Origin of the sequence: Accumulibacter sp. (assembly GCF_032229525.1) — a bacterium.
Classification (GTDB): Bacteria; Pseudomonadota; Gammaproteobacteria; order Burkholderiales; family Rhodocyclaceae; genus Accumulibacter.
This window is the reverse complement of record NZ_JAVTWB010000175.1, coordinates 1-42,902: the sequence shown is the minus strand read 5'-3', so window position 1 is coordinate 42,902 and position 42,902 is coordinate 1. Positions and strand designations below refer to the sequence as shown.

Annotated in this window: 37 protein-coding genes and 3 pseudogenes; 13 read left to right on the top strand and 27 right to left on the bottom strand. The window is 59.5% G+C overall.

Going from position 1 to position 42,902, the window contains the following annotated elements; genetic code table 11:
* The 3 genes and pseudogenes from RUW20_RS13705 to RUW20_RS13695 form a co-directional block, all read left to right on the top strand.
* A pseudogene (locus tag RUW20_RS13705) lies at window positions 1-881 on the top strand (P-type conjugative transfer protein TrbL); the annotation flags it as partial.
* Window positions 878-1,441 (top strand): TrbM/KikA/MpfK family conjugal transfer protein, encoded by a 564-nt coding sequence (locus tag RUW20_RS13700; protein WP_313952793.1) that lies wholly within the window; start codon window positions 878-880, stop codon window positions 1,439-1,441. The pseudogene RUW20_RS13705 and the gene RUW20_RS13700, both read left to right, overlap by 4 nt.
* Before the next feature lie 31 nt (window positions 1,442-1,472).
* A complete protein-coding gene (locus RUW20_RS13695) occupies window positions 1,473-2,072 on the top strand; it encodes a transglycosylase SLT domain-containing protein (RefSeq protein WP_313952792.1) in 600 nt (199 codons plus the stop codon).
* A gap of 159 nt (window positions 2,073-2,231) precedes the next feature.
* Here the strand turns inward: RUW20_RS13695 and RUW20_RS13690 are convergent, their stop codons facing one another.
* The 12 genes and pseudogenes from RUW20_RS13690 to RUW20_RS13635 all read right to left on the bottom strand — a co-directional run bounded on the left by RUW20_RS13690 (window position 2,232) and on the right by RUW20_RS13635 (window position 13,812).
* Complete coding sequence (locus RUW20_RS13690) at window positions 2,232-5,294, bottom strand: type I restriction endonuclease subunit R (protein WP_313952791.1); 3,063 nt, start codon at window positions 5,292-5,294, stop codon at window positions 2,232-2,234.
* A complete protein-coding gene (locus RUW20_RS13685) occupies window positions 5,291-6,019 on the bottom strand; it encodes an abortive infection family protein (RefSeq protein ID WP_313952790.1) in 729 nt (242 codons plus the stop codon). The genes RUW20_RS13690 and RUW20_RS13685 overlap by 4 nt, the downstream gene beginning before the upstream one ends.
* Window positions 6,012-7,328 carry a restriction endonuclease subunit S gene (locus tag RUW20_RS13680; RefSeq protein WP_313952789.1) on the bottom strand — a complete coding sequence of 439 codons (1,317 nt, stop codon included), beginning with the start codon at window positions 7,326-7,328 and terminating at the stop codon, window positions 6,012-6,014. Before RUW20_RS13680 ends, RUW20_RS13685 begins: the two co-directional genes overlap by 8 nt.
* Window positions 7,321-9,018, bottom strand: a complete 1,698-nt coding sequence (locus RUW20_RS13675) for a class I SAM-dependent DNA methyltransferase (protein ID WP_313952788.1) — start codon at window positions 9,016-9,018, stop codon at window positions 7,321-7,323. The genes RUW20_RS13680 and RUW20_RS13675 overlap by 8 nt, the downstream gene beginning before the upstream one ends.
* A 61-nt stretch (window positions 9,019-9,079) precedes the next feature.
* Window positions 9,080-9,274, bottom strand: a pseudogene (locus tag RUW20_RS13670) (Tn3 family transposase); the annotation flags it as partial.
* 234 nt (window positions 9,275-9,508) lie between these two features.
* Complete coding sequence (locus RUW20_RS13665; protein WP_313952787.1) at window positions 9,509-10,525, bottom strand: reverse transcriptase family protein; 1,017 nt, start codon at window positions 10,523-10,525, stop codon at window positions 9,509-9,511.
* Complete coding sequence (locus tag RUW20_RS13660; protein WP_409559368.1) at window positions 10,494-10,817, bottom strand: helix-turn-helix domain-containing protein; 324 nt, start codon at window positions 10,815-10,817, stop codon at window positions 10,494-10,496. Before RUW20_RS13660 ends, RUW20_RS13665 begins: the two co-directional genes overlap by 32 nt.
* A 25-nt stretch (window positions 10,818-10,842) precedes the next feature.
* On the bottom strand, window positions 10,843-11,070 hold the full coding sequence (locus RUW20_RS13655; RefSeq protein WP_313952786.1) for a hypothetical protein: 228 nt from the start codon (window positions 11,068-11,070) through the stop codon (window positions 10,843-10,845).
* 685 nt (window positions 11,071-11,755) lie between these two features.
* Window positions 11,756-12,040: an integration host factor subunit beta gene (locus RUW20_RS13650; RefSeq protein WP_313952785.1), complete on the bottom strand. Its 285-nt coding sequence runs from the start codon at window positions 12,038-12,040 to the stop codon at window positions 11,756-11,758.
* A gap of 221 nt (window positions 12,041-12,261) precedes the next feature.
* A complete protein-coding gene (locus tag RUW20_RS13645) occupies window positions 12,262-13,272 on the bottom strand; it encodes a tyrosine-type recombinase/integrase (RefSeq protein WP_409559367.1) in 1,011 nt (336 codons plus the stop codon).
* The gene (locus RUW20_RS13640; RefSeq protein ID WP_313952783.1) at window positions 13,269-13,559 is read right to left on the bottom strand and encodes a type II toxin-antitoxin system RelE/ParE family toxin; all 291 of its coding nucleotides are present in this window, start codon (window positions 13,557-13,559) and stop codon (window positions 13,269-13,271) included. Before RUW20_RS13640 ends, RUW20_RS13645 begins: the two co-directional genes overlap by 4 nt.
* On the bottom strand, window positions 13,552-13,812 hold the full coding sequence (locus RUW20_RS13635) for a type II toxin-antitoxin system ParD family antitoxin (protein ID WP_313952782.1): 261 nt from the start codon (window positions 13,810-13,812) through the stop codon (window positions 13,552-13,554). The genes RUW20_RS13640 and RUW20_RS13635 overlap by 8 nt, the downstream gene beginning before the upstream one ends.
* 1,053 nt (window positions 13,813-14,865) lie before the next feature.
* Here RUW20_RS13635 and RUW20_RS13630 point away from each other — a divergent pair.
* Window positions 14,866-18,318: a hypothetical protein gene (locus RUW20_RS13630; protein WP_313952781.1), complete on the top strand. Its 3,453-nt coding sequence runs from the start codon at window positions 14,866-14,868 to the stop codon at window positions 18,316-18,318.
* A 354-nt stretch (window positions 18,319-18,672) separates the two neighbouring features.
* Here RUW20_RS13630 and RUW20_RS13625 read toward each other — a convergent pair.
* From RUW20_RS13625 to traJ, 7 genes and pseudogenes are all read right to left on the bottom strand, one after another.
* Window positions 18,673-19,014: pseudogene (locus RUW20_RS13625) on the bottom strand (transposase); the annotation flags it as partial.
* Window positions 19,015-19,141: 127 nt separating this feature from the next.
* On the bottom strand, window positions 19,142-21,775 hold the full coding sequence (locus RUW20_RS13620; RefSeq protein ID WP_313952780.1) for a zincin-like metallopeptidase domain-containing protein: 2,634 nt from the start codon (window positions 21,773-21,775) through the stop codon (window positions 19,142-19,144).
* A gap of 5 nt (window positions 21,776-21,780) precedes the next feature.
* Window positions 21,781-22,044, bottom strand: coding sequence for a protein TraD (locus RUW20_RS13615; RefSeq protein ID WP_313952779.1), 264 nt, complete (start codon window positions 22,042-22,044; stop codon window positions 21,781-21,783).
* An 87-nt stretch (window positions 22,045-22,131) separates the two neighbouring features.
* Window positions 22,132-22,668 carry a conjugative transfer signal peptidase TraF gene (gene traF / locus RUW20_RS13610; protein WP_313952778.1) on the bottom strand — a complete coding sequence of 179 codons (537 nt, stop codon included), beginning with the start codon at window positions 22,666-22,668 and terminating at the stop codon, window positions 22,132-22,134.
* Window positions 22,665-24,575 carry a type IV secretory system conjugative DNA transfer family protein gene (locus RUW20_RS13605; RefSeq protein WP_313952777.1) on the bottom strand — a complete coding sequence of 637 codons (1,911 nt, stop codon included), beginning with the start codon at window positions 24,573-24,575 and terminating at the stop codon, window positions 22,665-22,667. The genes traF and RUW20_RS13605 overlap by 4 nt, the downstream gene beginning before the upstream one ends.
* Window positions 24,572-26,500: a TraI/MobA(P) family conjugative relaxase gene (gene traI, locus RUW20_RS13600; protein ID WP_313952776.1), complete on the bottom strand. Its 1,929-nt coding sequence runs from the start codon at window positions 26,498-26,500 to the stop codon at window positions 24,572-24,574. Before traI ends, RUW20_RS13605 begins: the two co-directional genes overlap by 4 nt.
* 36 nt (window positions 26,501-26,536) lie before the next feature.
* Window positions 26,537-26,905, bottom strand: a complete 369-nt coding sequence (gene traJ, locus RUW20_RS13595) for a conjugal transfer transcriptional regulator TraJ (protein WP_313952775.1) — start codon at window positions 26,903-26,905, stop codon at window positions 26,537-26,539.
* Between the two features lie 328 nt (window positions 26,906-27,233).
* Here traJ and RUW20_RS13590 point away from each other — a divergent pair, with 328 nt between their 5' ends.
* The 3 genes from RUW20_RS13590 to RUW20_RS13580 are packed head-to-tail and all read left to right on the top strand — an operon-like array spanning window position 27,234 to window position 28,785.
* Window positions 27,234-27,623, top strand: a complete 390-nt coding sequence (locus RUW20_RS13590) for a TraK family protein (RefSeq protein ID WP_313952774.1) — start codon at window positions 27,234-27,236, stop codon at window positions 27,621-27,623.
* Window positions 27,623-28,348 carry a conjugal transfer protein TraL gene (locus RUW20_RS13585; protein ID WP_313952773.1) on the top strand — a complete coding sequence of 242 codons (726 nt, stop codon included), beginning with the start codon at window positions 27,623-27,625 and terminating at the stop codon, window positions 28,346-28,348. Before RUW20_RS13590 ends, RUW20_RS13585 begins: the two co-directional genes overlap by 1 nt.
* Window positions 28,348-28,785, top strand: coding sequence for a conjugal transfer protein TraM (locus tag RUW20_RS13580; protein WP_313952772.1), 438 nt, complete (start codon window positions 28,348-28,350; stop codon window positions 28,783-28,785). The genes RUW20_RS13585 and RUW20_RS13580 overlap by 1 nt, the downstream gene beginning before the upstream one ends.
* Window positions 28,786-28,880: 95 nt before the next feature.
* Here the strand turns inward: RUW20_RS13580 and RUW20_RS13575 are convergent, their stop codons facing one another.
* A complete protein-coding gene (locus RUW20_RS13575) occupies window positions 28,881-29,228 on the bottom strand; it encodes a KfrB domain-containing protein (protein ID WP_313952771.1) in 348 nt (115 codons plus the stop codon).
* 263 nt (window positions 29,229-29,491) lie between these two features.
* Complete coding sequence (locus RUW20_RS13570; RefSeq protein WP_313952770.1) at window positions 29,492-30,376, bottom strand: DNA-binding protein; 885 nt, start codon at window positions 30,374-30,376, stop codon at window positions 29,492-29,494.
* 461 nt (window positions 30,377-30,837) lie between these two features.
* On the opposite strand from RUW20_RS13570, the gene RUW20_RS13565 reads away from it, so the two are divergent.
* The 6 genes from RUW20_RS13565 to RUW20_RS13540 all read left to right on the top strand — a co-directional run bounded on the left by RUW20_RS13565 (window position 30,838) and on the right by RUW20_RS13540 (window position 38,036).
* Window positions 30,838-31,389: a hypothetical protein gene (locus RUW20_RS13565; protein WP_313952769.1), complete on the top strand. Its 552-nt coding sequence runs from the start codon at window positions 30,838-30,840 to the stop codon at window positions 31,387-31,389.
* A 212-nt stretch (window positions 31,390-31,601) separates the two neighbouring features.
* Window positions 31,602-32,309, top strand: coding sequence for a hypothetical protein (locus RUW20_RS13560; RefSeq protein ID WP_313952768.1), 708 nt, complete (start codon window positions 31,602-31,604; stop codon window positions 32,307-32,309).
* The gene (locus tag RUW20_RS13555; RefSeq protein ID WP_313952767.1) at window positions 32,306-33,418 is read left to right on the top strand and encodes a hypothetical protein; all 1,113 of its coding nucleotides are present in this window, start codon (window positions 32,306-32,308) and stop codon (window positions 33,416-33,418) included. The genes RUW20_RS13560 and RUW20_RS13555 overlap by 4 nt, the downstream gene beginning before the upstream one ends.
* A 5-nt stretch (window positions 33,419-33,423) precedes the next feature.
* Complete coding sequence (locus tag RUW20_RS13550) at window positions 33,424-34,857, top strand: hypothetical protein (RefSeq protein ID WP_313952766.1); 1,434 nt, start codon at window positions 33,424-33,426, stop codon at window positions 34,855-34,857.
* 486 nt (window positions 34,858-35,343) lie between these two features.
* Window positions 35,344-36,999: a hypothetical protein gene (locus RUW20_RS13545; protein ID WP_313952765.1), complete on the top strand. Its 1,656-nt coding sequence runs from the start codon at window positions 35,344-35,346 to the stop codon at window positions 36,997-36,999.
* On the top strand, window positions 36,996-38,036 hold the full coding sequence (locus tag RUW20_RS13540; RefSeq protein ID WP_313952764.1) for a cytochrome c peroxidase: 1,041 nt from the start codon (window positions 36,996-36,998) through the stop codon (window positions 38,034-38,036). Before RUW20_RS13545 ends, RUW20_RS13540 begins: the two co-directional genes overlap by 4 nt.
* Window positions 38,037-38,039: 3 nt before the next feature.
* Here RUW20_RS13540 and RUW20_RS13535 read toward each other — a convergent pair whose 3' ends face one another.
* From RUW20_RS13535 to kleE, 6 genes are all read right to left on the bottom strand, one after another.
* On the bottom strand, window positions 38,040-38,522 hold the full coding sequence (locus tag RUW20_RS13535) for a hypothetical protein (protein WP_313952763.1): 483 nt from the start codon (window positions 38,520-38,522) through the stop codon (window positions 38,040-38,042).
* 787 nt (window positions 38,523-39,309) lie between these two features.
* Entirely contained in the window at window positions 39,310-40,182 is an 873-nt protein-coding gene (gene trfA, locus RUW20_RS13530; RefSeq protein ID WP_313952762.1) for a plasmid replication initiator TrfA, read from the bottom strand.
* A gap of 83 nt (window positions 40,183-40,265) precedes the next feature.
* Window positions 40,266-41,351, bottom strand: coding sequence for a ParB/RepB/Spo0J family partition protein (locus RUW20_RS13525; protein ID WP_313952761.1), 1,086 nt, complete (start codon window positions 41,349-41,351; stop codon window positions 40,266-40,268).
* Window positions 41,348-42,118, bottom strand: a complete 771-nt coding sequence (locus RUW20_RS13520; RefSeq protein WP_313952760.1) for a ParA family protein — start codon at window positions 42,116-42,118, stop codon at window positions 41,348-41,350. Before RUW20_RS13520 ends, RUW20_RS13525 begins: the two co-directional genes overlap by 4 nt.
* Window positions 42,115-42,420 (bottom strand): transcriptional regulator KorA, encoded by a 306-nt coding sequence (locus tag RUW20_RS13515; RefSeq protein ID WP_313952759.1) that lies wholly within the window; start codon window positions 42,418-42,420, stop codon window positions 42,115-42,117. The genes RUW20_RS13520 and RUW20_RS13515 overlap by 4 nt, the downstream gene beginning before the upstream one ends.
* Window positions 42,421-42,537: 117 nt before the next feature.
* Entirely contained in the window at window positions 42,538-42,867 is a 330-nt protein-coding gene (gene kleE, locus RUW20_RS13510; RefSeq protein ID WP_169068720.1) for a KleE stable inheritance protein, read from the bottom strand.
* Between the last annotated feature and the right edge of the window lie 35 nt (window positions 42,868-42,902).

Genomic DNA, 42,902 nt, shown 5'->3' with positions numbered 1-42,902 from the left:
TCAACATGAGCGCCGGTATCAGCCTCAAGGAATTGAGCGTGATGCTGATTGTTGCCGTGGTCCTGCTGGCCCTGGTGAACAAGGTGCCGGCCTTGATCGGCGGTCTGGCGATGCATGGCGGCACACATGCCCTGGGTGGGGGTTTCGGAACCGGCGCGGCGATGGGCGCTGCAGCCATGGCGGGCGCAGCCGTCGCCACGGGGGGCGCAGCGATCGCCGCCGGCGCGGCGAACGCGGCGGGCGGAGTTCAAGCCTTGATGACCGCCGCCTCGAAAGCGTCGCAGAACGTCGCCGGAGGCACGGACATTGTTTCGCGCATGGCCGGTGGGATGGCTGACGCGGTCGGCGGTGGCGGGGCGAGCAGTGGCGCAGCCGGCCTCGGCAGTCCTCTGGCCGGTGCGATGGACGGCCCGGCGATGAGCGGTAGCCCGTCATCCGGGGCGACTTCGGGCGGCTCTCGTACGAGTTCCAGCAGCAGGGGCAGCGTGGCCGGCAATAACAAGGCAAAAGGTGCTGGCTCGACACCAGGTCAGCAGCCGCAAGGCGGCACAAAGTCCGCGCTGGGGACGGTCGGCAAGGTCGCCGCCGATACGGCCGCCAATCTGGCTAAAGGCAGTTGGGACGTCGCCAAGGAGAGAGCCAACGCCGGCGCCGAAGCTGCGCAGGAACGCCTCAGCCAGACCATCGGCGGAAAAGTGGCCGCAGCCATCAAGGCCCAGGGGACGACCGCGACATCGAGCGAGCAGCTCAAGCCGGAACCCACATTCGACGGCAACAGCCTGTCAGGGGCCAGCGACACGTCGGTGGACGCCGACTCGGAAGTCTCCGCATTCCGCGACCGTGACACTCACTCTCCATCACGCAAGGGGCGTTACACATGAAACCAAAACTTGTTCTCGCTTCGGTCGCGTTGGCCGCGGCTGCGTCAATCTCGGCATCGGCCAGCGCCGAAGAGGCACTGACCGGCGATACCCGTCTGGCGTGCGAAGCCATCCTGTGCCTATCGACAGGCACTCGCCCCGGCGAGTGCTCGCCGTCGCTGCATCGGTATTTCAGTATCTCGCACCGGAAACTGAGCGACACCATCCGCGCACGGGGCAACTTCCTGAAGCTGTGCCCGGTGGCCAACCAAACCCCTGAAATGAGCCTGCTGGTCAACGCGATGGCGAACGGCGCAGGCCGCTGCGATGCGGCGTCGCTGAACGTGACGCTTCTTTCATGGGATTGGAACAGTGAGACGGTGCTCATCGGCAACCAGATGCCAGGCTATTGCGCGGTCTATACCGGCCACGCTTACACCGACTTTTCCGGCACGCAGCCACGTTACGTGGGGACGCCAGAAAGGGGCGGGTACTGGGTCGAAGCCAACGACTACGACCGAACACAGGCGGAGTACAACGCCAGAATCGCAGCAGAAGAAGCGCAGCGGCGTCTGCTGTAGTCACGGCAGGAACCAGAAAGAGGGAAGGGCAATGCCTTTTGTCGATCTGCCACCGCAGCTTCAAGAGCGCGTCGTGTGCTCGATTTCGGCGGCCGTGAAATACGCGGTCCCCGCGAACATCGTCCTGGCAGTCGCCGAGAAAGAAGCGGGGAAGCCGGGTCAATGGGTGCGCAACAGCAACGGCACGCATGACGTAGGGCCGATGCAATTCAACACGTCTTACCTCAGCGACCTGGCTCGCTATGGAATCACGGCCGACGATGTCGCCGCGGCCGGCTGCTACGCGTTCGACCTGGCCGCCTGGCGGATCCGCGGACACCTCAAGAACGACAAGGGTGACCTCTGGACCAAGGCAGCCAACTACCACTCCAGGACGCCGCGATACAACGCGGTGTACCGGAGCGATCTGCGCGTGAAGGCCGCCAAGTGGGCGGACTGGCTGGAAGCGCGTTTTGTTACGGTGGATGTGACGAAGGCGGGAGCGGTGCGCTCGATGCCGGCGACGCCGGTATCAGTGCAGGCAACTCGATTTCCTGCGGTGGCTGCAGTGGACGCGAAGCCACGGACCAGGGCAGCGTGGGAGATTTCCGGGTATGTTCCGCGACAGTTGATCCGCAGCGCCATACCGTGATTCATGCGGGGCCGATTTTAGCGGCTAAACTTTTTTTGGCCGAAAATTGCTCGGATTGTTAGCTGCGCGCATCGTTATTGGCGTTTGGCCTTGTTGACTGTTATGACTTGCTTAGCGGACCGGGCATGTCGTCGCGCCACCACCGACCTTGTTGCGCCGCTAAGCTCCATTCTCCGTTGAAAGCTCCGCCTGCCGCAGCACAAGCTGAGTCGCGTCTTCCGAAAGATCGGGCGGATAACCGTACTTGGCGAGCAGGCGGCGAACGTGTCGCCGCAGGTCCGCCCGCACCGATTCGCGCTGTGTCCAATCCAGCTTGGGCATTTTCTTGACCATCTCCGCCAGCTCACGAGCCATCAGCCGAAGGGTGTCACTCTTCATAACCGACGTCGCCGAGCCATTCTCGGCCAGCGCGTCGTAGAACGCCGTCTCTTCGCCACTCAGTCCCAGCTCCGTGCCGTGCTGTTGTGCCGTGCGCAGTTCCTTCGCCAGATCGATTAAGCGCGAGACCATCTCCGCCGTGGTGATCGCCTTGTTGGTGTAGCGCAGCATGGCGCCTTCGAGCGCCTCGCGGAACTTCTTGCTCTGGACGATGTTCGTCCGCTCCGTAATGCGAATCTGATCGCTCAACAACTTCCGCAGGGTTTCGAGCGCCAGGTTCTTCTGTTCCAGTGCGGCAACACGTTTCAGAAACTCGTCGCTCAGAATGTCTAGGCGCGCCTCGTCGAGTCCGGCGACCGCAAACAGGTCGATCACCTGATCCGCGTCCACCGCTCCCCCGATCACCTGCCGCACAGCTGCATCTACGTCGCGCTGCCGCGCCTTCGCAGTGCCACCGCCTTCATCCGCAAGCCGCTTGCGAATCATCGCAGCCACCCGCTGGAAAAACGCCAGATGGTCCACCAAGGCTTCCGTCTCCGGCCGCGGCACCGCCAGCGCAAATGCCGCCGACAGCTCCTTCACGCGCTCGCGCAGCCAGCGCCAGCCGTCGGGCTGCGCGAACACATGATCAATCGCCCGCAAGTAGACCGCCAGTACGGCTTTCGGATCGGCATAGAGCGCGGCTTCGTAATCGCAGCCATGGAAGAAGTCGCGCAGTTTCTCGAACGCCGTCTGCATGGCTGGCACGGCCTCGTCCTGAACTTGCCTTACCGCCTCGCCGGTACCGCCTGCCTGGGTGTAGATAGCGAGCGCATCGGCCAACTGATCCGCGAGCCCGAGCAGGTCCACGATCAAGCCGCCCGGCTTGTCGCCATAGACCCGATTCACGCGCGCAATGGCCTGCATCAGGTTGTGACCGGACAAAGGCTTGTCCAGATATATCGTATGCATGGGCGGGCAATCGAAACCCGTCAGCCACATGTCGCAGACAATCACCAGACGGAAATCGTCATTGGGATTCTTGAACCGTTCCGCCAGTCGTTTGCGCTCAACCTTCCTGCGTACATGGCTGCGCAGTGGCTCCGGGTCATCACCACTGCCGGTCACGATTACCTTCATCGTCCCGCGTTCGTTGTCGGGATCGTGCCACTGTGGCCGCAGTGTCTTGATCACCTCATACAACCGCGCGGCGATGTCGCGACTCATGGTGACTATCATCGACTTGCCTTCCATCGCGGCGCGGCGCTTTTCCCAATGCTCAACAATGAACGCGGCCAGCCGCTCGATCCGTTCCTGCGCACCGACCAGCGCCTCCAGCGGTATGCGGATTTGGTCGGCGACCTCTTCGCCGAAACCATCAGCCTGCGCCGCTTGCTCTAGCTCGGCCTCAGCGGCGGCTGCGCCCGCATCGTCCACCGAAAGCTTGACGATGCGCGACTCATAATAGAGCGGCTTGGTCGCCCCATCCTCCACTGCTTGTCGGATGTCATACACGTCCGAGTATTCACCGAAGACGTGAATCGTATTCTTATCGTCGCGTTCGAGCGGCGTGCCGGTGAAGCCGACAAAGGTCGCATTCGGCAGCGCCTCGCGCATCCAGCGCGCGCCACCTTCCACAAATCCGTACTGGCTGCGGTGCGCCTCATCGGCCATCACCACCACGTTCGCCCGCGGCGAGATTTCGCCATGCGCCTCGGTGAATTTGTGAATCGTAGTGAACACCACCCCGCCGGCGGCGCGGTCGAGCAGTTCCTGCAAGTGATCGCGGCCGTCGGCCTGCACCGGCGCCTGCCGCAGCAGCGCGCGGCCGGCGGCAAAGGTGCCGAAGAGCTGGTCGTCGAGGTCGTTGCGGTCAGTGACCATGACGATGGTCGGATTCGCCATCACCGGCTCGCGCACGAGCGCACCGGCGAGCATCAGCATGGTGAGCGACTTGCCCGAGCCCTGGGTATGCCAAACCACGCCCCCGCGTCCGTCGCCATCACCGATGGGGGCCTTGAGATGCGCGAGCACCGAGGTCCGTGCCTTGCGCACGGCACGGAACTGATGGTAGCCAGCAATCTTCTTAACGATCTCGCCGCGCTCGTCTTCCTCGAAGGCCACACAGGTGCGCAAGTAATCGAGCAGCAGCGTGGGATCGAACAGCCCACGAATCAGCGCCTCCAGCGTTGGCAGGCCTCCTTCCGCCGGTCGCCAGGGCATGAAGCGGTTCAGGCCACTGGTAATGGAGCCGACGCGGGTCAGCAGACCGTCCGAGGCAACCAGAAGCAGGTTCGGCACGAAGAGATCGGGCGTGGTTTCCATGTAGCGGCCGAGCTGGGCTATCGCCACATTCAGATCAGCGCCGGTATCGGTCGGGTCCTTCAACTCGGTGACGGCGATGGGTAGGCCGTTGAGAAAAACGGTCAGATCAGGGCGGATGAACTTGCCGGAGGGACCGGCGATGGTCAGTTGCCTCACCACTAGCCAATCGTTCTGCCGGGGGTTGTCGAAGTCAATCAGCCGCGCCCGCCCGCCGCGCGCCTCGCCGCTGGCGGCGTCCCGGTATTCCACTTCGACGCCATCGGTCAGCAACGCGTGAAACCAGCGGTTGTTCTGGATCAGCGTCGGGTACGGCGGGCGCGCTACGGAACGGACAACCTGCTCAACCGCGTCGTGCGGCAGCGCCGGGTTCAGGCGATGCAGCGCTGCGCCGAGGCGCCTTTGCAGAATGGATTGCGAGGCGTTGGCGCGCTCGCCGGCATCGTCGAGAATGCCCCCGCTCTTGATCACAAAGCCATGTGTGCCGAAGTAAACCATGGCGACGTCTTCAACAAGTCGCTCATTCGGTGAGACCGTCGTCATTCCGCGTCCTCTTGTGCGGCATTGGCGTCATCGCCGCCGTTCTTGGCATCACGTTCTGCGATGAAATCATTCAATGCTGCCCGGTACGCCTCGCGGTCTGAGAGGAACAGCACACGGCTTGGCAGCAACTCCAATTCGCCGAGCCGAATCACTTCGTAATCCCGATCGAATGCCTCGTTAAAATCCGCGTGATCCTCGTGGTACACCCTCGCACCGGGAACCTGAGTCAAGGCATCGCGATGGATGCGGTACAAAAAAGAGACGATGGTATCGGCAGCCTGGGCGGCGAGCGTTGCCTGCCGCTGATCGAGGCGAGCGGTGAAGCTGTCCCGTCCGTGGGATGCCATGCCGTAGTTGTTCCGTAGCTCGCACAGTCCCTGAATCGTTTGCAGCAACCCACGAACTGTCTTCTTCACTGACTCGCCAGCCTTTACCGGGTCTGGATGGTTGTGAGGGAGAAGTGACAGCTTATTCGTGGTCTCCTTCAGCAGCCTCGGTGCGTCCCATTTGGGGTCTGCCGGCTGGCCGATGTCGGCAAGCACGGTCTTGCATACTGACTCCACCAGTGTCTTGGAAAGATCAAACGCAAAGTCCGGCACACTCTCCAGTGCGCTTTCGATCGCATTGATTTGCTGCTCAATCGCCTCCGCAAGGGGGCCAGATGCAAGGGCGGCGCGTGTCCCCACCATCTGAAAGCTGGACTGCGACGTGGTGAATTCAGCCATTGACCGGCTCCACTCGAACGCTTCCGTTTAGCAAGCGAGGCAGGAGGTAGTTCCGGACCTCCACGAGCATTGCCGATTCTTGACGCGATGCAAGCAGTACATCAAAAAACGGTGCCACGATCTCCTCGAATGACGAGACAATGGCAAGTTTCGGCGCGACAACTAACAACCCATCAAATGTAGCGCGCGTGATGGTGTCGAATACCGATCCATGAGTGCGCTGCTTTAGCCCGGCAACAGCCGTTTGCGTCAAAAGGTGCAGGTAAGAAAACGAGGCTCGATCTGCCGGTAGCAAGCCATAGCAGGACTGGTTGAATGTCATTGGCTTTCCCGCCATGGCTAGCTTTCCGACCGTCCCACGAGCAGAGATGATCGTGCAACCCTTGGGCACCATTCTCGCCGCGCTGTTACTCACCCCAGCCTCGGTGATTCGCTCGTCCGTGTTGATGACCCATACTTCACCATCGTCGGTGGCGTCTTTGACGGAATACCAGGGAACCTCCCCGTTCCAATAAGACGGCTCAGATCGTTTTGGCGTGCCACCGCTCACGATAATGCAAGCGCTTGAAAACGGCTTGGCATCCCACCCCTTCGGCACGGGGCCGATTTCGGAGTCGATGAAGCGGGTGGGCAGCGCGTCGAAGACAGCTTGGGGCATGGAGGGAAATGCGGTGGCGCCGGCGACCTTGGCCTTGACCGGCTCGAAGTCCACGAACCACGCTCGGAAGATTGCCCGCGCCAAACGCTCCAGCGCCTGAGCCGTGCGGCGGTTGTGCTCGATCTTGTCGTCGAGCGCTCCGAGGACACCAGCTATGGCACGCTGATCGTCGATCTCGGGAAGGGTTGTTTGAAAGTCGCAAATGCGGCCGGGAGATGTGTGGCGTACTGTCGATCCCGTCGCTGTGGCCAAAACGTGGTGTCTATAGTCATCGGCGCGTAGCCGATAGAACAGAAATCTGCTATCCGCCTCGATACCATCCTTGATTTCGACGCGCCCTATTCGCTGGTTGTGCAGGTAGCGACTCCCGGCAGATTCTGGAATGAGCGCAGGAAATCCGAGCGTATCACCAGCCTTGCTGAGGTCAGTCATCGTCACGACGAGGGCACCAGATTCAAGGAAATAATCATCGGGAACTGGGCCGGCGTAATACCGCAGTTTGTGTTCTTGAAATCCTCCGCCGATTGCAAAATTGCCCGGAGTAACCAGGATGTTTGGTGTCACCTCATCGGTGAAGTGGTCACTCTTAAAGGCGTAGCCATGCTTTACATGAACGTAGTCACCAAGAGAGGAGGGGCTTGTGTCACTCATCGACTGTGACCCTCAAGAGCTGCTGACGAATGACTGTGGTCAACTGCTCCCCCTTTACGAAGCACTTCTCTAATTCGGCTACCAGCCGCGGATACTTTTCCGTGAACAACTCGCCATCGTCCTCCTGCTCCTCGGCGCCGACGTAGCGGCCGGGGGTGAGCACGAAACCGTGCTTGCCGATCTCCTCGACCTTGGCTGCCTTACAGAAGCCGGAGATATCTCTGTAGCTCCATTCGCCGTGCTGCGTTTCATCCCACCACGCGGGCTTTGGCTCGCCGCGCCACTGGCGGAAGGCGTAGACAATGCGGCCGATGTCTGAGCCGGCCTTGGCGTCGCCCATGCCATCGGCCAACATGCTTTCGCCGTCATCGCCGCCACTGAGCACGCGCAGGGTGCGCGTCTGCATGGTGCCGAGCTTGCGGGCGTCGATGAAGAGGGTCTCGCCCTTGCGGCCACCGGGACGGTTCGGGCAGCCGTGCTTCAGGTTGCGGCCGCTCTTGTCGCGGGTGAGGAACCAAAGGCTGACAGGAATGCCGGTGGTAAAGAAAAGCTGCGCCGGCAGGGCAACGATGGCGTCCACCAGATCGGCCTCGACGATCTTGCGGCGAATGTCGCCCTCGCCGCCGCTATTGCTGGAAAGCGAACCGTTGGCCATGACGAAGCCGGCGACGCCGCCGCCGCGACCGTTGGGCGGAGCGATGTGGTGGATGAAGTGCTGAATCCACGCGTAGTTGGCATTGCCGAGCGGCGGCGTGCCGAATCTCTTCCAGCGCACGTCTTCTTGGAGGAGCTTGCCGGACCAGTCGGAGACGTTGAACGGCGGATTGGCAATGATGTAGTCGGCCTTGAGGTCCGGGTGCAAGTCGCGCAAGAAGCTGTCGCCAGGCTGGCTGCCCAGATTGGCCTCAATGGAGCGGATGGCGAGGTTCATGTGCGCCAGTCGCCAAGTAGTGGGGTTGGACTCCTGGCCAAATATGGAGATGTCGGTCTTCTCCCCACCGTGGGCCTCGACGAAACGCTCGGACTGTACGAACATGCCACCGGAACCGCAGCAGGGGTCGTAGACGCGGCCCTCATAGGGTTCGAGCATTTCTACCAGTACACGTACCACGCAGCGCGGGGTATAGAACTCGCCACCCAGCTTGCCTTCCGCTTGGGCGAACTTGCCGAGGAAGTATTCGTAGACCCGGCCGAGGCTGTCGCGCGCCTTGGCTCGGTCGCCCTTGAAGCCGATGTCGGCAATCAGGTCGATCAGCCCCTTGAGCTTGACCGGTTCGATGCCACGACGCGCGTAGTCGCGCGGGAGCTTGTTCTTGAGGTTGGGGTTGTCGCGCTCGACGGCGAGGATGGCGTCGTCGATCAGCGTGGCAATGTCGGGCCTCGCGGCCTGGTTTTGCAGGTTTGCCCAGCGCGACTCCCGCGGCACCCAGAACACGCGCTCGGCGGTGTATTCGTCGCGGTTCTCCAGCAGCGCCTCGCACTGCGCGCCGGTGATGCCGTCGGCTTCCAGTTCCGCTTTCAGCTCTTCACGGCGCGCCGCGAACGAGTCGGAGATATATTTTAGGAATAGCAGGCCCAGCACGACGTGCTTGTATTCGGCGGCATCGATCTGGCCACGCAGGGTGTCGGCTGACTTCCAGAGGGTGTCGGCGTAGGCAAGATCGGTATTGGTTGTGTCGTTATTGGCCATATTGTTAGTCGTTTCCCGAGTTTTTATTAGGGGTTGTAAGCCGGAACCGCCGAAAATTCCGTCACCCCAACTCCAGCCCGGCGACGAGCGCATCCAGGTCGATCACCTTGCCGTTACTGAGAACGGTGTAGTGCCCGCCCAGCAGGATGTGCCGCCAGGCTGCCGGAGAAATCTGCGTGATCAACGCCAGTGTCTTGGCGTTGCCGCGTGCCTCGAACTTCGTCAGCAGCCGCGACACGATGGCCGAGTTGTAGTAGGGGTCGTCTCAGAAAACAGAAATATTCGTACGCTAGGCTTCTGTCATTTTTATGGCGGTCTCTTGACGACCCACTGCTGCCGGTCAAGAGGCTCTAAGGTAATCGGCTGGTTTCAGAGTGAATCCGCCTTCACATTGCCGCTATTTGACCATTCTCGACGGTGGAAACCAACATTTCCTAGCACCCCAAGCTCACCGAAACAGAGACGACGCCAAAAGCCAGAAGGCGTTACCTCAATAAGAATGGGGGGCATTTGTCGAAGTGCGGCGCATTCGAGCGATTCGACTTTTTTGAGCGCGGCCTTTTACAATCTTTGCCCAATCAGAGTTGTAAATGGACATGACTCTTAGGCGAGCAGCTTTGTACTTTGGCTCAATTTGTTCCGCCTCAGATAACCGTCCAACGAGACTGGCGAGAATTTTTTCTTTTCGGCCAACAGATATCTTCATGAGCATTAATAGCTCGCGGATTCTTTTGACTCGTTTGTGGGGTAGATATAGTTTCCCCTCTCGAACTACCAAACCTGTGATCAATGCATATTCACTGCAGGATACGTTTTCCTTGTGGTAACGGTACCCTCGCTTAAACATTTCAGTAGATACTAAGTTCAAAAGCTCTGCATTTGCACCTGTACCAGAAATTGTGATGTCGTCCACATAGAGGGTAAAAACGCATCCGTAGCTATCGCTTACTAGCTTGATCTTGTCAAAAAGGGGGCGATTAGCCAAAAACGACAGAACGGGGCTAATGCAGCTTCCTGTTGGTAAATGAACCCCATGCTTTTCGGTTCTTACCACGCATAGTTTCGCTAGGATTGTCGCAATATCTGGGGCGCAGCGAAGTCCGCTGAGAAAGAAGTCATGAATAGCGTCAAACTTGATGGATTGAAAAAATTTCTTGATGTCAATTTTTATGACCGTGCCACCACTTCTGTGGGCTAATGCGTTGGTCTTGTAGGACCGTTTCTTTAGTGCAGAATGGACATAGTCAGGTGGTGCAATGCGAACAAGCAATCGTAGTAGTCGCCGATGTATCGCCTCAAGAGTATCTTTGGGCTCTGTGATGTAGCGACGCGTCTTTCTGTCGAAAAAACAGCGATATTGGCCGGTCAGGCCCGATTTATCGGGGTTGGTAATGATCGAGCGATCAACACCAAGCAATTCTGCAAGTTTTTTCTTGTTGGATAGTTCGTAGAGCGGCGATTTCTCTATTTCGTATCTAAGCGGTTCTCTTGATGTTTGAGGAATCATCGTTATCAGAAATCCATTCAAGAATTCTAAGCATTTTCTTCGAGATAAATGCTCTTGCTTTGCTGACACTATGCGCGCCTTGAAGAGTCTCGGAGAAGACGACTAACGACGACAAAGGGACCTTAAAACAATCAGCATATCTTTGCAGTATATCCAAAGAAGCTTCTTTTTTCCCTCCTTCAAGCTCAGACAGGTATGAAGTGGAAATAAATAACTTACCGGCCAGTTCTGTTTGGCTCAGTCTGTGATACTGGCGGATCAACTTCAATGCTCTTGCAATCATAGTAATCATCTCAAAAAGTGAAGGGGTGTGTAGCTTAGAAGTGGTCAGCAAACCAAGCGATGAATTGCTTGCTTACTGCCTCGGCCTTCTCCCAGGCATCGGGGATATGGACGATAATCCAGCGCCAAGTTGCGGGCCTCATAAACACGAAGCTCACCAAAAACTTGAGCCTCGCCTTGGTCTTTTGAGCCAAGGAGCCTTTCTCATGCGCTTTTTCTACAACTTCACTACACTCTGGTCGTTCTGTAACTTGGTGCTTCATCTGCTACTCCTAAGAAAGCACCAGCTGAAGAGCTGGCGTGAAGGCAAAACGCCTTCCCCTCGCTCCTTCTTAGGCAGGAAAACGACCAATCCCCTTGTGAACCACTAATTGACTGATCGCGCCCTCGCGATCAGGTTCGCACAGTCCGGTGCCGGCGCGTCATCGACTCGCGGCGTGAAGACCGAGGCAAAGTTTTGGTAGGCAAAAACACGCCCACCCCGAGCCGAGGCTCAAAACAGCATTCAAGGGCTTCTCTGTTATCCAAGCTACGTGAAGAACTCTAGCCAAGATGCACTCTGAGCGCAAGACATTTTTCGCTGCCAGCGAAAAATGTTCGCTACCGACAGCCTATTTCGCGGGTTTTTTTTTGTCATGACAGCGATCACTTCGGCTTGAATATGCGGAGCGCGTCTCCGGAATCGCGTATGTTTGACTGGCCGGATCCGTAGCTGTTGCAGTCGAATTCCGGCGATAGCACATGCGTAGGCAAAGGCCGAGTTGTTCGCGTGAGTACGATCAGTTCGCGTAGGTTATCCGGCAGGTTGCAGAGTACAGCGGCCCTTTGATGGTCAACAATCTGGCGGGGTAGAATTACTGCTCCTGGCCGATCTGAGACCATCAGTTTCGTTCTACGACACATGCGGAAGGCATACCTCCGCACGAGCAGAACTCAATCACGGAGCGCTTATCTGCCCGAGTCAACCTTGGTACGCAGTTCTTTCCCCGCCTGAAAGTGGGGCACAGCTTTCGCTGGAACCTGCACGGCCTCACCGGTTTTTGGGTTGCGCCCAGTACGGGGCGGCCGGTAGTTGAGCCCGAAGCTTCCGAAACCGCGTATTTCAATGCGGTCCCCCTTCACCAGCGTGTTGCTCAGCGCTTCAAGAATGGCCTTCACCGCAAGTTCGGTATCTTTTGGGGTGAACTGCGGGAAGTGGGCAGCGAGTCGGTTGATGAGTTCGGGGCGGATCATCGGCGAATTTTACGCGGCACTTCCGCTCGGGTGCGGTGGCAAACCACACAACGCTAGGCGCGACAGCATCGATGACGCATGGCAACGTCGACGCCCTCCGGATGTTGAGCGCCGTCCCTCAGTTCAAGCTACGGTGAGTCACCGTCGCCAGGATGTCGCGGCGGAAATCAAGAGCAAGAACCCAGTGGCCGGTCCGGACTGATAAAAGACGCTAGCATTCTCTAGTAGGCGACCTTGAAGGTCGGACTGTCCTCCGGCCGAGTCTTGCGGTGATCGTAAATCCGGGTGGTGGCGATGTTGGCATGACCCAGCCACTCCTGCACCTTGGCGATGTCGGCCTGGTGGTCAAGCGCGTTGGTCGCGGCGGTCGCCCGCAACGCGTGCGCCCCGATCGCGAAACCCAGCGCCGTTGAGTATTGCCGCACCAGTTTGTAAACCGCGTCGGGTGTGATCGCTTTTTCCAGTGTGCCGGTGCAGTTGTTGCGCAGCGGCCGGAACAGCGCGCCGGCATCGTCCGCGCCATGCCCTGCGATCTCAAGATAGTCGCCGATCAAGCCGCTGGCTGCGGGGTGCAGCGGGACATAGCGGATCTTGCCGCCCTTGCCGAACACCTTCAGGTGCGGCACGCCGCGCCGCTCGTGCTTGAAGTCCTTGACCTTCAGCCGGCACAGCTCTTCGCGACGTAGCGCATGATAGAGCAGGGTGGCCAGGATGGCGCGGTCGCGCTTGCCCTTGAGTGACACGCCGTCGGGCGCGTCGAGCAGCTTGCGCGCCTGGTGATCGCCGAGGGCCGGGGTCTTGCCTTCGTAGCTTTCCACCGGCGGGCGCTTGACGCCCTTGACCGGGTTATGGGTCACGGCGTTCTTCTCGCACAGGGACTCGAACAGCGACGACAGCGCCGCCAGGCGATGGCGGACGGTCATGCCGCTCAAGGCGCGCTGCACCAGGTCGTCGCGCCAGGCGATGACGTGGGCGCGGGTCACGCCGCGAAATTCCTCGGGCTTCACGATGCCGGTGAACTTCATGAAATCCCCGAGGGCGTTTTCGTAGGCGCGACGGGTGGCCTTGTTGCCGAGGTTGGCGAACCATTCGATTTCGGGGGGCACGTCGGCCAGGCGCTGGAAGCGTTCGGCGGTCAAGAGCCGGGAAGCGACGGCCGGGAGGGCGGGGAGGGTGGCTGTGTCGCTCACGGGGAGGTCGTCCAATCCTTCGACAAGATCACGCCGGGTCATAGATGGCTTTTGACATCCATGGCGTCGTGCAGCACACGAACGATCTCAAGGCGCTGACCGTTGCGGCGATAGAAGACCAGGTGACGTTTCACGTGCAGCCGCCGATAGCCCGCCCGGACATGATCGACTGGTGTTCCCAGCTCCGGAAACTTCAGCAGCCCCTGAATCTCCCGGTCGAGGTCGTACAGGTATTGATCCGCTTGCGCCTCGCCCCATTGCTGAACGGTGTAGCTCCAAATGTCCTTGAGGTCGCGGCGCGCGCGCGGACGAACAAGCAGTTCAAGCATCTACGGAACCGCTTTTGGCCTCCTGGCGTGCCTCCTCGATGATCGATGCCATCGCGAAGGGTACCGGTTCGCCGCTCGTCTCGCCCTCGACCAGGGCCTGACGCAAGGCGCTCACTTTCTGTTCGTGCTCTTCGAGCAACCGCATCGCGGCGCGCACCACTTCGCTCTTGGACTCGAAGCGGCCGGCATCGATCTGCTTGGCGATAAAGCCTTCGAAGTGTTCACCCAGGGTGACGCTGGTGTTTCTCGGCATGGCGGCTCCTTTCTGGGCTGCTTTTGTGTATTAGATACTAATACAACGGCGTTCTGTCGAGCGCAACAGCTTCCAGGCATCTTACTATTGATAAAATAGGTTATCAATAGTACAGAGGGCGCCAACCCGACGGGCAAATGCGACGAAGTCGATTGGTCGAAAAGCTTTGATCAAAGAGGCCAGGGGCAAGACCTGACGTCGCCCGCGCAGCAAGACGATGAAGACAGGCTTACCAATCCGGCGTCGATCGGCAGCGCCGACGCGCTGGCCGGCAAGACGATGTAGTTCGAGGGCAGAGGAGGGCTCCGCTGCGAGGGTCTGTGACCTTCGCAGCGCCTCGGTTTGCCGTACAACTGTGCGCCTTGACGAGAGTATGCCAAGCGGCTGTGAGTCGGTCGCGGACGAGAGGTTAAATGGCGGCGTGTGACACGAGTGTTGAGTCTAACTCCTATTGTGTTGAAACACTCTGTTGCCCAGCACGCTCGGCAAATACCCCAAGAACCGACCATCAGAATACGCCCCGCATTCAACGATCACCGTCTCGGGAATGATGCTACGGGAGCCGCCACCGAGTTGACATCTTCGGTCTCGTCAGCAGGACTGCTCCCCCCAAAGTTTGTGCCAAGATGAAGCGTCTCATCGCTCACTCGCCAACATGAACACGAAGAGCTGTTGGATATCACCATTTCCCCATTGAGTCCCTACTGTCAGCAATTTTTCGGGATGTCTCTCTGACCACTGGGTTATGATTTCTCTCTCAGACTGGCATATTGATGAGCGACATGGCACGATGGGGATTCTTGCGGAGCTTCAGTATCAATCTCGCGTAGCCGCTCGAGAACGCGAGCGGGCTCCCCGGCGCAGCACAACTTTCGAGAGGCACTGATCATGCTACTTGAGAACTTTCCCAAAACAACTTGCGCTGTACTCGCTCACTCCGAAAACGATCACGAACCCATTTCCCGCCGCCCAATCCGAGCAGAAGTCGAGCTCCTAGTCGCAAGCCTCAAAGCCGAGAAGGTCCGGCACGTGAGAGATCATCCCGCCGACCTAATGGAACTAGAGGCCGGGCTTGCGAGGGAGAAGAAGGTTCTTATCCAGACGCTGCCATTGGGGCTCCTAGCAACGGATCACGCGGGATACTGCTCGTTTGACTTGGAGCCATTTCACGAGACGGCCGAGACGCTGACCGCGCCGGTCGAAGAAGGATTTGAGATCGTTCGAATCGTCCGCGCCCTCAGGATCTTCCCGCTCGGAGCCGACCCGATCAACGTGTTTGAACTGGATCGGCAGGTCCGCACTCCGGACTCGTATTTCGTTCCCCTTCAGTTGCCGCGCTTCGTCCTTCCACCGGGCTGGCTGGAGGTCAGACTTCCGTCGATGCAGACCCCGCGCCTGGCGGACTGGCGACTGTCGCCGGGCTCGTTCGCCGCGAACCCGTCATTATTGATCGGCGCCGACGGCTGCGAATCGATCCTGCCGGCACAGCACACGCTCAAGACGTACCGCTTCGCCGAGATCGTGCGCTTCACCGACGCCCGGCTCGACCTGAGCCAGCACGCGGACTCAGGGGTGGACTCAGGCCCCACGCGGACGAAAGTTCGACTGGGCGTGGCGCTCGACTACCGTACCGACTGGTACCACCTCGGCCACTCCCTGGGACAGATCCTCTACAGCCAGCCGCTCGCACCGTGCGAGAGCGTCAAGCTCGCCGTCATCAACTGGTCGCGGCAAGACAACATTAGTCGCACCGACGATGCCAAAATAACCGAGAACCTGCTGCACGAACAGCACCGCGAGCGCGTCGTCGAGGAAACGGTCAACGCCACCTTGCGCGAGCACCAATCCGGTGGCTCTTTCATGGCGGGGTTAGGCCTCGCCGGCAAGGGTTCCTATTCGACGATGGCCGGCGCCGGTGTGTTGTCGATTGGAGGTGCGACCTCCTCGTCCAAGGGCACGCGCAAACTGGCAGGCAATTCGCTGCAGAAGTTGAACGATACGATCACTCAGGCCACGACGGTGACGCGCGACCTGTACAGCACCGTGGTGATCCAGGCCAACCAGGCCGAGCAGAACACGCTGGAAACGCGCACGTTCACCAACAACAACCATTGCCACGCACTGACCATCCTGTACTACGAAGTGCTGCGTCACCTACGCGTAGTGTCGCGCTGGGTGGGCACGCGGCCGGTCGTGTTGATCCACCACGACCTGATCGATTTCAACGATGAGAGGCGCATTCGCACCTACCGTCGCGTGCTGGAGGCGGGTCTTCTGGAAGATCGACTGAAGCAGTGCTTCGATGCGGCGGATAAGTTGCTCTGCATGCAGAAGGCCGACGAGGCGACGAAGGCCGACTTGGGCAATCTTCGTTTCGATTTGTTTCGTGCAGAACTAGTGGTTGGCAGCGATGCTGAGGAGAGTGGCCGCGTTCGCCTGTCAATCTTGAAGCGCAACGGCGACGTCGCGATTCTACAAATGCTTTATGGAGTCCCGCCGGAGAAAGACTGGATAAAGTTCGTCGATGTGCAAGGCAAGTACATCTCAGAACTACTGACGCCGGCCGGTGGCAGCATTGCATACACGGACATTGCGGCGCTTCGGGTCGAGTTCCTCGGATGGGACGATGCACTTGGGCATCGAGGATACAACGTGCGCACGTTCAAGCTCGGTGCAACGCGGCTGTACGGCTCGTCTGGCGGGAATGAACGAGAACTCTACTGTAGCGTCGAGCGTGACATGGAGTTTCGCATTCCACTTGGCGAAGCGATACCGACGGCGGTTCGCGACCTGCCGATCTGGGCGCCGGCAGCCCCCGCCAGCGCACCCACGCCCGGAGGTTTCTCCGCGATCAACCTGCCCGAACCCGAACGCTGCTGCCTCGCCCGCCTCAAGGAACACCTGATGGCGCACAAGGAGTATTACAGCCGTCTGGTATGGCTGGCCCGCGACCCCAACCAGCGGGCGACCGAGTACGACGCCATCACCGTCGATGCGTTCGGCGTACCGCTGCTGGACTTCATCGACAACCGGCCGATCGAAGTGCTCGGCACGACCGTGGCCTTCCCGATCCGCGAGGACTTCTGGTTGCGGCTGCAGGACGACCACCGCTTTGGCCTGGGCGATGTGCTCGAACCTCCACACGCCCGCGTCGCCGAGTCGCTGCTCACGGTTCCCACGCGCGGCGTGTTCGCCGAGGGCAAACTCGGCCACTGCAACGCGTGCGAAGAGATAGACGACACACGCTACTGGCAGTGGCAGGAGTCGCCGTGCCCGTGCGAGGCACCGGACATCACCGACGTGAGCCCGGGACCACGCGGACAAACGCCCAGCGTCGAACAGACCACGATGCCCTCGCCCGTCGTCAACATCGTCAACCCGCCCGCCGCGCCGGACCCGACCGGTCTTGCGGGCGCGCTCAAGCTGCTCGGCGAAGCCAACATTTTCCGCGACATGTCGATGGCCAAGGAACTCGGCGGCTTGTTGCAGACGCTGGCGCAGCAGGCCGCGGGCATGCTGAAGCCTGGCGAGTCCGCCAAACCCGGCACGCCGCCGGCCACGCCGACCGCTGGCAGGGGCGCGGACGGCGGCGACGCCAAGCCGCCCACCGGCAACCAGCCCTCCGTGACCCCGCGCACCGCCCAAGCCACCGACAAGACCATCAAGGGCAGCGGTGCGAGCCAAGCTACCAAGCAGCAGGCGCTCGACCAAAACGTGCGCAACGCGGTGGGATTGCCCGCCCCGTTCGAAGCGCCGCGCTACTTCAACTTTGACGTGAAATGGTGGACGGGCGGCCCCGACCTCGGCGCGGATTTCGAGGTGATGATCAAGGACCATGCGAACCTGGAATACACGCTGGGCACGTACAACGCCCCGGACGGATCATTCTCCGCCACATTGCCGGACGAGCTGTGGAAGAGCTTCACGGACGCGGGCTCGATAGGCGGCGTGCGGCTCATCGCGCACAACGCGGTCTGCCCGCCCCGCGACCTGTCGCTGCATGTTCCCGAACTGCTCAACGACAACCCGACAGTCGCCAAGACGCTGCCGACGAAACTTCCGGTCGTGCACCAGGCGACCTTCACGGCGCCGGAGCTGTGGGGCAAGACGAACGCCATCACCAAGCCCGCCAGCGGCAACGTGCTGCGCTTCACCGCGGTCGCGGCACGACGGGAAACCATCATCTCCGTGGAGGCCACGCTGGGCGGCACGGGCGAATTGGCATTCGAGGCCGCGCCTTCGATCGCACAGAAGATCGCGGGCGAGATTCCACTGGCCGCGCTGGGCGGTGGAGCTGGCGCGGGCGGCGCAGGTGCGGGGGGCGCAGGCGGAGGTGCCGGCGCCGGAAACCTGGCCGCCGAACTGGCGTTCGGCCTGGCGCTGAAGGTCGCGCCGAAGCTCTCGGTGGCCGCCGGCGGCAAAGTGGCCTTGCCGGTCACCGTCGAGCTCCTCGATCACCCCTACCTCACGCTTATGCCTGTGGTGGACTCGTCCGACAAGAAGTGAGGTCTAGGATTGGAACTTCATAGTGTTCTCTTGATTGCGAATAGTCATCGTGATGCATCGTGGCGAGCGGCATGACGAATCAGGATAGATCGTGCGAAGCCACGATCTGATCCGTTTGTTGGAAGAGCCCGGGCCGGAGCGCTGAGCGCTCCCTCCGCAAGTATTTTTTTGATTTGCCCCGGACGCATGAACTCCGGATGGCCGGGAGCGCGAAGTCCCGGAGCGCTGCTGGACAGTCAGCGAAGATCTCGCGAATCCGGCCGCTTTAGCGTCCCGGCCACCGAGTTCCGGGCGAGTGCGCCACGCCGCCTGGGGAAACTGAAGTCCCGTACGCGGCCGGACAGCGTAAGCGTCCTACGCCACGAGGTTGCTGATCGGTATTTCTGCAAGCGCAGCTCTGAGCGGCAGTAGCTTATTGATCCGGCTGTAAGGCCAGGCCGGGAGCTTTTCCAGCGTTTCCTTGAGCCAGGCATACGGCTCCAAGCCATTGAGCTTTGCCGTGGCCAATAAACTCTGGATCGCAGCAGCCCGACGACCCGCGCGCTTGGAGCCGGTGAACAACCAGTTTCGCCGCCCGATGGTGATCGGCCGGATCGCGTTTTCCACCAGATTGTTATCGATCGGCAAGTCACCGCTATGGGCGGTGCGGATCAATGCCGACCAGCGCTTCAGGCTGTAGTCGATGGCGCGCGCCAGAGGTGGTGGGCTGATGAAAACAGCTGATCTCTGGCACCATCGGATATCATTTCCTTACTTGCCTCGCGCTTCCCAAATCGGGCAAGCAAGCGTCATCGCAGCGCAACCTGCGATGACGCCATATCTATTACCCCACCTTCACCGCCCTACGTAACCGCTGCTCCCGTTTCTCAACCTGCTGTGGCAGCTCGACACTGTGCGCCTGGCAACGCTCGACCACGTCATCGACCACCGAACAAACCTGCCGCTCGATCCCTTCCCGCCCCAGCACGCTTTTGGTCGCCAAATCGTTGAAGTCGGTAAATCCCTTCGGGTTCGCGGCTTGTTCGCCAGGCGCGAAGATCGGTAGCAAGGCCTTGCCGCCAACCGCCTTGGCCGCTTCCTCGGCCTTGCTGCGGCCGGGATTTATTCCCTGGGTGGCTTCGAGGTGCCGATCGTCGTCGCCGGCGATCAGGATGGGCTTGTCCGGGAACTTCGCATGCAAGGCCTTGGCGACGGGTAGCAGGTTGCCCGAGTCGAAGGCGGCGACGGTCGCGAAACCCAGCGTCTGCTGCAAGCTGCTGGCCGTCGCGTAGCCTTCGCCAATGACCAGGGCAGGGGCCTTGGCCAGGGCGTCCAGGCCGCCGATTGCATGGAAGCAGCCTTCCTTGCGGCTGTCCTTGGCGAAGCGCTTGGTGCCGTCCTCCTGGATGTACTGCATCGTCCATTGCTTGCCGTCGGTGTCGGTGGCCGGGATGTAGGTTTCCCGGCCTTCCTTGTCCGTGAAAACGCCGGCCTGCGGCTCGATTCCCTTGGTTTGCATGTACGTGGTCGGTACGATAACCGGCAGCAGATGCGCCATCTGCTTGGCCACCCGCTGCGCCGTCTGCTCCTGCAGCCGCTCCTGCTCGGCAGTGCGCGCTTGCAGCTTTTCGGCCGCTTCGGCCTGTAGCCTGGCTTTCTGCTCGGGGTCGAGCGCGTAGCCCTTCGACTTCCACTTCATGTCGACGCCGGTCTTGTTGTTCTTCACGTAGCCGGCCGGGTGGCCGTCCAGGTGGCCCACGTAGAAGCCGGAACCGGCTTTCTCGCTGAGCTTCTCGCCTTCGACGCTGATGCGGTGTTTCTTGCCGTCCATCATCGGATGCTCGCCGCCCACGACGCAGCCGATCGAGCGCAGCGCCTCGGCGAACTCGTCTCGCGGTGACATGGCCGGCCCTTGCTGGACATGGACGTTCTCCGGCAACCAGCGTTGCAGCCGGCTCTTGTCGGCGTTCACGGCGGTAAACCAGGATTTCGCGGCCTTATCCCACAAAGCGCCGGCGGCCTTGGCTGCGGCGCGTTCGCCGTAGGGAACGGCGAGATACTGGCGCTCCTGGGTGCGCTGCTTCTCGGGCTTGGCCTGACCTTCCGGGGCCGCGGTGTCGGCTTTCCGTGCCCACTGGGCGAAGGGAGCGGCGTCCTTGATGCCTGCCGGAAGAAACCAGGATTGTTCCTGACGATCCCAACGTGCACCCAGAGCCTTCGCCTCGTTTTTCTGGTGATACGGCACGTCGAGATAGTTCTTTTGCGCCGGCTCGGTGTTGTTCGCCGCCGGTACCGACGGCTTCTCGCTCTCAAGCTGCGCGATACGCCGTTGAATATCGGCGTCGTTGAGCACGACGGCCAGGTCAGCCGACTTGCGCGCCTCTCTTGCGGCGGCAATCTGTTCGTCGGTGCTGCCGGGATCGCGGCGGACCCGCTCTTCCTCGAGTCGTGCCAGGTCGGCCGCCTGCTCGTGCGCGTTGGCTTCGCTCTGCGTCAGGGTCTGCATGGCTGCCTCCTGGTTTTCGCTGTCGGAAATGACCGGCGCGATCGCTTCCTGGCTCTGCTCGGTGCTCTGTTCCTGAACCTGCTGTTGCTCCAGAGCCAGCACATAGGCGTGGATCTTCTCGGCGTCCGCGGCCGCGCGGAAGACTTCGAGTGGATCGTCTTTCAGGACCTTGATCCACGTTCCGACATAGGCCGCGTGCTGGCCGGGATCGTGGCCGATTCCGAGCTCATCGCCCATGATCATGCTGGCAATTTCTGCCCGCAGCTCTTCCTTGGCATAGGCCTCGCTGCCGAAAGGATGCTCCAGGTCACGAGCAAGGCGTGACGGGTGGCCTGTCCAGTGTCCCAGTTCGTGCAGCGCTGTCGCATAGTAAGTGTCAGCGCTGGGAAACTGACCCTTTTCGGGGAGGTGGATGCTGTCGGATCCCGGCCGGTAGAAGGCCCGGTTTTGCGGGCCGTGCTGGATCAGCGCACCAGAGGCCTGCAAGATGTGTTCAACCCGTTCGAGGGCATTCCATTCCTGCTCCTTGCGCGGCTGCAGCGGTGGCAGGCCGTCGATCTGCTCGGCGTTGAACACGGTGGCAAAGAACACCCGGGGCCGTTCCAGGCGAACATCGTCTTTCACCGGCTTTCCCTGGGCGTCGAGTACAGGCTTGCCGGCCTCGTCGGTCTTGGCCTGTTCTTCGCTGAATTTCCAATACTGGATCGGCGTCCCTTTCTCGCCCTTGCGCACCTGCGCGCCGGCAGCCGCCGCCTGCTTGTAGGTCATCCAGCGTTGATCGGTGCGGCCCTGGCCCAGCAACTGGATGGCGTTGATGCCGCGATAGCGCTTGCCGGTGGTCGGGTTGATCGGGATGAAGGAACCCGGCTCGCCCGGATGCCACGGTCTTTGCCAGGGCGCGGTGCCTTGTTTCAATTGCTCGATCAGTTGCTCGGCAACCTGTTCGTGAAATGCTTTCTTGGTCTCGGCCATCGTCCTTACCCCTTCGCCTCGGTGGTGGCGGCCGGCGCCGTGGCATCGACCAGGTCGATATCGCTCTCGACGGCGTCCTGTTCGCTCAGGGCGTCCTCGACGAAAGCGCCGGCCTGTTCGGCTTCTTCGGGATCGAACTCGGCTTGATAGCCAGGGGTCATCGCGTCGGCGAGTTTCTCGTACAGCACGGCGGCGGCGTTGGCCGTATCGCTGACCGTACTGTCATTGGCGGCTTCATCGGTGGGCAGAACGGTGTTCCGGGTAGTCATGGTCTCTACTCCTTGGATTGGCTGTAGGCAGACCTGGTCTTGGCCAGGCCGGGCTTTCCTGCGATGAACAAGCTCATGAATTCCTCCTCACCACGTAAAAACGGGGCGGATGACGCCCTTGATTTGCGAACGATCGATCGGGCCGAAGTAACGGCCATCGAAGGAGATGCCGCTGACGTCCGACATCAACAGCAGTTCGGAACCGCTCAGCGTGAAGCGCTCCGCCTGAAAACGCGGCAGGGGCCGGCCAGCCGAATCGGCCTCGATCGGGGCGCTCAATGGCAGCAGTTCGCCATTTACGCGCACGCCTTCGGCGGTGATGCTGATGGCGTCGTTTTTAGCGGCTAAAACGCGCTTCATCATGTAGCCGTACCCACCGGGGCAGAAGCCGGCGCCGATGTAGCCCCTTGCCTTGGCCTCGTCGAAGACGCCGATTTGCGGCGGGCAGAAGATGACGTAAGCGCCTTTGACGACGGGATCGCTGCTCAGCCAGTACACGCCGACCGAAATACTCCGAGTGCTGTTGACGCGCGCGCCGCTTGCGTAGGCCATTGCACCCACCAGCAGCACGGCAACGCCGGCCACGGCAGTTGCCACGCTGACGCGCTTGAGGAGGCGCTTCATATCGTGATGGCCTCTCCTGCCGACACCGCGTGCACGTGCAGCAGCTTGTCGCTGTTTTCCGGCGCCGGGATCGCGGCGCGTGCCTGGAACACCGGATCCTTGAAGTAGAGCGGTTGCTTGCCGTAGATGGCCGGATAGCCGGCCACGTACACCACCATGTCGCCGGCCTCGTCGATGTCGCCCATGGCGTTCTTGATTGCGCCTGGCATGCGCAGGCACTCGTCGGGAGTGAGCAAGGGCCGCTGCACTTCCTGAATGGTGCGCGAAACCTGGCCAAGCAAGGCACTCGTGCGGCGTCCACTGGTAGTGACTTGTTCCTTGGCGACGGTGGTTTGCCCGGTCAGCTTCGAAAGGTGCTCGGCCGTCTCTACCCGGTTCGGCGGGTAGGCGGTTTGAACGTGACAATTGGAGGTGATGCTTTCGTCGTGCCCGTAGCCGGTTTCACGGCTCTTGAGCTGGTTGATGTCCTGGCAGATCAGGTAGCACTTGATCCCGTAGCCGGCCACGAAGGCCAGCGACTCCTGCAGGATTTCGAGTTTGCCGAGGCTGGGAAACTCGTCCAGCATCAGCAGCAAGCGGTGCTTGTAGTGCGCGACCTGGCGGCCGTCCTTGAAGTCCATCTTGTCGGCCAGCAGGCGCACGATCATGTTCACCATGATGCGCACCAGGGACCTCAAGCGAGCCTTGTCGTTGGGCTGGGTGACGATGTACAGGCTGACCGGCTGCTCGTGGTGCATCAAGTCGCGGATATGGAATTCTGACCTACTGATGTTGCGGGCGACGATGGGATCTCGGTACAGGGCCAGGTAAGACTTGGCGGTGGACAGTACCGACCCGGCTTCTTCGTCGGGGCGATCCATCATGTCGCGAGCAGCCGATCCGACGGCAGGATGGTTCTCGCCGTCTATGTGCCCGTAGGTGCGCATTTCCATCCACAGCTCGGCGATGTCCCGGTCGGGATCGGCCAGCAGGGCATCGACGGCCGGCAGGGTCGCCGCCGTTCCCTCGTTCCTGGCCTTGTAGAGCGCATGCAGGATCACGCCGACAAGCAATGCCTGGCCGGTTTTCTGCCAGTGCGATTCGAGGCCTTTGCCGTCCGGATCGACGATCAGGGTCGCCAGGTTCTGCACGTCGCCAACCTCGTTTTCGGTACCGGTGCGGATTTCGTCCAGCGGGTTCCAGCAAACACTGCCGGTGGCGGAGGCTGGCTCGAAGCGCAGCACCTTGTTGTGCGCGTGCTGCTTGCGCCAACCGGCGGTCAGTGACCAGAGCTCGCCTTTGAGGTCGGTGATGACGGCGCTCTCGCCCCAGGAAAGGAGAGTCGGCATGACCAGGCCAACGCCCTTGCCGGAACGGGTCGGCGCGTAGCACAGGACATGCTCCGGGCCGTTGTGGCGCAGGTAACGCTGCTTGCCCTGCTTGTCCAGCCAAGCGCCGACATAGACGCCAGCGCTTGTGGGCAGCGCCTTCCCGGTGAGGATCTGCCAGAAGCTACGCGGCCGGGGCAACAGCCCGGAAGCCTCGATGTCCTTCACGTTCGCCCAGCGTGCTGAACCATGCAGGTACGGGTTGAGCTTGGCCGAGTTCGCCAAAACCATCTTGGTGACAGCCAGGCCGAGCAGGCCCGCAGCACTGACGGTCATGCCGATACCGCCGGCGCGCATGATGGCGTCCGGGTACTGGCCGTACCACGTACCGACCCAGCCCAGGATCGACCACGGCGCATACACGTGGTTGAGGTGAGGACCAAGTACCGCCTGGTACTGGAAATCGTGCGCAAAGAACTGAGTGGCGGACTGCAGGCCCGCGACCAGCGACGCAACACCCAAGGCTGGAATGATCTTGTCGGCCTTGGGTTTCGGTGCGCGTACCTGCGGACCGACGGCGTTGTTGAATTTGTCTTTCACCTGCTTCGCCCTTTTGTCTTGGTTGAACCCGGCTGGGTGACGGTGACGGCATCACCGACGACAACGCGCTTCTGGCGTTGTGCGGACGCTTCGTCAATCGGCATCCCCGGAACTTCCTCGCCGCGTTTCAGCAAGGCCGGCGATTGACCCTCGCCCTGGCAGGTGCCGGCGGCAGTCTCCGCCCCGCTTTTATGATCAGTATATCGTATGTGGTTCTTTATATCGAAATGTAAAGAACGCCCCTGGTCACGCTTCTCGATATGCTTCCCGGTCGCCGACATGGCTGGCGAAGCCACTCCTGCCCGGGGAACATCCGGTCGCGGCCCGTTATCCACCTGCTCTTCCTGTTGCTCCTGGCGATCACGCCCCCCAGTGTTTGCTTCGCTCAAGAGCGCTTGTCGACGCCGCTCCAGGACGACGTCTTCAAACGTGAGGGGAAGGTTTCCGATCGCCGCTGCGCCGGCGACCTGCTCCTTGAATTCGGCGCTGCCGTTGACCGTGATGCGGTCCCCGTACCGCTCCATCGCCATGCGCAAGGCAGCCTGCAGGCCGTCCTGGGTAACTCCCCGAGAAACCTTTAGCTTCTCGCCATCGTCCCTGACCGCCGACGAGCCAACCCGGTAGATGATCGTTCCCGTCTTGGTGATGCCGTCCTGGCGCGCCTCGGCTTCCTGGTCCACCTGCTGCCCGCCTGTGGCTGCCAGCGTGTTTCCCTTGAGACCCTGCGCAGCATCGCGTGCGCGCAGGGTAGCCAGCGCCTCGCGATCTCCGTTGGTGGCCTTGCGGCGCAACCAGTCGGCCCAGGTCTGGCGCCGGCACTTCTCTTGAATGACCTGCCGATCCTTGAGGTACTGCTTGCTGATCTTCTCGATTTCGTCCCGGAGCGTCTTGCTTGCGAGCGCATAGAGTGCCTTACGGCCAACACCCGGGTCACCCAAAAGCTTGATGGCGGCCCGCTTCAGGCGACCGCTCCGCTTGGCGGCTTCAATCAGGCGATTCTTCCGGTCACGCGCCTGTGCCCAGGCAAGCGAACGCGAAGCGCCGATGTCCTGCTGCTCGGCTTTGTACCTGGCGTACAACTCGACCGTATCCACCCGTGTCCGAACCGGGCGCGGCTCGTACTGCCGTACCGGCTTCACCGCCTGGTTGGCCGTCCACTCCGCTGAAGCTTCGAAAGGGCCAAGCCGGCCTTCGAGCTTGCCCTTGGACAACTCGCGGGCAACGGAACTCGCCTTGACGACGGTTCCCGACTGGTCGGCAATGATCAAGCCGTTGCCGCGAGCCCGCAGTTCCAGGCCGTTGTCCCGCATCACTTCATGCAGCTCTGCCCAGGACTGCGCGGCCTGGATCTCCTTCAGGCATTCGCGCTGGATCCAGCCAAGCAGGCTTTCAACGCCTGCATGACGTTCCATATCGGCAGCGCGATTCTCCGCACCGCGCTTCTGCGCCTGGTGGTTGTCACGCTCCAGGCCGTAGTCGAGTTCCAGCCGCTCGCAAAGCTCGCCCAGGATCTTGTGGTCGTTGTAGGGCGTGTGGATCGAATAGCGCGTGGGGTGAATCTTGTTGATCGCAATATGGATGTGCAGGTTGTCGGTGTCGTGGTGAACGGCACTGACCCGCTGATGATCGCCGTAGCCGAGCGCCCCGCAAATTCGCGCCTCGATAGCATTCAAGGTGATTTCGTCGGGCTCGTCGCCGCGGAAGCTGACAATCAGGTGATAGGTCTTGTCGGACTCGGCACGGGTGTTCTGAACCTGGGTGTTGATGACCTCGAGAACCGCCGCGTCCGGCCGGTCTGACTGGCAATTCGTGACAGTCACGCCGCCAACGCGCTCGGCTTTCTGCTGCGCGTTGGTGATGTACTTCACCAGTTCGGCGAAGTCGCTCTTCTTGACCGACTTCATGGGCACTTGCTTGGCGATCATGCCTGCCCTCCCGGCGTTTTAGCCGCTAAAATTTTCTCAGTCAGCCCTGGGCCTGACCACCGTCCCCATGACGTGAATCATCTGGTCCTGCGTGGACTCGATTCGAGCGAGCACCGCCCGGATGGTGGCCTCGCCGACCGAAGCCAAACGAGCGTCGTCGGTCAGCCAGAGCTTCAGCAGGCCGCCGAGTCGGCCCAGGTCCCCATTGATCCTCGCCAGCTCTTCCACCTGCTTGTTGTCCACGATGCCGCGCACCTGGTAGCCAATGCCGACGTTCAGCAAGAAGGTCGACAAGCTCAGGCCAGTCGCGGCTGCATTCGCCTGGATCTGGTGCCGCTCTTCGGGCAGGCAATACACCTTGATCGGCGGACTGCCTTTGCGCGTTGCCTTGTTTTCCTTCTCCATCGTTCCCCCAGTTGTGGCGGCAATAGCCGGCTGCCTCGCAGAGCAGGATGTCCGTTGAGCACGAAGTGCGAATAAGGGCTTCGTGAAGAAGGACGACCCGCCTGCGGGTGGGCCTACTTCACATATCCTGCCCGGCGCTACAGCGTTGTTACGCCAGAAGTAGCAAGGCACAGCGCGTTGCCGGGGCGTTGTTGCAGCGTTGCCGTACCGTTAATTTCGATATATCGTATCATTGTTGAAGACGAAAACCGACCCGAAGCGGCACAAGCGCGGGCTCATGTCGGTGCGTCAGGCGGAAAAAAGACAGAACAATGCTTACGAGGCGGTCATGACGAAGAACTTGTCGGCGCGCATCGCAGAACGCGCAACCAGGAAGAAGCCGTCCCGTAACGGGCAGAACCGGGCGACCTTCCTGGCCATACGGGGGGACGTCAAACAGGCCCTCGATGACGGCTGGCCGGTCAAGACAATCTGGGAAACCTTGCACGAGGAAGGCAAGGTTTCCTTCAGCTACCAGGCTTTCCGCGGCTACGCGAATCGCCTGATCCTGTCGTCACCAGCGAGCAGGACAACAGTACCGACGCCGGTAGCTACCGACTCATGGATCGGCAATCAGCACGGCCAGGCAACAACGCAGGCAACCGAGAAAAACCCGGAGGGGCCGGCGACAAGCGGCTTCACATTCAACAGAACACCGAAGAAGGAGGATCTACTCTAATGGCCAAAATTCACATGGTCTTGCAAGGCAAGGGCGGCGTCGGCAAGTCGTTCATCGCGACGGTGATTGCGCAGTACAAGATCAGCAAGGGACAACAGCCCCTGTGCATCGACACCGACCCGGTGAACGCCACCTTCCACGGCTTCAAGGCGCTGAACGTTCGGCTCCTGGAAATCATGCAGGGCGACGAAATCCAGACCCGCAACTTCGACACCCTGGTCGAACTGATTGCGCCGTCGAAAGACGACGTGATCATCGACAACGGCGCCAGTTCCTTTGTACCGCTGACGCATTACCTAATCAGCAACCAGGTGCCGGCGCTGCTGCAGGACATGGGCCACGAAATGGTGGTGCATACCGTGATCACCGGAAGCCAGGCCCTCCTCGACACTGTCAGTGGCTTCGCCCAGCTGGCCAGCCAGTTCCCTGCCGAAGCCCTGTTCGTGGTCTGGCTCAATCCCTTCTGGGGACCGGTCGAGCACGAAGGCAAGAGCTTCGAGCAGATGAAGGCCTACACGACAAACAAGGCACGGGTGTCGGCCATCGTGAAAATCCCGGCGCTCAAGGAAGACACCTACGGCCGCGACCTGAGCGACATGCTGCAGGAGCGCCTGACTTTCGACGAAGCCCTGGCGATGGACTCGCTGACGATCATGACGCGGCAGCGCCTCAAGATCGTCAAAGGGCAATTGTTCAGCCAACTGGATAGCGCGGCGGTGCTGTGATGGCCGACCAAGTCGAAGAGTTGATCAAGGAAATCGCGGCCAAGCACGGCATAGCCGTCAGCCGCGATGACCCGATCCTGATCCTGCAAACAATCAACGCCAGGCTGATGCAGGACAGCGCCAAGGCTCAGCAAGTCATGCTTGATCAGTACAAGGAAGAACTGGAAGCCCTCGCGCTGCGCTGGGGAAACGATGCCAAGGCCAAAGCGGAAAGGATCTTGAATGTGTCCCTTGCGGCCAGCAAGGAGGCAGCAGCGAAGCTCATGCAAGAAGGGGCGAAGGAGGCGGCGGCTTCCGTGCGCGGTGAAATCGATGTGGCGCTGCGCCGCGTCGCCGGCCCAGTTCGCGACGCCCGGAGAATCAGCGCCTTGAACGTGGCGGCGTCGTGCATCACGTGTATTGCGGCAGCGATCGCCCTATGGGCTGCCGTCCATTGAATGCAAACCTGCCGGCGCCGCGCGCACGCCCGATGTCGTCGAAGGCAAGCAAGGCTGGGCGCTGGGAGCCCTCGTTCTTTAGCGGCTAAAGGGTGTCATCTGGACAATCCACGGCTCAAATGCGCCGCCAAGACCGAGGCAGCAACCGCCCTGCCCTGGTCGTATCTGATGCTCGCGTTGCTGCCGCTTTCAGGCACCTTGTCGAAATCCGACCGAGCATGCTTGATGAAAGTCTTACCGACCTGCTGAAAAACACTCTCTTTGTCGGCGTACAGGACCACGCCATCGTGGGTCTTGGTCTTGTCTGCGGGACTGGCTAGATACAAGTTGTAGATGCCGGGCTTGACGGTTCCGGCTCTGTCGACCTTGTCGTTCTGCCACTGCCCTTCCTGCTCATGCTGAACGATTCGTTGGCCGTTCATCACAAGAAGGCGCTGTTTCATGGGTTGATCCTATCCGAGAGTGCCGCCACATGGCTGTCAGGTAGAGCGGCGTGCACAATGAAGTTCACTACCTGCAGGTTAAAAACAGCGTGCAAGTCTAATACGATAGGTCGCAGTTGGAAACTACGAAGAAACAACTATTCGTTTCTAAACAGACCGTTACGCGGCTTTTCGCGAGCCGTCGAGAAAACGAAAGTCGTCCAATAACTCATTGACTTAGCATCTTCAGAGGTGGCTTTCTGATGGATGCAAGCGCTTCGACTTTATCGGTCTTTGGGGATCTCATTTTCGGACGTTGTACCGGCTACCCGCCCTGTCTTGACGGCTTCGAGAAGACCGCGCTGCTGCTCCTTCAAGGCCTCAACCTGACCTCGCCAGTTTGAGGCTTCCTCGCGTGCCTTTCCGACCTCTTTGCGCGCTTCGTCGCGCTCCATCTGCGTCGCGGCAAGACGCTCGGCAGCTCGATGCGCCTCCTGGGCGGCGGTCTTCCGCTGTTCCTGATGCGCCTCCTCGGCAGACTCGGCCTTGGCCCGGAGGGCTGCAACCTCGCTGCGCACCTGCGCAGCGTCCTGGTGGGCAAGGTCCAGCTCTGCCCGCAAATCCGCCGCTCGACGATCAATTTCGATAGCCCGCTGCTCGGCTATGGTCGCCCGACTTTCGGCAGCCAGCTTGGCATTCACCGTTTCTTGAAGCTGCTGCGCGAGTTCGGTCGATCGCGCCTGCTCGGCGTGATTCTGGGCGCTTAGCTCCTCGATTTGCCGGCATGCGGTCTCCAGCTCGGTTGCCTGGGCGTCATAGGCATCGCCAAGTTGCTTGTTGAGCGTTTCCGCCTCGGCCCGCTCGGCTTCCCACCCGGCTTGCGCAGCGCGCAGCGATTCGTTTGCCGTGTCTTGGGCGGACTGCCACAAGGCGGCCAGCGCCTGGCTATGAAGCTGATGGACAGCATCCGGAACAGTGATCGCCACCGGCGCCGCCTGGGCAGTCTGCGCACGTCGCCACTGCTTCATCGCGGTAGCGGCATCGTTCATGTTGACCTTGGACGCCTTGCGGACCGCATCCACCGTAGGAAAGGATTCCCGGCCGGCCTGCTCATAGAGCGAGTCCGCAGCAGAGAAAATGCGGTCGCGGGTGTCTTTGTTCAGTTCCATGTGCGGCGGCTCCTTCGGGGTCAAGCGAAAAAATAACGATAATTGTAATCTTCTTCTTATTCTTCTTATTGATCAAGGTTTACGGGGCAGAGGTACGCCGAAACCGAGAGCACAGTCGAACGTTGGTTATTCTGTGCAGGAGAATGCGAGGGCGTTTGCGACGGTTGTTGGCTGGCGGCGCGGGATGAACTGGTGGCATTCTTATGCAGCGTCGGTTACCTCATCCAGAAGCTGGCGTTCGGGAAAACGCCCTTCTTCCGCCGGCCAGCCACGCAAGCGGATCGACTCGGTCTCTGGAGATCTTTTTTGAGCTATATGCGGATGAAATTGTGGCCTGTCCCCGGTTACACCAATCTGCCACCGCCCGTCGACCGGTAGTTGAGAGAGCTTTTGGGGCGGCAGATAAACGCCATTCGTTAGACGTCTACGATCAATTTTCGCAACTATTCGAGGCCAATTCCATGTCAATTCCTGAGACTACCTCAAACAAAACGAGGAACCCACTCTCCTCCCCCCCCCTCAAGATGCAGAGCTGGACGGATAAAGAAAAATTTAAGTATGAGACTTGGCGGACCATCGCGTTCGCGGTAGTCGGCACGGTTTGCTTAATGCTCATCGTCAAGCCAATCGAGAAACTTGTTGACTACAAGGCGGCGATAGCTGCTGAGCGGCTAAAAATTCAAGCCAAAGTGGTAGACGACTTTCTGATCGCAGCGCATAACTACACAGCAGTCGGCTATGACGCGTGCATGGGTCAGGTAAAAGATCTGAGCACGCTCAAGGATACGGTGGTCGACGCTTTTGACTCGACGCGGCGGCGTATTAGCGTCTATTTCCAAGACACCGCCGAACTTAAAGATCTACTGACTCAGGTTGAGGGGCTGCGCGGTGAATTCTGGGCGGAGTGCCGAGTTGGTAGCAGCAACAAAACGAGGTGGGAGCCAATTCGCGTCAAGTTGGAGAAAACCAACTATGAGCTTGGAACCGTCGCACTGAAGTCAATCGGCCTGTAGGGTGTTTGAAGTAGAAAACCATAATCACATGATGGACTAGTGGTTGGCTGACACGACCCGTCGGATCGACTAACTCCGCTGTTGACGAACTCCGGACCAGAGGACGACGCAACGGCTGCGCGGTGCGTAAAGTGGATTGTAAGCTGCAACCGCCGTACTCCGTTTCCGCGAGCAGTCCGTGCCGCCATAAGGAGGAGGTAATTTACCTTGCAATGTTCGCCACCGTCGCACAATACTTACACACTCTTCATGGCCCAAATATTCAGTTTGACCATGTAGGTGAAGATATGGCGCGAGGATTCAAATCCGAACGATCGAATCGCCTACAGACTCAGGGAAGGGGGTTTGTCATGATAAGAACAACACGAATCGCGCTTGTATGCGCACTCGTAGAGAGCATTGTAGGATGTGCCGGTTACACAGCGCGGCCAGTAGCGAACGCTGCCGAGGACGCCGCGGCCGACGGCATCCGCTACTACGAGATGGCGCCATACCTTCTGATCTATGCGGACGGCAAGGGCGGCATCACCAGCAGCATCGAGATGATGCCGGATACGTCGCGCAGGATGGTGATGGACCTGCACGCTTTCGCTGCAAAGAACAATACGACCTTGACCTTCGTCAACGGCGTGCTCACCACATCCAAGTTCATCGTGGACAATACCGTCGTTCCGGCCAGCATAGTTGGTACGATCAAGACGCTCGGCCTCGCGGCAATGAACAACGCCGCCATGAACGATCCAGGCTCGGGCACCGTGCGCCAAGTGCCGGCTCCCTATCTCTTCAAGATCGTTATCGACAAGGACGGTACGCGGCTGGTGGGCGGCCAAGGCGTGGACGGCGACAACAACCCAGTGACTATCCAGGTTACCGTGACCTCGGAAGCGGCCAGTGCGACCTCGCTGGGAGGCCAACTGTGAGCCGCGCCGCAACCACTGACGTCCTGCCCCGCGTCCATTTAGCACTGATCGCAGCCGTCCTTGTGGGCGCCGGTTGTACCACGACGCTCGATGGTCACCCCGCTACCGCTGACAGTCAGGGCCTGCGCTACCACTTGCCCGCACCTCACATTTACATGGCACCACAGTCTGACGGCAGCGTGCGCGCGCAGGTGAAGTATCTTCCAGACCCTAACAACACTTACACGCTCAACCTCAACTCGTACCTCACCAGCGCGACGTTCAACGTTGAGACGAAGGACGGCATGCTGACTACCGTCAGTCTCGACACTGATTCTACTGCCATGTCCGTGGCCGGTGTGCAGGCGGCCACGGAGATTCGCAAGGCGCAGATCGCCGCCGAGCAGAGCGAAGAGAAGGCGCGCAAAGCGCAGGAACAGGCAAAACAGGAGGCTGTCAACAATGCAGATGAGACTGCACGGGTGCAGCGCGAGAAACTTGCTCTGCTGATCGACAAGCAAAAGTTTTACACCGCCCACCCAAAGTTGAACGACGAGAAGACGCGTCTTGATCTGGAGCTTGAGATCTCTCAGGAACGGCTCAAGCTCGAGCAGATGGAGCGCCGGCTCGGGCTCGTGCGTGCGACACCGAATGGCGCCTTCAATGACCCCGGCGCAACGGCTATTGTCGGTAAAGCTTACGGTCCGGTGTTGTTCCGCGTGCTGCCGGTAGGTGAGGGCGTGAAGCTGGTCGCGGTGGAAGCGCAGGCGGTCCTTGACGCCACGGCGGGGGGGCCCGCGGCCGCGCCGGCCGTAGGCGGGCTCGTTGCTCACCCGGATCGCTTCGAGATCAAGCGCGCAGATACGCAGCACGAGATCGTAGTGCACTTCAGCCATCCGGTCACGGTGGATGCCAACGCGAGCCGGCTTGTGCGTCCGTCCGAGAGCGCCACAGCTGTCGTTATCGCTGGCAACAAGCTCAAGATCTCAGCTGCCTCAGGGAACACAGAGGTGATGGTCGGCCTTCCGAATACGCTGCCGCCCGGCAACTACCGGCTGGATCTCATCGTACAGCGCGATAGCGGCGAGCGGAAGATGGTTAGTTTGCGGGTCAGCTGGCTGGAGAACTGAGAGCAATGCGCACGGTAACAATTGAGTGCCACATCGGCAAGTCGAGCGACACATTCGAGACGCCAAGCGGCTTCCTAGGCGACGTCAGCTTCTTGCGTGACCATTTTTTCGCTGGCTCGGACGGGGTCATCAATCTTGTGCCACGCAACCGCATCCCCGAGGGCCCCATTGTCGGTGCGCAAGCGCAGGTGGTGGATGCATTGGACCTGCATTTTGCGGTAGAGCGACTCGCAGCGAATCCTCCCGGCGCAACACGGGTCTCACGCGTCGCGCTCATCCTGGCGAACTCATACCGGCCGCGCAAAAGCGTGTTCGGCGTTATGTTCGATCGTGGCCAACCGACGAAGGATGACCCTAACGACGCCCTTGAGTTCACTGCCACGCCACGCGAGGGGTGCGCGATCTTCGTCGACGCCATTCAGCGGTTGCGGCACGATCCGATTGAGTTTGACAAGGAGGTCGAGTTTACCACCGTGCACGAATTGGGCCACCTATTCAATCTGGATCACCTCGAATCGCCGCCTTCGTTCATGGCTACGAGCCTTGTAACTCGTAGCCATAATTTTGACCACTTCCAGTTCACACACGGACAGCACGGCTGGCTGGCAGAATGCGCGACAAATCGGTGGGTCTATCCCGGCGGTTCGCCGTTCGTTCCAGTGTCGGCGGAGAACACTCCCTGCCGACGGCCAGTTGTACACAGCGAAGCTCCAAAGGTGGACCTACGCATCGGCATCGAAAACGCCGTGTTCGCGTGCGCGGCCCCGGTGGAGATGGACGTGACCTTAAGCTCTGCAGCGGACAGTGCGCATGTCCTGCGCATTCCCGATCGCTTGGATCCTGGTTATGAAGAATTCATAGTTTGGATTACCTACCCAAACGGCAACCGGTGTCGCTACCGTTCGCCCCGCCGCTATTGCAGCCCACAGGTTAAGCTCACGCTAAAGCCAGGGCAATCGATCGCCCGAGACATCAGCATTTTTGCCGGAGCTGGTGGTACCACATTCGCCACTCCAGGAATTTACCACCTACGTGCCGAATTTGATCTAGGCACCCGTGGCCGTGTGGTATCCAACGAAATTGTTGTCGAAGCCGTGGCCAACAGGCGGCTGCTCACTCCCGAGCGTATGGCACTTTTGCTTGACCCGTCGGTGCGCTCCTTGCTCTACCACCGCCGCGACAAAGGGGGGCGCAATATCCTGCCGCTGCTACGCCATCATCTTCAGGCAGATCCGCAAGGGGTTGGCGCGAACGACATCCGGTATGCACTGGTGCGTACGCTCTACGGCCGGGGTATGAGGGCTACAGAAGCGCAGGCCGTGCGCGACGACATCGAGCTGATATGGAGCATACCGGGCACACTGGGTCGGCGCCAACTGCATCACCTGCAGACCATGCACCAGAAAAGTATCAGAGACTCCAAACGGCCAGAGCCATGAGTGGTGAAGACGTTGCAGCGCTATGTTGCGGACGACATAAAACAGTTCAAGACGATCTACGGCGCCGTGGTTTTCGACTGCTAGATATTTGAGTGCAGCTACGGAGCTCAGGGTAATGACGGCTCGCTCTGGCTGGAAACTTTTGTTGTAAACCGGGTCATAAACTCATTAGTGTCATGTTGCATGCAGTGTGAAACATATAAACCCTGTCCACCTCAAGGGTTTCACGTTGTTTTCAGGCTATCAAAAAGTCTCATCAAGAATTCAGCAGTACACTAGGCTAAAGCGAGCACCTCAGGTGGCGGTTGAACCTGTACATGTGCGCCGGACATGGCGCGTTACTTCGTTGGTGTATCCGAAGGAAAGAAGGAGGGCAAGGTTGTCGCTGCGAGACGGAATCTAAAGGAAGCTTAATAAAAAGCTGTGTGGAGATGAACAAGAATCCCTGGTCGGCGTCGTGTGTAATACATACAGGAGGAGTTCATTATGAAAAAGGTCGGCAAGTTTATCTTTCTGCTTGGCACCGTTTGCGGAAGCTGTTTTGCAGCGTCGCAAGCGGTTTTGGGTACCCTGCCGCAGTCTCCAGTTGAAGGTGTTGACCTTGGCATCGCCGACGACGAGACGTTCTCCCGCCCTAGCTCTTGGGGCATGAACGACGACTACACGCCGGAGACTCGTTTGGCGGCTACCGAACGTGTTCTCAGTAATGACTTTAACGGCCCTTCCAGCAGACCTGGAATCTCGATTGCTTGGCGTAATGCTGCACAGGTAGAAGAGGTTGAGGTCCGGGTTCGTAACCTTGGAAATAAACCAGGAGAAGGCCGCATTTATGTGGTTGTTCTAGATGAAGAAGGACTGCCCCTCCTCTCTCTTCAACCTCCCGACGAGTTCAAGACCATCCGCATCCCGGCGTTCGTAGATGGCGGGCGCGAAGGCAAGATTCTTCGGATGCAATCAAGCCGAGAACTGAACAACATCATTGACCAGTTCGACCGAACTCACAAGCGATACGACGTGCGCGCGGTCGTTGAGACTGTTGGCACCAAGGATGCAAATCCATTTGACAACGTCAAGACCAAATCTTGGAACGTTGAACACCGGGTGGAGCCAGGACGTTTGGTGGCATTCAATTATGTGTATAAAAACAACGAGGACAAGCCAGTTACTGTTAAATGGCAGTTCGAACGAACGCACTACCCGAAGGGTTGGCAGTTGCAAGGTATCCCAACGCAAAGCACTCCGTTCGTCATACAGCCGGGTCAGATGATTAACGGCACGCTTTCCATGAAGGCACCGGCCGCCATTTCGGAAGGGGTCTTTCTAGAGTCGCGATTGAGCCTCGTTGACGTGAATAGCGGAACGCCTTGGCAACAGAAGGAATGGTTCCTAGCGCATGATACGATTCCTCCAACTGTCGCTGACTATCGCTTGGTGGCTACTACGGACCACCGCATATCCATTCAGGCATTGGTTGCGGACCAAGGTTCTGGAGTCAAGGAAGCCACTGGCGTAACAACCCAATATTCAACCGATGGCGGCCTTACGTGGGCGGAAAAGGCACACAATTACAAAGCTGGAAACTTTGTGGTTCCGACCCTATTCGAAGTGTCACTCGGACCATTTGCGTTAGGAACTAAGTTAGAGCTGCGGTTCACTGCCGAGGACACAGTCGGAAACGCGACGACAATTATCCCAAAGGATGCATCTGCAATTCGTGCACCTGCTGGCGCAGAAAAATTACTGGAAATGGGCCATGTCTTTCCTCGTACACAACCGAACGCACTCTTCTATCTGGAGCCAGGTAATAGCGACATTAGCGTCGTCGCTGCCGAGTTTGCGAGCAGGATGCGGAGCGATGCTCAAATGGATCCTGTGCGCGTAGAAGAACTGGAAGGCCTAATCAGGAACATGCGGGTTTCACCTCAGGGTAAGGCAATGCTTCAGGAGAGTGTCAAGGCGATGGCGGCAATGCCTTCGCGTGCCGCAGCCGCTGCTAGACTCCAAGACTTACTGGCATCCATGCCTGCTGAGGAAATATCTGCAGATGCAGGCAAGGTCGTCACTCTTGAAATGAAGCGAGTTATCGCTCCAGGCGCATCAGTCCTCGGGAATATGTCTACTCTGCAGCTGACAGTTCAATGAGGTGGGGTTTCACGGCAGTCTCGCTGTTTTTCTTGGCCGCCGCAACCGGTGCTGAGTTGACGTACCGCGTCAAGCGGCCCTTAGGCCTGATTGAGCCGGATATTCCAATAGGGCGGCCTCTAACAGCTGCGGTTGTGGACTTGGGAGGTCGTCTATTTTTCGAGACGAGGCTTTCGGCATCTGGGAAGACTAGTTGTGCGAGCTGTCACAATCCGGCAAGTGGCTTTGCAGACTCTAAGGCGGCAAGTATTCGAGACGACGGTAGCTTCACAAACCGCCGAACACAGTCTGTCCTCAATGCCGGATACCTGCCAACAACCATGTGGGACGGCAAGTATCGATCGCTCGAAGAACAGGTGTTCGACACCTTCCGTGTCGGCGGTGACATGGGGCAGCCCGTGGAAGACGCTGTTGCTCAGATTCGAAGTGACGCTGACTACCAAAACGCGTTTAGGCGTGCGTTTGGGACGAAAGAGGTCACAGCGAAGAGGCTCACGGAGGCAATCGCTCAGTACGAGCGAAGTCTGACTTCAGGCGACTCACCGTTTGACCACTACGTTTTCGGGGGTGATAGGACTGCCCTCACCGTCGACCAGGTGAAGGGTTTGGATGTCTTCTCATTGCGTGGTGGATGCTTGAACTGTCATGACGTGTTCCATCCACAGTTCAACCCACTCGGAGGCGGTACCGCTCTCTTCACCGATTTTCGGTTTCACAACCTTGGTGTAGGGTACAAGTTTGGTCGCTTTCGTGACGTTGGGAGGTTCTCGATCACAAGGGATCCGTCGGATCTGGGAGCGTTCAGAACTCCTTCTCTCCGAAACGTCGCACAGCGTGCTCCGTACATGCATGATGGAAGCTTGAAGACGCTGGAAGATGTGGTTGAGTTCTATGACAAGGGTGGAACTCCGAACCCAAATCTATCGCCTTCCATTCGTCCAATCTTTCTAACGTCCGAAGAGAAGCGTTTTCTCGTTGAGTTTCTGCGCGCACTATCAAGCCCCGCTGTGGTGGAAGCGGCCCGCAGCGCTAACTAAGCATCACGCATAGAATTTTCGGATAACGCCACTCAAACCGGGGGTAAGTTCATTCAGACACTTGAGTGCTGCCGGTTCGGAAAGAAGGGGACTCGTTGCAGAAGGGGACGCAGCCCACCATACTTCGACCGGCACTTTGGTCAACTCGTGCCGGCCATTGTCCATGTGACGTTCCTCCACCTTGTCTAGAGCTCCCGGCAGAAATTTCGATGACAAGGAGACGAGCGGTAAGAACGAGTTCTGGTGGACAAGGGTGACTTTGCCCTTTGCCAGCTTGCAGACAAGAATGTCCTTCCGGCTTCGAAGTTTTTGTAGCGCGTTGAAAATGGCAGAGGAGTCTTGCAGAGACCACCAAGTACCGGAGAAATCGGTCCCAACGATGTGTCTCACCAACGACGGTATAAGTAAGGTTTTTGCTGCTTCTGCTACGACTTGGTGTGCCCGGATAAACTCAAGCAAGTTTCGCTGAGAAGTGTTGTATGTCATGTTTCCTCCCAGTCGTCCGCAAATAAGGCTAAGGATATCAGTGTACGTTGAAGTTGAGTCTTCATGAAGGCGCACCATTAGGTGATTGCTGCTCGAAGGCTCGTTTCTGGCAACGAACGGTAGTTGATGGCCTGCTCCAGAAGAAACGATAGAGGGCATTTTTTCTTTGGAGTTCAATCTTGAAAGTGGTGGATGTGCAAGGATTTTTAAGGCCGGACCTAGGAGGAGATGTTTAGAAATACGGCGGGGGAGAGAGCCCTTAGGCGGAGATAAGACAGGGTGTTTTTGGTTATAAAAGGTTAAAAGATGGTTAACGGCCGAGGAAAAGGCCTAAAAACCATGAAAAAACAAATGCGTAGGAAATGAGCGCCTGCGTCATCTGTCACGGTTGCATGCGTCATCTGTCACGGGTTTATGCTTCATCTGTCACGGTTGCCGCGGCGAAGTTGTCGATTTCATGCGTCATCAGTCACCAAACATGCTTCATCAGTCACGTTTGGTGACGGTTGAGTGTATCTGGAGCGATGTGTAGAGAAGGTTATCCACAAGGAGGGTTGGCAGACGGGGTTTTGACGCCAAAAACCGTGACAGATGACGCATGGGCGACTAGTTTGCCCTGCGTCATCTGTCACGCTGCCTGCGTCATCTGTCACGCTTCTGTGGATAACTTGGCTCTGCGGGTATCTGAAGGGGGCTTGGGGACAGGTGCTTTGGCAAGCCGTGACAAATGAAGCATGGAGATGGGACAAGGGCTTGTGCGCCCGGGTGGTGTGCGATGACCGTGCCGTCATTCGTTGACGACGTAGATGCTGTCGTCGGTATGTAGCTGCACGCACTTGGCAATGCCACTGGCCTCGATCTCCGCGCAGGCCTCGCGTGCTGTGCGCCGCCACCCGTAGACGGTCTTGCTCGTTGATCCGCACATTTCGCGGAACCTGTCGAGTTTCAGGGGGAAAGGTTGCTTGTGGCTTTCGATGTAGTCCGCCAGGCGGCGGGCGACGGGCGACAGGGAGCGGTAGGTTTCCCAGGAATGATTGGTGAAGGTGTTGCCGGCGAAGAGCACGATCAGGTTGGGGTCAACCCAGACGCGGTATTGAGTGAGCTTGCCTTCAGCGTCGTTGATGGCGCTGTACTTGTCGATCAGCGAGATGGCGCCACTCTTGCCATAGGCCTTATCGTTCAGGACCAGCACTTCGTTGGCCTTGAGGCGAGAAATGCATTCGCGGACCTTGTCGTAGTAGCGCCCATTCTTGGCCCAGCCGAGGTCGCGGACCAGATCCTTGACGGAGAACTCGAAGGGGTCACCCAGAGGCACGTGCTTGGCGTAATGCATGATCTGAAGCCAGACGAGTTCGTCATCCTCGGCCCTCAGTTCGATGCCGGTATAGACAAGCGAAATGCCTTGGCCTTCGTGCAGGTGGAACAGCTTCTCGTGTTGCAGAACCCGCCGGGCTTCCCTCTTGTTGCGGGCGGTGAACAGCGACGAGCGGGCGTAGTCGTTCGGAATGAAGCGCTGGCTGTCGTTCAGATCGGGAAGCAGCAAGTCCAGCTGGAACGGCTGGTGGGGGTCGATGCCCCGCTTGTCCAGGTAAGCGTCGCGGCGAAGCTTGTCAAACTTCCCGGAAATCTGGTCTGTCGGTACTTTTTCGCCGGTTGCCATATTCTCTTACTCCCTCTTTCTTCCGTTGACCTTGCGGCTTGAAGTTGCAAAGACGCAAGGCTGCTGGGGTATCCGAACCCTGCTTACCCTTCCACGAGTGCTACGAGCTGCACTTGCGAAAGATCGGCCATGAACTCCTGTCCGTCATCCTCGTATTTCAACAAGGCGTAGCCTGCGGCCGGTGGCCGGCGATTCAGGAGCAGGCGGGCGGGCCGATCGTCGTGTCTGACCTGCACGATGGTTTTCTTCAGCTTGTCCAGGTTGGCTTCCTTCGGAGCTTTATCGTGCTTGTCCGCGGATGCGTCCGGAGCTTGCTCGGCAACGGCGTTTTCATGGTCGCTGGCTTCGTAATCGCTCTGGGCGGCGGGAGACTCATCGATCGGGTCGTCGTCGGCGGCAGGGGCGACGTACTCATGCTTGCGTTTGTCTTCGAGAAACTCGCGCAGCAGCTTGACCGATCCGCGTGCAATTTCCTGGCTCTCGTCGGCCAGCCACACGCTTACCTCCTGGGGTCGCTTCTTGTGCGCGGTCACCAGTTCGTTGATCACCGTCACGTCACGGCACCGCCCCGAGTTGAACGCGATGGCAATTGGGTCCGGCAGGTCCAGCAAGGTCACGTGCTGCGACACAAAGGAAGCGGACTTGCCAAGCTCCTTGGCGATTTCGCCCTTCTGCTTGCCCTTGGCCAGTTCGCGGCCGATGAAATCGGCAATCTCGCGGGGGGTAAGGTCGTTGCGTTGCAGGTTCTCGATGACCTGGTCGGCCTCGTTGTAGTCGTTGTCGATGAACGCGGGGATGCTGGTCTTGCCTGCCAGTTTTGACGCGCGGGCGCGCCGCGCTCCGTGGTTGATGATGAAAAAGCCGGATGCCTCGGGATTCTCACGCACGGAAATAGGGGTCTTGACGCCGCGCAAACGGATCGTGTCGGCGAGTTCTGTCAGGCTTTCCGAAGAGAAGCCCGGGTTGTCCTTCGTTCTCGGTTGGTGCGGATCCTCGGAAATCAGATCGAGCGGCAGATCCAGTGGTCCGGAAGCATTCCCGCTGGCTTCCGGCTGGTTCAGGAGGCCCGAAAGATCGCCGATGTTATCCAGGCCCAGTCCAAACGCCGGTGGCTGCGCCTCGGGCTGCTTCTTGGCCTTCTTGACGGTGTTGGTGGCGGCGGTAGTCATTGTGCAATCTCCATCTTCTCGAAAACATGAGCGGCCAATGCGCGGACTTCCTGCGCGGCCTTGCGAGCGGCGGTCTTCCTGATCTTCCAGACCGGCACGCCTGAAGCCAGGGCATCGGCGATACTGCTGCGAAGGCCAATTCCGGCCGGGATCATCAGTTGTGGATAGGCGTTCGCCAGCTCTTGCAGGTGGCGACCATGGCGCGGGTTGCGGCCATCGATCTTGCTGGGCACCATGCCAAGGAACTTCAGGCCGGGATTCGCCTTGCGGACGTTGGCAATGGCCATGACCATCTTCTTGATCCCCTGGATGCTGTAGGCCTCCAACTCGATCGGCGAAAGCACATAGTCGGCCGCGTAAAGTGCCGCGGCCATGCTGACACCAAGGGAAGGCGCGGTGTCGATCAGGCACACGTCGAATCCGCACTTGGCCAGTGCCTTGACGTTGTGCGTGAAGCTCGATGCCACATCGGCCATCGTCCGCTTTTCCATGTCGGCCAGTGGCGCGTCGGAAGCGATCAGGCGTACCAGCGGGCCTTCTGGCAAGTCCTTGAAGCAGGCACGTACCGCGTCGCCGTTCGTCGAGAACATCTGGCTTGCCAGGTAGCCGCTCTGGAATTCCTGCAGCGTATAAGAGGCATTGGCCTGGGTGTCCAGGTCGATCACGGCAACTCTCAAGCCGCGTTCGAGGAAGTCAAACGCAAGGTGAACGACGGTTGAAGTCTTGCCGACGCCGCCCTTCTGATTTGCCGTGACGAGTGTTTTCATTTAGTGGGCTCCCGTTTCCTTGTGGCGTCCTCGGCCCACTTTTTCACAATGAAAGCCTGGTGTTCCGGCAATACTGCCGATACCCGCTCGTAGCCCGCCGGTAAATTCTTTGCCTGGTGTGCGGACCACACCCGGTCGACCGCTTGCGATACCGCGCCCCTGGAGAGTCCCAATTGCGCGACAAAGTCCGCTTGTGGCTTGCCGTCGATCAGCACGCCGCGGGCGATCTCCAGTGTCTGTTCCCCTACTTTCAGCCCCTTGACGGCCTCGTGGAACTGGCCTTCGGTCAGCCGTTTTTTCATGGATTGCACCCATTTCTTGCTCCGCGCCAGGATTGATCAAAAGGCGGTGACAGCCGCCATTCGTGAGTTGCCGGTCAGCCGAACGGCTGTCGTCCGGGAAGGCCAATTTTTTAGCCGCTAAAATTTGTTGCCTTTCGGCTTGTACAGAGAAACAAAGCAGGTAAGCGAGGTCAGCACTGCGAAATGAAGGGTAAACGTCCAAACGTCATGAACGTCCGCCCTGCCCCATTGGTATATCATGCGAAACAACTGAAAAAATACGTCGATCGACAGAACCCACTTCAATACCGGCCACACGAGGACAATGGCAACCCAGATGCCTTCGACCAGGCCGGAAAAGATGGCTTTTCCGCGGATCCCTTCAAGGTACTTGGGAGCGATCCACGGCCGAGCCGCACGGGGGACGGGGGAATCGAGACTCCGGGGGAACTTGATGATGCTCGCCATTGATTGACCCTCCATGCGGTCGCATGTCTAATGCC

What these genes read in the sequence shown, in the direction of transcription:
- RUW20_RS13520 (WP_313952760.1), bottom strand. Translation starts at nt 42,118, where the DNA reads ATGAAAACACTCGTCACGGCAAATCAGAAGGGCGGCGTCGGCAAGACT.
- RUW20_RS13665 (WP_313952787.1), bottom strand. Translation starts at nt 10,525, where the DNA reads ATGATTCCTCAAACATCAAGAGAACCGCTTAGATACGAAATAGAGAAA.
- RUW20_RS13550 (WP_313952766.1), top strand. Translation starts at nt 33,424, where the DNA reads ATGCGCACGGTAACAATTGAGTGCCACATCGGCAAGTCGAGCGACACA.
- RUW20_RS13565 (WP_313952769.1), top strand. Translation starts at nt 30,838, where the DNA reads ATGTCAATTCCTGAGACTACCTCAAACAAAACGAGGAACCCACTCTCC.
- RUW20_RS13515 (WP_313952759.1), bottom strand. Translation starts at nt 42,420, where the DNA reads ATGAAAAAACGGCTGACCGAAGGCCAGTTCCACGAGGCCGTCAAGGGG.
- RUW20_RS13590 (WP_313952774.1), top strand. Translation starts at nt 27,234, where the DNA reads ATGACGAAGAACTTGTCGGCGCGCATCGCAGAACGCGCAACCAGGAAG.
- RUW20_RS13535 (WP_313952763.1), bottom strand. Translation starts at nt 38,522, where the DNA reads ATGACATACAACACTTCTCAGCGAAACTTGCTTGAGTTTATCCGGGCA.
- RUW20_RS13585 (WP_313952773.1), top strand. Translation starts at nt 27,623, where the DNA reads ATGGCCAAAATTCACATGGTCTTGCAAGGCAAGGGCGGCGTCGGCAAG.
- RUW20_RS13700 (WP_313952793.1), top strand. Translation starts at nt 878, where the DNA reads ATGAAACCAAAACTTGTTCTCGCTTCGGTCGCGTTGGCCGCGGCTGCG.
- RUW20_RS13680 (WP_313952789.1), bottom strand. Translation starts at nt 7,328, where the DNA reads ATGAGTGACACAAGCCCCTCCTCTCTTGGTGACTACGTTCATGTAAAG.
- RUW20_RS13615 (WP_313952779.1), bottom strand. Translation starts at nt 22,044, where the DNA reads ATGACTACCCGGAACACCGTTCTGCCCACCGATGAAGCCGCCAATGAC.
- RUW20_RS13635 (WP_313952782.1), bottom strand. Translation starts at nt 13,812, where the DNA reads ATGCCGAGAAACACCAGCGTCACCCTGGGTGAACACTTCGAAGGCTTT.
- kleE (WP_169068720.1), bottom strand. Translation starts at nt 42,867, where the DNA reads ATGGCGAGCATCATCAAGTTCCCCCGGAGTCTCGATTCCCCCGTCCCC.
- RUW20_RS13630 (WP_313952781.1), top strand. Translation starts at nt 14,866, where the DNA reads ATGGAACTAGAGGCCGGGCTTGCGAGGGAGAAGAAGGTTCTTATCCAG.
- RUW20_RS13580 (WP_313952772.1), top strand. Translation starts at nt 28,348, where the DNA reads ATGGCCGACCAAGTCGAAGAGTTGATCAAGGAAATCGCGGCCAAGCAC.
- traF (WP_313952778.1), bottom strand. Translation starts at nt 22,668, where the DNA reads ATGAAGCGCCTCCTCAAGCGCGTCAGCGTGGCAACTGCCGTGGCCGGC.
- RUW20_RS13525 (WP_313952761.1), bottom strand. Translation starts at nt 41,351, where the DNA reads ATGACTACCGCCGCCACCAACACCGTCAAGAAGGCCAAGAAGCAGCCC.
- RUW20_RS13640 (WP_313952783.1), bottom strand. Translation starts at nt 13,559, where the DNA reads ATGCTTGAACTGCTTGTTCGTCCGCGCGCGCGCCGCGACCTCAAGGAC.
- RUW20_RS13695 (WP_313952792.1), top strand. Translation starts at nt 1,473, where the DNA reads ATGCCTTTTGTCGATCTGCCACCGCAGCTTCAAGAGCGCGTCGTGTGC.
- RUW20_RS13675 (WP_313952788.1), bottom strand. Translation starts at nt 9,018, where the DNA reads ATGGCCAATAACGACACAACCAATACCGATCTTGCCTACGCCGACACC.
- RUW20_RS13570 (WP_313952770.1), bottom strand. Translation starts at nt 30,376, where the DNA reads ATGGAACTGAACAAAGACACCCGCGACCGCATTTTCTCTGCTGCGGAC.
- RUW20_RS13650 (WP_313952785.1), bottom strand. Translation starts at nt 12,040, where the DNA reads ATGATCCGCCCCGAACTCATCAACCGACTCGCTGCCCACTTCCCGCAG.
- RUW20_RS13660 (WP_409559368.1), bottom strand. Translation starts at nt 10,817, where the DNA reads ATGATTACTATGATTGCAAGAGCATTGAAGTTGATCCGCCAGTATCAC.
- RUW20_RS13690 (WP_313952791.1), bottom strand. Translation starts at nt 5,294, where the DNA reads ATGACGACGGTCTCACCGAATGAGCGACTTGTTGAAGACGTCGCCATG.
- RUW20_RS13645 (WP_409559367.1), bottom strand. Translation starts at nt 13,272, where the DNA reads ATGACCCGGCGTGATCTTGTCGAAGGATTGGACGACCTCCCCGTGAGC.
- RUW20_RS13620 (WP_313952780.1), bottom strand. Translation starts at nt 21,775, where the DNA reads ATGGCCGAGACCAAGAAAGCATTTCACGAACAGGTTGCCGAGCAACTG.
- RUW20_RS13685 (WP_313952790.1), bottom strand. Translation starts at nt 6,019, where the DNA reads ATGGCTGAATTCACCACGTCGCAGTCCAGCTTTCAGATGGTGGGGACA.
- trfA (WP_313952762.1), bottom strand. Translation starts at nt 40,182, where the DNA reads ATGGCAACCGGCGAAAAAGTACCGACAGACCAGATTTCCGGGAAGTTT.
- traJ (WP_313952775.1), bottom strand. Translation starts at nt 26,905, where the DNA reads ATGGAGAAGGAAAACAAGGCAACGCGCAAAGGCAGTCCGCCGATCAAG.
- RUW20_RS13560 (WP_313952768.1), top strand. Translation starts at nt 31,602, where the DNA reads ATGTTCGCCACCGTCGCACAATACTTACACACTCTTCATGGCCCAAAT.
- RUW20_RS13545 (WP_313952765.1), top strand. Translation starts at nt 35,344, where the DNA reads ATGAAAAAGGTCGGCAAGTTTATCTTTCTGCTTGGCACCGTTTGCGGA.
- RUW20_RS13655 (WP_313952786.1), bottom strand. Translation starts at nt 11,070, where the DNA reads ATGAAGCACCAAGTTACAGAACGACCAGAGTGTAGTGAAGTTGTAGAA.
- RUW20_RS13575 (WP_313952771.1), bottom strand. Translation starts at nt 29,228, where the DNA reads ATGAAACAGCGCCTTCTTGTGATGAACGGCCAACGAATCGTTCAGCAT.
- RUW20_RS13540 (WP_313952764.1), top strand. Translation starts at nt 36,996, where the DNA reads ATGAGGTGGGGTTTCACGGCAGTCTCGCTGTTTTTCTTGGCCGCCGCA.
- traI (WP_313952776.1), bottom strand. Translation starts at nt 26,500, where the DNA reads ATGATCGCCAAGCAAGTGCCCATGAAGTCGGTCAAGAAGAGCGACTTC.